This window comes from Azospirillum halopraeferens DSM 3675, from assembly GCF_000429625.1.
Lineage (GTDB): Bacteria > Pseudomonadota > Alphaproteobacteria > Azospirillales > Azospirillaceae > Azospirillum > Azospirillum halopraeferens.
The window spans coordinates 1-55,435 of sequence record NZ_KE386929.1 but is presented as its reverse complement, the minus strand read 5'-3'; the positions used below and the strand labels follow the sequence as shown (position 1 = coordinate 55,435).

Sequence of the window (55,435 nt, the reverse complement as noted above, 5' to 3'; positions counted from 1 at the left end):
CAGCACCACCTCCAGAGCCCGATCGTCGGCGGCGGCCAGGGCGGCGCCGTACGCCTGGATGCGCCCGGCAACGCCGCGCACCATGGCGGTGACGCGCCGGCCGAGGCCGCTGTCGCCCACCCCCATCTCGCGCAGGGTCCGGTCGAAGTCCATGGTCATGATGTCGTACAGGCGGCGCGCCGTCGCCTCGGCGGCACCGCCTTCGCCCTTCAGGCGGTGCATGATCAGGAACACGTGGAGGGCGACCATGTCGAAGCGTCCGTCGATGCTGTCGGGTACGCCGAGGTCGCGGTAGAACGCCTCGTCGCGGGACCGGGCGACGATGGCGGTGTAGAAGGCGGTGTCGGCGTGGACGTCACGGCGGTTGAACAGGCGGGCGAACACGGATCGGGTCCTCCCCCGCGCGCAACGGCGGGATGGGTGTCGGATGGAACGGAACGGCGCCGCGACTCGGGATGCCGTCGCCATTGACAGCGCCGAGGGGCCGGTGCGAATGTCACCCCATTTGGGCCAAAGGGGGTGCGCCGTCAAGCGCCGCTCCCGCCTCCTGCCAGGAAAACGAGCCGACCGCCATGACGAAACCGATCCACGCGCTGTGCGCGGCCGCCCTGCTGGGCCTGACCGCGACCGCCTGTGCGCCGACCGTGGCCACCCGCGGCAACATGACGGACCCCGAACTGGTGTCCGCGATCCGGGCGGGCGAGAGCCGCCGGGAGGACGTGGCTTCCCTGCTGGGCACGCCCACCTCGGTCGGCACCTTCGATCCCGACGTCTGGTATTACATCGGCCAGCGGACGGAGAAGACGGCCTTCTTCCAGCCCGACGTGGTGGAACGCCGGGTGGTCGTCGTGCAGTTCGACCCGTCCGGCGTGGTCAGCGGCGTGCAGCAGATGGACGCCGAGGCGGGACAGGACGTCTCTATCGTTTCCCGCGCCACGCCGACCCATGGCCGCGAGATGACCTTCCTGGAGCAGATGATCGGCAACGTCGGCCGCTTCAGCGCCAAGGACAAGGGCCGCGGGCCGGGCGGCCTCTGAGGCATTCTGCGGAGCCTGCACGAACGGGGAGGGCCGGGCGCGATCGCCCGGCCCTTTCTGATTCGGGGGGAAGCGGAGGGAGTGAAAAAACGACCCCCCGGAGCCGCCGGCTCCGGGGGGTGAAGAACCGGGGGCCGCGGGTCAGGAGAGCTGGGCAATGATCGCCAGCAGCAGCAGCGCCACGATGTTCGTGATCTTGATCATCGGGTTGACCGCCGGGCCGGCGGTGTCCTTGTAGGGGTCGCCGACGGTGTCGCCGGTGACCGCCGCCTTGTGGGCGTCGGACCCCTTGCCGCCGTGGTTCCCCTCTTCGATGTACTTCTTGGCGTTGTCCCAGGCGCCGCCGCCGGACGTCATGGAGATGGCGACGAAGATGCCGGTCACGATGGTGCCCAGCAGCATGGCGCCCAGCGCCGAGAAGGCGTCGGCCTGGCTGGCGACGGCGGTGATCACCAGGTAGAGCACCACCGGTGCCAGCACCGGCAGCAGCGACGGAGCGATCATCTCCTTGATGGCCGACTTGGTCAGCATGTCCACGGCGCGGCCGTAGTCGGGCTTGGCCGTGCCTTCCATGATGCCGGGGATTTCGCGGAACTGGCGGCGCACCTCGATCACCACCGATCCCGCGGCGCGTCCCACCGCCGTCATGCCCAGCGCACCGAACAGGTACGGCAGCAGGCCGCCCAGCAGCAGACCGATGACGACGAACGGGCTGTCGAGCTGGAAGGCGACGTCGATGTCCGGGAAGTAGTGCTTCAGGTCCTGGACGTAGGCCGCGAACAGCACCAGCGCCGCCAGGCCGGCGGAGCCGATGGCGTAGCCCTTGGTCACCGCCTTGGTGGTGTTGCCCACGGCGTCCAGGGCGTCGGTGGTGACGCGGATGTCCTTGGGCATCTCCGACATCTCGGCGATGCCACCGGCGTTGTCGGTGACCGGGCCGTAGGCGTCGAGCGCCACGACCATGCCGGCCAGCGCCAGCATCGTCGTCGCGGCGATGCCGATGCCGAAGACGTGGGCCTGGCTGTAGGCGATGACGATGCCGGCGCAGATCACGATCACCGGCAGGGCCGTCGCCTCCATGGACACGGCAAGACCCTGGATGACGTTGGTGCCGTGGCCCGTCTCCGAGGCGCGGGCGACGCTGCGCACCGGCCGGAAGGACGTGGAGGTGTAGTATTCGGTGATCCACACCAGCAGGCCCGTCACCGCCAGCCCGACCAGCGAGCAGACGAACAGGTTGGTGCCGGTGATGTTCACCGTCGTGGTGCCGCTGGCCATGGGGATCGGCGAGCGGAAGCCGAACATCACGAGCGTCACCAGGAAGATCAGCACCGCCGAAATCACGGCCGACCCGATGAAGCCCTTGTAGAGGGCCGCCATGATGTTGTTGCTGGCGCCCAGCTTGACGAAGAAGGTTCCGGCCACCGAGCCGATGATGCACACCGCGCCGATGACCAGCGGATAGAGCAGCAGCGGGCGCACGGCGTCGCCGGTGAAGAAGATCGCCGCCAGCAGCATGGTGGCGACGATGGTGACGGCATAGGTTTCGAACAGGTCGGCGGCCATGCCGGCGCAGTCGCCGACGTTGTCGCCGACGTTGTCGGCGATGACCGCCGGGTTGCGGGGATCGTCTTCGGGAATGCCGGCCTCGACCTTGCCGACCAGGTCGGCGCCGACGTCGGCCCCCTTGGTGAAGATGCCGCCGCCCAGGCGGGCGAAGATGGAGATCAGCGACGCACCGAAGCTGAGCGCCACCAGGGCTTCCAGCACGTGGCGCAGTTCGGCGGCGTTGCTCAGGTCATAGATCAGGGACAGGGTGCCGAAATAGCCGCCGACGCCCAGCAGGCCCAGGCCGACCACCAGCATGCCGGTGATGGCGCCCGACTTGAAGGCGATGTCCAGCGCCCGCGCCAGCCCTTCGGTGGCGGCCTGCGCGGTGCGGACGTTGGCGCGCACCGACACGTTCATGCCGATGTAGCCGGCAACGCCGGACAGGACGGCGCCGATCAGGAAGCCGATGGCGACCGCCAGGCCCAGGATGGCCCCGAGAATGATGAGGATGACCACGCCGGCGATGGCGATGGTGGTGTACTGCCGGTTCAGATAGGCGCTCGCGCCTTCCTGGATCGCCCCTGCGATGGCCTGCATGCGCTCCGACCCGGCCGGAGCGGCCATGACCTCCCTGCCGGCATAGGCGCCGTAACCGAGGGCCAGGAAGCCGCAGGCGATGACAAATATGAACGCTACTGTCATCCGTTCCCCCAAAAACATTGTATCGGCCATAAATCCCCCGCCCACCTCGCCAAGACGAGGCGGTGTTGAGGCCGATTTTTTCGCCGTTGAGCATGCCTTTCCGGCCGTCGCTTTGCAACAGCGGCAATGCCGGGCAAAGCGCGGCGAAATGGCCGTTCAATGGCGGGGTGAGACGAATGAAATGATTCCAATCTACCCCCTTTGGCCTAAGCGGTCGTCGGGGGGTGTGGATTCATGGCGGCAATTTTACGCAACGGTGACCGGCCGGCCCGCGGATGTTGCGGCGCAACACGTGCACGCCGGAGAGGGCGGCGGATATTACAGATTGCGCTGGGTGACCACCTGGATGAGGACGTCGTGGACCACGTCGGACCCCACCGTCTTGGTGGCGGCCTCGATCAGCTTGGCCTTCAGCGTGGGGATGACGATCAGTTCGCCCTTCAGGATCGACCGGTCGTCGACCGCCCCGTAGAGGGTGGTGATGAAGGCGTCTTCCAGGCGCGGCACGTTGGATTGGGCGATCGGCGCCTTGGCGGCAACGACCTCGATGGTGACCACGACGGTGATGAACTGGGACACCCGGTTCTGCCCGATCACCGGGACCACCACCGGCTTCATGCGCACGTAGGAGGTCACCGGCGGCGGTGGCGGGGGCGGCGGGACGTCGCTCTCCGCCTCGCCGACGATGTACTTCTGATAGAGCATCCAGCCGCCATAGCCGGCCCCGCCCAGCAGAGCCAGACCGATCACCAGCAGCACGATCGCCTTCATGGCCCGCCCCGACACCCGTTTGCGACGGGGCCACCATGACGGCGGATGACTACGATTGGGTTAAGCGTGCGCCCCCGACGGGCGACTCGGGATCACGCCTTGTCCTTGCGCCGCCGGATCTCGGCGAACACCTCCGCGGCCGGGGCGTCGGGCAGGCCGACGGCCGCCCGGACGCCGGGATCGTCGGCGCGCAGGAAGGGGTTGGTGCGGATTTCCGCCGCGATGGTCGAGGGGATGGTCGGCTCGCCCCGGCTGCGCAGGGCGCGGATCTCCTCGGCGCGGCTGCGCAGGTCCGGGTTGTCGGGATCGACCGTCAGGGCGAAGCGGGCGTTGGAGGCGGTGTATTCGTGCCCGCAATAGACCCGGGTGTCGCCCGGCAGGGCGCGCAGCCTGCACAGCGACGCCCACATCTGTGCCGGCGTGCCTTCGAACAGGCGGCCGCAGCCCAGCGCGAACAGGGTGTCGCCGCAGAACAGGACCTTGGCGCGCGGGAAGTGGAAGGCGATGTGGCCGGAGGTGTGGCCGGGCACGTCGAAAACGGTCGCGGTCTCGCTTCCGAACGCGATGGTCTCGCCATCGGACAGGCTCGTATCCATATCGGGGATGCGGTGCGCGTCGGCGCGTCCGCCGATGACCGGACAGCCGTAGCGGGTCTTCAGCGCGTGGTTGCCGCCGGTGTGGTCGGCGTGGTGGTGGGTGTTGAAGATGTGGGTGAGGCGCCAGCCCCGCCGCTCCAGCTCCTCCACCACCGGGTCGGCGTCGCCGGGGTCGACGACGCCGACGGCACCGCCGGGCTCGTCGCGCAGCAGGTGGATGTAGTTGTCGTCGAACGCCGGAATCAGGTGGATTTCCATGGGGTTTTGCCCCTCCCTCGGGCGGATTGTGTTAACCTTCGGCCATCATGTATACCGATATTGTCGACATCCGGGACTTCTATGACACCAGCCTCGGCCAGGTGGCCCGGCGGATGATCCGCCGCCGCCTGCGGGAGCTGTGGCCGGACGTGCGGGGCCAGATCGTCCTGGGCATCGGCTACACCACGCCCTATCTGCGTCCCTTTCGGGACGAGGCGGAGCGGGTGATCGCCCTGATGCCGGCCACCCAGGGCGTCGCGTTCTGGCCGCGCGAGGGCCCCGGATTGGTGGCCCTGGCGGACGAGGCGGAACTGCCCCTGCCGGACATGTCGGTCGACCGGGTGCTGCTGGTGCACGGGCTGGAGGGGACCGAGCAGCTCCGCCCCATGATGCGGGAGATCTGGCGGGTGCTGGCCGGCGGCGGGCGGCTGCTCAGCGTCGTGCCCAACCGCCGCGGCCTGTGGGCCCGGGCCGACTGGACGCCGTTCGGCCATGGCTTTCCCTATTCGCCCTCCCAGCTCAAGCAGGTCATGCGCGACACCATGTTCGTGCCCGAGCGCACGGCGCACGCCCTGTTCATCCCGCCGGTGCGCTCGCGCGTCCTGCTGCGCTCCGCCCCGGCGTGGGAGGAAGTGGGGGCGCGCTGGTTCAAGGCATTCGCCGGCGTGACCATGGTGGAGTCGTCCAAGCAGATCTTCGCCGGCATCTCCCGCAAGGCCCAGCCGGAACGCCGCCGCCTCATCGTGCCCATGCCCGGCGGCACCGCGGCCGCCCGGCGCGCCGGCGATCCCACCGGCGCGTGAGGGCGGGGGAGGCGATCAGGTGCCCGCCACCGTCAGGCCGTCGACGCGGATGGTCGGCGCGTCCATGCCGTAGCGGTGCTCCAGGTCGTCGGCCGGCTCCAGGTTGAGGAACATGTCCTTCAGGTTGCCGGCCACCGTCAGCTCGCTGACCGGGTAGGCGATGCGGCCGTCCTCGATCCAGAATCCGGTGGCGCCGCGGCTGTAGTCGCCGGTAACGCCGTTGACCCCGCTGCCCATCATCTCGGTGACGTAGAGGCCGGAGCCGATCTCGCCGATGATGGCGTCGCGGCTGCGCTTGCCCGGCTCCATGTAGAAGTTGGACGGGGCGGGACCCGGCGGACCGGACGTCCCGCGCGTGGCGTTGCCGGTGGTCTCCAGGCCGAGCTGGCGGGCCGAGCGCAGATCGAGCAGCCAGGTGGCGAGGCGTCCGCCGTCGATCACCGTGCGCCGGGACACCGCGATTCCCTCCGCATCGAAGGGGCGGGAGCGCAGGCCGCGCCGCACATAGGGATCGTCGACGATGGTCACGCCCTCGGCGAAAATGACCTGCCCCATGCGGTCCTTCAGGAAGGACGTGCCGCGCGCCACCGCCGGCCCGCTGATGGCACCGGTCAGGTGGCCCAGCAGGCTGCGCGACACCCGCGGGTCGAAGACCACGGGGACCTTCTGACTTTTCACCTTGCGCGGGTTCAGGCGGCGCACCGCGCGCTCTCCGGCGTCGCGGCCGATGTCGGCGGGGGCGCGCAGGTCGGCGCCGTAGACCTTGGAGTCGTATTCGTAGTCACGCTCCATCCCGGTGCCCGTCCCGGCCAGCACCGACACGGCGAGGGAGCGGCGCGACACCGCGTAGCCGCCGGCGAAGCCGTTGGAGGCGGCGATGGCGATGGTCGACCGGCTCCAGCCGCTGTCCGCCCCTTCGGAGTTGGTGACACCGGGCACGGCGCGCGCCGCGTCCTCGGCGATGCGGGCGTGCTCGATCATCTCGTCGGCCGAGGGCTCGTCGGGATCGCAGACGTCCAGGTCGGGCCAGGTGCGGGCAAGCTGGTCGGGATCGGCCAGACCGCAGAACGGGTCCTCCGGCACCACCCGGGCCATGGCGACGGCGCGCTCCACCAGTTCTTCCAGCGCGCGGGCGCTGCGGTCGGTGGACGACACGATGGCCTGGCGTTTGCCCATGAAGACGCGCAGGCCGAGATCGCCGGACTCCGACCGCTCCAGCCGCTCGGGCCGGCCCAGCCGCTGGGAGAGCGACACCGAGGCGGAATCGAACAGCACCGCGTCGGCCGCATCGGCCCCCGCGGCCTTCGCCTTGCGGATCAGGTCCTCCAGCAGGTTCAGGACGTCGGACTGGCTGGTGCTCGGGGAAGGCATGGGCGTCTCCGTCAGGTCTCGCGGTCTGTCTAGCAAATAGGGCCGCGGTCCAGAAGAGGACAGGGGTTTTGTGACCGCCGCATCAGTCCGCCTGCGCTTCGGCGGCGCGCTGCTCCGCCACGTCGGAGCCCCGCCGTGCCAGCGCGAAGGCGGCGACGGCCAGCCCGGCGCAGGCCACCATGCCCAGGGTCATCACCAGCGGCTCACCGGGGCCGATGGCGCCGATCAGGGTGGATGCCACCGCCCCGGCGCCCATCTGAAGGAATCCCAGAAGACCCGATGCCGTCCCGGCCAGGCGGGGCTCCACGCCGATCGCCGCGGTCATCGCCGGCGGCAGCGTCAGGCCGTTGCCGAAGCACAGCAAGACCGACGGCAGGAACAGCACCGCCGGCGACAGCACCCCCGCCAGCAGGAAGGCCAGCAGCATCAGCGGCCCGAGAAGGGTGCAGGCCATGCCGGTCCGCACCAGCGTGTCGCCGTCCAGCCGGCCCGACAGGCGCGACACCGCGAGGTTGCCGGCCATGTAGCCGGCCGACAGCAGGATGAAGAACAGCCCGTACTCGCTGGGCGGCCGGCCCAGCCGCTCGACCATCACGAAGGGGGCGCCGGCCAGGAAACAGAAGAACACCGCGGTCACCGCCGCGGTGGTCAGGGCGTAGCCGAGAAAGGCCGGGCGCACCAGCAGGGACCGGTACGCCGCCCACAGGGCCGACGGTCCCGGCATGGGTGTGGGCGTGCGGTGGGTTTCCGGCAGCAGGCGCACGGCGGCCAGCCACACCGCCCCGCCGAAGGCCACCAGCAGCAGGAATCCCGACCGCCAGCCCAGCCAGACGTCCAGGAAGCCGCCGATGGCCGGCGCCACCATGGGGGCCACCGCCATTCCCGCGATCACCAGCGCCAGCACCCCCGTCGCCTCCTCCCGGCCCCAGGCGTCGCGCACGATGGCGCGGGCGATCACCATGCCGGCACAGCCACCCAGCGCCTGCGCCACCCGGCCCACCACAAGCAGCCCGATGGAGGGGGCGAGCGCACAGGCCAGGCTGGCGACGGTGTAGAGACCGAATCCGAACAGCAGGGTCGGGCGTCGCCCGAAGCGGTCCGACAGCGGACCATAGACGAGCTGCCCGAACGCCACCCCGATCAGGAACAGCGACAGGGTGAGCTGCACCGTCGCCGGCACGGTGTCGAAGGCGGCCGGCAGGCCGGGCATGGACGGCACGAAGATGTTGAGAGCCAGCGGACCGGTCGCTGTGGCGGCGATCAGCAGCCAGACCGGGGGTTTGGACGGGGATGCCGTCATCGCAAGTCGTCTCCGCGTTGCCGGATCGGCGGACCACCCGCGGCGTGCGGGACGACGCAAGCCTACTCGCACGCGGCCGTTTCCAACACGTACGATTTCCGTAACCCGGGGTTTCGTCCGGCGCGTGGAACCGACCCGCCAACAGGACCCCAGCCGGAGACGTGAATCGAAAAGGGGCCCCCGGCGGGGGCCCCTCTCCGCAACGGCGGATGCGATGCGTGCGCGTCAGGCCGGGGCCTTGGACAGGCGCTCGGCCACGAATTCCCAGTTCAACAGGCTGTCGATGAACGCCTTGACGAAATCGGCGCGGCGGTTCTGGTAGTCGACGTAGTAGGCATGCTCCCACACGTCGGCGGTCAGAAGCGGGTAGTGGCCGTGCGCCAGCGGCGTGTCGGCGTTGCCCGTCTTGGTGACCTTCAGCTTGCCGTTCTCGATGTACAACCAGGCCCAGCCCGAACCGAACTGGGTGATGGCGGCCTGCGAGAACTCCTCCTTGAACTTGTCGACGCTGCCGAAGTCGGCGACGATGCGCTTCTCCAGCTCGCCGGGGATGGCGCCGCCGCCGTTCTTCTTCATACACTGCCAGTAGAAGGTGTGGTTCCACACCTGGCCGGAGTTGTTGAAGATGCCGACCTTGGAGGCATCGCCGACGCTCTGCCTGATGATGTCCTCCAGGCTGGCGTCCGCCAGCGGGGTGTCCTTCACCAGGTTGTTCAGGTTGGTGACGTAGGTCTGGTGGTGCTTGTCGTGGTGCAGGTGCAGGGTCTGCGACGACATGAACGGCTCCAGGGCGTCGTACGCGTACGGGAGCGGCGGCAGTTCGAATGCCATTGGTCGGTACCCTCTTCTTCGGTGTTGCCTTGGACGGTAAGGCGTGTGGCCGACGCCGCGAACGCCTCCGCCCGGTCACATATGACGGCGGCCGGGGAATGTGAAGCCCTGAAAAAGGCCGGGCCGCGCAGAAGAGGTAGTTCGACGGCCGAGCAGGACAAGGGCCGCTGCCTCTCCCGAACGGAGCGCACCCTCCACGGTGGCGGGGAGTCCGGTGGCCGTCCAGTCCCCGGCCAGGACCAGGTTCTCCAGCCGGGTCGCCGCCGGCGGCCGCGCGGCGTCGCCGGTAGGCGACTGGTCGAAGGTGGCCCGCCGTTCCTTGACCACCCGCACCGGCGGCACCGGCGCGTCCGCCGGCCGGCCGAGCACGGCGGCGCAGTCGGTCCACAGGGCGGCGGCCACCGTCTCCGCCGGTCGCTCGGCCAGGGCGTCGGCGGCGCTGACCGTCACCGACAGCACGTCGCCACGGGCGAACAGCCACTCCGCCGTGCCGCCGATCAGGCCGAGGAAGGGCAGACCGCCGGGCAGGGCCGCGGGCCGGTCGAGCCGGAAATGGGCGTTGACGATGGCCGGGCCCGGCGGTGGCACGGTCAGGCCGGGCAGCAGCCGGGCCGCGGCGCGCGGCGGCACGGCCAGCACCAGGGCATCGTCCGCCCCCGCGGCGACCGCAGCGCCGCCGGACCGGAAGCCGGTCACCCGCCCGTCCGCCGTCTCCGGCCCTTCGACGCGGGCGTTGAAGCGCACCTCGGCCCCCAGCGCCTCCAGACGCGCCAGTGCCGGCGTGACCAGCGCGGCCGACAGGCCGTCGGGGGCGAACAGCGGCCGGCAGGCGGCCTCGCCGCGCAGCAGCGTCTCGCGCAGGATGGCACCCAGCAGGCGCGCCGACACGCGCTCCGGCCGTCCGTTCAGGCCGGCGACGGCGAGCGGCGCCCACAGCCGGGCGTAGAGCGGGCTACCGGGGCGCAGCACGTCGGCGACCGTCGCGCCGGCGGGGGCGGTGAGGAGGCGCAGCGCCGCGAAGTGGTCGAGCGCGCCGCCGCCGGGCACCCGGCGGGAGGGGTCGAGAAACCACATCCCGCCGGGGCGCAGCGTCCAGCACTGCCCCGTGGCCCGGTCCAGGAAGGGGAAGGCCGCGGGGTGCAGCGCCGTCATCCGGTCACGCGCGCCGGTGCGCTCCAGGTGGCGGATCACCGCGCGGTTTCCCGACAGCATCAGATGGCTGCCATTGTCCACCATGCGCCCCAGGGCGGCGTCGGCGAAGGACCGGCAGCGGCCGCCGGCCGCGGGAGCCGCCTCGTGCACCACGACGCGCACCCCCGACTCCGCCAGGGTCAGGGCGCAGGACAACCCGGCCAGCCCGGCACCGACGACGTGGACCGTGGCCAAGGACGCCCGCCCCGTCAGCGGGCCGGCGGCCAGCCGGCCATGCAGCGCAGCGCGACCCAGGCGCAGGCGCGCTTGCGCAGACGCACCCGCTGCCCCGGATCGTGCCAGCCCCGCGCCACCAGGGCGGCCAGCAGGCGGCGATAGAGCACCATCATCGCCTCCGCCGCCCACAGATTGGCGCGGCGGCACCGGGCCATGCGGTGCTCCGCCTCGACGAAGCGGGCCTCGGCGCGGGCCGCCAGCGCGGCGCAGACGCCGGGCAGGGCGGGGTGGGCCAGCACCGCCGCCGGATCCCGCGCGGTGATGCCGGCGGCGTCGAGCAGCTCCGCCGGCAGGTAGAGCCGGCCGAGCCCGGCATCCTCCGCCAGGTCGCGCAGGATGTTGGTGAGTTGCAGCGCCTCCCCCAGGGCCAGGGCGAAGGCTTCGCTTTCCGGGTCGGCCCGGTCGAACACGCGCACCGCCAGCAGCCCGACGGCCCCCGCCACGCGGCGGCAGTAGAGGGCCAGGGTCGCCTCGTCGGGGCCGCGCATCAGGCCGGCCAGATCCATGGCCATGCCGTCGACCACGGCCTCCAGTTCGGCCCGCGGCAGGCCGTAGCGCTCGATGGCGCCCTTCAGGGCGGCGGTCAGGCCGTCGGTCGGGGCGGCGCCGGCGTAGAGGCTGCGGATGGTCCCGCGCCAGGCGGCGAGTGCGCGGCGCTTGGCCTCGGGATCGCCGGGCTCGTCGGCCACGTCGTCGACCTGGCGGCAGAAGGCGTAGATGGCGAACATCGCCGCGCGCTTGGAGCGCGGCAGCAGCAGCATCGGCCAGTAGAAGGTGCTGCCCGAGCGGCCGGCCACGCGCGCCGGCGACTCGGCGAGGCGGCGGGCGGCGGCGGCGGGCAGGGGGGCGGTCATGCGGGGCTCGGGCTTCCGGAACGGCGTCGGGACGGGTGGTCCCCGTCCCGACTCGTCAAGCCATAGCACAGCTCCCGCGCCGGGTCAGCCGGCCAACCCGCGGGCAATACCCCGCGCCATGGCATACATCTTCTGATGGGCGCCCAGAGATACCCGCTTCTTCATAGGGTCGCGGGTCCGCAGACGGGCCGCCAGGGATTCCGCCAGGCAGAGGATGACCGCCGCTTCCATGCGCAGGCCGCGGTGCCGGATCAGGCCGGGCAGGGCGGCGGCCCGTTCCAGAAGCTGGTCGGTGTGGTCGACCACGCGGGTGAAGACGGCGCGCAGCTTGGGGTCCGTCTGCGTCTCCACCAGCCGCTCCACGCTGATGCCGGCGTCGTCGAACCAGGCCAGCGGGATGTAGCAGCGGCCAAGCGCCACCCAGTCGTCGCGGGCGTCCTGCAGATGGTTGAGGATTTGCAGGGCCGAGCACAGGGCGTCGGCCGCAGGACCCGCCTCCGGCCCCTCGCCGTGCAGTTCCAGCAGGTAGCGACCCACCGGGTTGGCGGAGAAGCGGCAATAGAGCAGCAGGTCGCTCCAGGTGTGGCAGCGCGCACCCACCGAATCGCGGCGGAAGGCGCGGAGCACCTGCCGGGCGTGGCGGTCGGAGACGCCGGTTTCCTGGAAGCTGGCCCGCAGATCGAGCGCCGGCTTCAGGTATGCATGCTTGGCTTGGCCGGAGGTCAGCGCCCGTTCCAGGGCGTCGAGGTAGGCCAGCTTGCTCTCGGCTTCCAGCTCGGGATCGTCGGCGATGTCGTCGGCCAGCCGCAGGAACCGGTAGAACGACAGGACGTGCGGCCGCAGATGGCGCGGCAGCAGGCGCGATGCGACGGGGAAATTCTCCCCCGCGGCATCCTTGCGGGCGAACGGGCCGGTGCGGGCCCGGGTGGTCGGCGCGATGTTGAAGTCCGTCATGGCGGTTCTGGCCTGCTCTGCTGCGCGACGGGGCTGGCGCGGTGACTTCTCCGACTTAATATAAGCCGCGATCCGGCCCTGGCGTCTCTCCAACAGCATCCACCCCCAATTTTCCCGGTAGACACCCTATGGCAAATGCGACGACCGGCCTGTCCTATTGCGGACAGGAGGTCAGGAAATACGACAACGACCGTTTCCTAACCGGTCTGTTCGCCCCCGTCGACCGGCGGGAAGCGCTGTTTGCCCTCTACGCCTTCAACCTGGAGGTGGCCAAGACCCGCGAGGTGGTCAGCGAGCCGATGCTGGGGCAGATGCGTCTGCAATGGTGGCGCGACGCGGTGGCCGCGGCCTACGGCGAGGGCCGGTTGCCGGAGCACGCGGTGGCCGGCCCGCTGGCCGCGGCGGTGTCCGCCCACGGGCTGACGCGGGACCATTTCGATCGGCTGATCGACGGCCGCGAGGCGGACCTGGACGACGACTCGCCGGCCACCCTGACCTGTCTGATCAACTATGCCGAGGTGACGGCGGTCCCTCTCGTCCGCCTGGCGCTGGAGGTGCTGGGCGCGCGGGAGGCGGCGGCCGGACCGGTGGCCCGCCATGTGGGCGTCGGCTTCGCCCTGGCCGGCATCCTGCGCGCCGTGCCCTTCCACGCCCGCCAGCAGCGCGTCCTGCTGCCGGCCGACCGGATGGCGGCCCACGGTGCCCGCGCCCGCGACGTGCTGGAGCTGCGCGCCACCCCCGCCCTCCGGCCGGTGGCGCAGGAGGTGGCCGCCGCCGCCCGCGACCATCTGCGGCAGGCGCGCGCCCTGCGCCGCGACGTGCCGAAGGCGGCGGTGCCGGCCCTGCTGCCGGCGGTGGTCGCCGACATCCACCTGGACCGGCTGGCCCGGGCGGGCCACGACGTGCTGGCACCGCACCTGCTGCGCGCCACGCCGCTGCGCCACGCCCGCCTCGCCTGGGCGGCACTCCGGGGACGGTACTGACGGGAGCCGCTTGCCGTCATCGTGGCGCCCTCCCGTGCGGGGCCTGCGTTGCCGGACGGCACGGGGTGCGTTATACTTAAATATAACTTCCGGGAAGGCGTCGCCATGCACACCACGAATCTGCGCCGGGTCGGCGGGTCGATCATGCTGGCCGTACCGCCGGCCCTCCTTGATCTTCTGCACCTCGAAGCCGGTGCCAGGGTCGGCCTGAACGTCGACAACGGCCGTCTGATCGTGGAGCCGCGGCCGCGGCCGCGCTACACGCTCGATGAGTTGCTGGCCCGCTGCGACGCCGGCGCCGCGCTGTCGCCCGAGGACCGGGAATGGATCGACGCGCCGCCGTCCGGCAATGAGCTGCCGTGATGGAACGGGGCGACATCTACCGGGTCTCGCTCGATCCGACATCCGGGCATGAGCAACAGGGCACCCGCCCGGTTCTGATCGTTTCGCCCGGCGCCTTCAACCGCCTGACCGGGACGCCCGTGGTGCTGCCGATCACCACGGGCGGCGCGTTCGCCCGCACGGCGGGCTTTGCCGTCTCTCTCGACGGCGCCGGTACGAAGACCACCGGCGTCATCCGCTGCGATCAGCCGCGAGCCCTCGACATCGGCTCGCGCAACGGGCGGCGGCTGGAAAGCGTGCCGGACGCCGTCATGGACGAGGTGCTTGCCCGTCTGGCGACGATCCTCGGGTAGAGGCCCCCGCTGTTGTACGCGGTCAGGACCATCCTGACCGCTGCGTTCAAACGCCACGCAGGCTTCGGCCCTATCGGGCCGCAGCCGCCGTCGCAGCCGATACCGGGTTCGGACGTCAGGACGTACCGAACCCGGTATCACCGCCACCCTTCCAGATCGGCCAGTGCCCGCACGGAATAGGCGCGCTTGCGCTCCTTGCCCTTGATGCGGCCCTCGATGGGCGGGAACAGGCCGAAATTGACGTTCATGGGCTGGAAGGTCTCGGCCTCGGCGCCGCCGGTGATGTGGTTGAGCAGGGCGCCCATGGCGGTGGTCGGCGGCGGGGGTGCGGGGGTGCGGCCGTGCCGCTCGGCAACAGCGAAGCGGCCGGCCATCAGGCCCACCGCAGCGCTCTCCACATAGCCCTCGCAGCCCGTGACCTGTCCGGCGAAGCGCAGGCGCGGCATCGCCTTCAGCCGCAGTGCGGGGTCGAGCAGGCGCGGGCTGTTGAGGAAGGTGTTGCGGTGCAGCCCGCCGAGCCGCGCGAACTCGGCGTTCTCCAGGCCGGGGATCATGCGGAAAACCCGGCTCTGCTCGCCGTACTTCAGCTTGGTCTGGAAGCCCACGAGGTTGTAGAGCGTGCCCAGCGCGTTGTCCTGGCGAAGCTGCACGACCGCCCAGGGGCGCCGGCCGGTGTGCGGGTCGGTCAGCCCGACCGGCTTCATGGGGCCGAAGCGCAGGGTGTCGCGGCCGCGCTCGGCCATCACCTCGACGGGCAGGCAGCCCTCGAAGTAGGGGGTGTCCTTCTCCCAGTCCTTGAACTCCACCGTTTCGCCCGCCAGCAGGGCGTCGATGAAGGCTTCGTACTGCTCCTTCGAGAAGGCGCAGTTGATGTAGTCCTTGCCGCTGCCGCCGGGGCCGGGCTTGTCGTAGCGCGACTGGAACCACGCCTTGGACAGGTCGATGCTCTCCAGGTGGACGATGGGGGCGATGGCGTCGAAGAAGGCCAGCGAGTCCTCGCCGGTCAGGCCGCGCACCGCCTCGGCCAGGGCGGGGGAGGTGAGGGGACCGGTGGCGACGATGACGCTGTCCCACTCCGCCGGCGGCAGCCCGGCCACCTCCTCGCGCACCACGGTGACCAGCGGATGTCCGGCCAGCTCGGCGCTGACCGCCCCGGCGAAGCCGTCGCGGTCCACCGCCAGGGCGCCGCCGGCCGGCACCTTGTGGGCGTCGGCGCAGCGCAGGATCAGCGAGCCGCAGCGCCGCATCTCCTCGTGCAGCAGCCCGACCGCGTTGTACTCCGCGTCGTCGGAGCGGAAGGAGTTGGAGCACACCAGCTCGGCCAGCCGGTCCGTCTGATGGGCGTCGGTGCGGCGCACCGGTCGCATCTCGTGCAGGACCACGGGCACGCCGGCGGTCGCGAGCTGCCAGGCCGCCTCGCTGCCGGCGAGACCGCCGCCGATGACGTGGACGGGGCGAAGACTGTCGGTCATGGGTGCTGATTTCCGGTGTGGGGTAATATTGCGGTGTTGGTGGGGGCTTTATCGCCCGATGGCGGGGTCGAGTCGGGCCCTCTACCCAATCTTTCCCAATTCCGCGGGGGGAGGAGCAGTTCCCTCCCCCGCGTCAGTGGGGGAGGGTTAGGGTGGGGGCCCGGTGATGGCACGATCAAGGCAACCGGCCGTGTCCAGGCGCCGGGTCACGGCGTCCATTCGATCCCCTCCTCGGTCACGGCGCGGCGGATGCCGGGGCTGGCGGTGCTGAGGTCGACCACGTCGACGAAATAGGGCACGGTGCTGTCCTCGAGATCCTCGGCCAGTGTGGCCAGAAGGGCCGGCGGCAGCGGGTGCAGCGGTTCGATGGCGACGTCGATGTCGCTGTAGGGCCGGGGCGCGCCGCGGGCGCAGGAGCCGAAGAGATAGACGCGCGCGGGGTAGCCGGCAAGCCGGTCGAAGACGAGCCGCCGCACCGTGTCCAGCGCGCGCCGCCGGACGTCGTTGATCATCCGCCGATCCTAGCACGGCCGCCCGGCATCTTGCAGCCGCCCGCCGGAACGCATTACATAAGACAGTTCTAAAATATAGGAGCGCGGCGGGACGATGGACGATACGGTTCTGACGGTGGCCCTGGTGGGGGCGGCGGCGCTGGTGATGCTGTGGCCGATGATCCGCATGCGCCTGGCCGGGGTCGGCCGCGTCGGGGCGTCGGAGGTCAAGGGGCGGCTGGACCGCGGCGACGACCTGCTGCTGCTCGACGTGCGCAGCGCCGGAGAGTTTGCCGGCGGCCACATCGCCGGCGCCGTCAACGTGCCGCTGGACACCCTGGACCGGCGGCTGGCCGAACTGCGCGAGGGCATCGCCGCCCACCGCAGCGCCGCCGTCGTGGTGGTCTGCCAGACGGGGCCGCGGGCGGCGCGCGCCTCGGCCATGCTGAAGCGCGCCGGGCTGGCCGACGTGTCGGTCCTGCAAGGGGGGATGAGCGGCTGGTCGGCCTCTGGCCTGCCGGTCAGCGGCCCTCGCGCCGGGCGATGAAGGCCAGCCGCTCCAGCAGGTGCACGTCCTGCTCGTTCTTGAGCAGGGCGCCGCACAGGGGCGGGATGACCGTGCGGGCGTCCCTGGCGCGCAGCGTTTCGGGATCGATGTCCTCGACCATCAGCAGCTTGATCCAGTCCAGCAGCTCCGAGGTGGAGGGCTTCTTCTTCAGCCCCGGCACCTCGCGCAGTTCGTAGAACAGGCCCATCGCCTCGCGCAGCAGGGCCGGTTTGATGCCGGGGTAGTGCACGTCGACGATGCGCTGCATGGTCGCGGCGTCGGGGAAGCGGATGTAGTGGAAGAAGCAGCGGCGCAGGAAGGCGTCCGGCAGCTCCTTCTCGTTGTTCGACGTGATGACGACCACCGGGCGCCGCTGCGCCCTGATCACCTGGCGCGTCTCGTAGACGTGGAACTCCATGCGGTCGAGTTCCAGCAGCAGGTCGTTGGGGAACTCGATGTCGGCCTTGTCGATCTCGTCGATCAGCAGCACCGGGGCCTCGGGCGCCTCGAACGCCTCCCACAGCTTGCCGCGCACGATGTAGTTGGCGATGTCGTGCACCCGGGCGTCGCCCAACTGGCTGTCGCGCAGGCGGCTGACCGCATCGTACTCGTACAGCCCCTGCTGCGCCTTGGTGGTCGACTTGATGTGCCAGGCGATCAGCGGCCGGTTCAGGGCGCGGGCGATCTCCACCGCCAGCACCGTCTTGCCGGTGCCGGGCTCCCCCTTGACCAGCAGGGGGCGTTCCAGGGCGATGGCCGCGTTGACGGCGACCATCAGGTCCTCGGTGGCGACGTAGCTGTCGGTGCCGGTGAAGCGCATGGGCGAAGCAACTCACGGGTTATCGTCGGTTGGTGGCGCTGCGGTCATCCTCCCCCGCCGGCGGCGGGGGAGGGCAGACTGCCTTGTTAGCCCGCCAGAACCGCTTCCAGCGCCGCGACGGCGTCATTCGCCCGGGCGCCGTCGGGACCGCCGGCCTGGGCCATGTCGGGGCGGCCGCCGCCGCCCTTGCCGCCCAGCGCCTCGGCGGCGGTGCGCACAAGGTCGACGGCGGAGAAACGGCCGGTCAGGTCGTCGGTGACGCCGACCACCACCGATGCCTTGCCGTCGTTGACCGCGATCACCGCGACGACGCCGGACTCCACCTGCTTCTTCAGGTCGTCGGCCATGGGCTTCAGGTCTTTGGCGGGCAGGCCCTCGGCGACGCGGGCGAGGAACTTCACCCCGTTCACCTCCCGGGCTCCGCCGCCGGACTGCGGACCGCCGCCGCCCATGGCGACCTGGCGGCGCAGCTCGGCCAACTCGCGCTCCAGCTTACGGCGCTCCTCCACGAGGGCGGCGACGCGGGCGGGCACCTCGGCCGGGGCCACCTTGAGGGCCGAAGCCGCCTCGGTCAGCAGATGGTCGCGCTGCTCCAGCCACGCGAAGGCGCCCTTGCCGGTCAGCGCCTCGATGCGGCGCACGCCGGCGGCGACGGCGCCCTCCGACACCACCTTGAACAGGCCGATGTCACCGGTGCGCCGCACATGGGTGCCGCCGCACAGCTCGATGGAGTAATCGCGCTGCAGATCGCCGTGCGGGCCGCCCATGGAGACGACGCGCACCTCGTCGCCGTACTTCTCGCCGAACAGGGCCATGGCGCCCATGGCCCTGGCTTCGTCCGGGCTCATCAGGCGGGTGACCACCTCGCTGTTGGCGAGGATGCGGGCGTTCACCACCTTTTCGATCTCTTCCACGTCGGCCGGCGCCAGGGGCGTCGGCTGCGAGATGTCGAAGCGCAGGCGGTCGGGCGCGACCAGAGAGCCCTTCTGGGTCACATGCTCGCCCAGCCTGTCCTGCAACGCCTTGTGCAGCAGGTGGGTGGCGGAGTGGTTGGCGCGGATGGCGCCCCGCCGCTCACCGTCGACGCGCAGCTCCACCACGTCGCCGACCTTCAGCGTGCCCTTGGTCACCGTGCCCGCGTGCGCCCACACCGCGCCCAGCTTCTTGAGCGTGTCGGTCACCACCACCTCGGCCCCGCCGGGGGAGAAGATGACGCCGGTGTCGCCGACCTGGCCGCCGGATTCGGCGTAGAAGGGGGTCTGGTTCACGATCACGAACACCTGATCGCCGATGCCCGCCTGCTCGACCCGGGCGTCGCCCCTGACCAGGGCGGTGACCTTGCCCTCGGCCACCTCGGTGTCGTAACCGAAGAACTCGGTGGCGCCCAGCTCGTCCCGCAGTTCGAACCACAGCCGCTCGGTCGCCGCCTCGCCGGAGCCGGCCCAGGCTTCGCGCGCCTTGCGGCGCTGCTCGTCCATGGCCGCCTTGAAGCCGGCCTCGTCGACGCCGCGGCCGCGACCGCGCAGCACGTCCTGGGTCAGGTCCAGCGGGAAGCCGTAGGTGTCGTACAGCTTGAACGCCACGTCGCCGGGCAGCGCCCGGCCGGCGTCGAGGCGCGCCTCCTCCTCCTCCAGCAGGCGCAGGCCGCGCTCCAGGGTCTGCTTGAAGCGGGTCTCCTCCAGCTTCAGCGTCTCCACGATCAGGGCGCGGGCGCGCGTCAGCTCCGGATAGGCGTCGCCCATCTGGGTGATCAGGGCGGGGACCAGCCGGTGCATCAGCGGGTCGCGGGCGCCGATCATGTGGGCGTGGCGCATGGCGCGGCGCATGATGCGGCGCAGCACGTAGCCGCGCCCCTCGTTGGACGGCAGCACACCGTCGGCGATGAGGAACGAGCAGGAGCGCAGGTGATCGGCGATCACCCGGTGCGACACCGCGTGCGGCCCGTCCGGCGCGCTCGACGTGGCGTCGGCCGAGGCCAGGATCAGCGAGCGCATCAGGTCGATGTCGTAGTTGTCGTGGCGGCCCTGCAGCACGGCCGCCAGCCGCTCCAGCCCCATGCCGGTGTCGATGGAGGGCTTGGGCAGCGGCACCAGGTCGTCGGGCCCGCGCTGCTCGAACTGCATGAACACGAGGTTCCAGATCTCGATGAAGCGGTCGCCGTCGGCGTCGGCGCTGCCCGGCGGGCCGCCGGCCACGGCGGGGCCGTGGTCGTAGAAGATCTCCGAACAGGGGCCGCAGGGGCCGGTGTCGCCCATGCGCCAGAAATTGTCGTCGGTGGGGATGCGGATGATCCGCTCATCGGGCAGCCCGGCGATCCTGCGCCACAGCCCGGCCGCCTCCTCGTCGGAGGTATGGACGGTGACCGTCAGCTTGTCGGCGGGCAGCCCGAATTCCTTCGTGATCAGGTTCCAGGCCAGCTCGATCGCCTGGTCCTTGAAGTAGTCGCCGAACGAGAAGTTGCCCAGCATCTCGAAGAAGGTGTGGTGGCGCGCCGTGTAGCCGACGTTGTCCAGGTCGTTGTGTTTGCCGCCGGCGCGCACGCACTTCTGCGAGGTGGCGGCGCGCGAATAGGGACGGGTCTCCGCGCCGGTGAAGACGTTCTTGAACTGCACCATGCCGGCGTTGGTGAACATCAGCGTCGGATCGTTTCGCGGCACCAGCGGCGACGAGTCGACGACCTGATGGCCGTTCTTGGCGAAGTAGTCCAGGAAGGTGGCGCGGATGTCGTTGGCGGTCTTCATAGGATCGTCGGGCTCCGGAACGCGTCTGCCTCAAGCGGCCGAACGGGTGCTTTTAACTTGAGTTGGGGTGTCTGTCCACCGGAGGCCAGTCGCCGTCATGCGCGTGCCGTCGCAACCGCCCCTTTCCCGGCGTCGCGCGACGAACGGCACCCCCGCGTGTTGAGGGACCGAACGGTGCAAGGGCGCATAGGGGGGAGATGGCGCAGATCCTCGTCCTGACGGACACTCTCGCCGGTGCGGTCGACGCCGCGCTGGCGTTCGTTGAGGCGGGTACGCCCGCGGGCCTGATGCTGTCGGCCCGCGCCGATGTGCCGGAGGTGCCGGTGGCCGTGGTCGATCTCGACACCGCGCGCCTCGCCCCGGCCGCCGCGGCCGTCCTGGCCGTGGACGCGGTGCGGCGCCTGTACGGGCCGGAGCGGACGCTGGTCCGCTACATGACCGGCCCGCCGGACCCCGGGCGCACGGAGGAACTGACGGCGCTGTGCGAGGCGGCGGCCCGCAACGGGGACGGCCCCGCGCGCCTCGTGGTGGAACCCGATCCGACGCCCGATCCGACGGAGATCGCCGCGGCGCGGCGGCCGGACCCGGATGGTGCGGGCGCCGTGGTGTGGGTCGGCGGCCGCGCGCTGGCCGGCCGGCTCGCCGCGGCGACCGGGGTGCGGGTGGCCCCGCCGCGCCCGGCCATGCCGACCTCCGCCGGCCCCGTGCTCACGGTTGCCGGCGCTCGCGGTCCGGCGGTGCGGGACCTCGCCGCCGCCGACGGCGTGCGCTCCGTCGCTGTCGCGTCGCAGGTGCTGCGCCAGGGGCCGGGCAGCGCGGAATGGGGGCACGCCGAACAGGCGCTGCGCGAGGCTCTGACCGGCGGCGGCGACGCGCTGCTGTGTGTCGACGGAGAGCCGGAGCCGGGGGACGGCCATGCGGTGGCGGTCGCCATGGGCCGGCTGGTGTCCGACCATCTTCAGCGTGTCGGCGGGCTGGTGCTGTCGGGAGGTGAAACGGTGCGCGCGGTGCTGCTCGCCGCCTCTCTCGGCAGCCTGCGGGTGCAGGACGCGGCCGAACCGGGAGTGGCGGTCTGCCTCACCGAAGGCCGACGGGTCCTGCCGGTGATCCTCCGGGCCGACCATGCCGAAGAGCCGGGTGTGCTCGTGCGGTGCCTGGAGCGCCTGCGCACGGCTGTCTAACCCTCGTCGGCGATGGCCTGCAGGGCGGCGCGGTCGCAGCGGAAGTGATTCGGCCGCAGTTCGGTCACCACCCCCTGACGCTTCAACTCGGCAACCATGCGGCTGGCGGTCTCGGTGGTGATGCCCAGCATGGCGCCGACGTCCTCGCGGCCGAACAGGTCGCAGGCGTCGCCGTCCTCCCCGACCAGCGTCAGGAACAGGCGGGCGACGCGGGCGCGCGCGTTGCCCGTTCCCAGCTCCACCAGGAAGGCGTCGGCGCGTTCCACCGCCTTCTGCCAGCGGTGCATCAACTGGCGGTGCAGGCGCGGTGTCTGGTCGGACAGGCGTTGGATGACGGCGCGCGGGATGCGGCAGGTCAGCACCGGGTGCACGGCGATGGCGGTGTGCTGGTAGGGCTGGCCCAGCACCGCCTCCAACCCCGCGGTGTCGCCGCGGCGCAGCAGGCGCACGATGCGCTGGCCGCCGCTGGGCAGGTACTGCACCAGCTTCACCAGGCCGGAGCGCACGGTGAACACGGCGTTGGGATCGTCCCCGATGTGGTAGAGGGCGCTGCCGGGCGCCACCATCAGCTCGTCGATGGGCAGGTGAACCAGACCGAAATCGGCCTCGGTCAGGTCGGCGAACAGCGCCAGGTCGCGGACACCGCACCCCTTGCAATTGGCGAGTCCCTGCCACGCCGCGGCGATATCGGTCTTCTTCACGTCGTCGATCCGGTTCCTGGAGGCGGCGACCGCATCTGCCCGGTGCGTCACGGTATCGCACACCGCACGCTGCGGGCCGGAGGCGATCGGTCGGCGTTGACGGGCTTCGCGGCGCGGGTTCACCATGGAACGGTAATATAGTCATTTTCTCGGGATTGACCATTTCCCAACGCGGAGGGATCGCATGAGGATCGCCGTCGCAACCCGGGACGGAGCGACCGTCACCAGCCATGGCGGGCGCGCCCGGCGCTTTCTCGTCTATGAGGCCGAGGCCGGTAGCGAGCCGGTGCTGGTGGAGACTCTGGAGCTGGGCGAAGCGCAGGCCCTGCACCACCACGGTGACGGCGCGCCGCATCCCATCGACAGCGTGAAGGCCCTGGTCGCCGGCACCTCCGGGCAGGGGTTCGTCAATCACCTGCGCCGCCGGGGGATCGAGCCGGTGCTGACCGCGCAGACCGACCCCGTGCAAGCGATCCGCGACTGGTTCGCCGGCACCCTGAAGCCGGCCGCGCTACCCGAGCATCCGCACGAGCATCATGACGTGCCCGATGATCACCACCACCACGATCATCGCCACGGCCACCATGGCGGTCGTCATGCCTGACGCCGCCGGTTGGGAGGGGACGCGGGCCCCCGTCCGGTGACGGCCGGAACCCCGGTCGTGCCGCTCCTGTTGATCACGGATCACCTGGACGGACCGGAGCGTGCCATCATGGCCGATACCCACCGCACCGGCGGGGCACCGCAGCATGCGCGCGACGCCACGCTGAAGACGGACGGCGCCCGCCCGCGCCCTTACGCCGTGTATGAACGTGCCGGCGAACCGGGCGGCGGACGCTCGGCTGAAGACACCACGGCGGTCAAGGCGCCGCACATTCCGCCGCGCGGCTGGAGCTTCGGCGGTGGCGCCATTCCCGTGCTGCTGGTGGTGGCGTTGCTGATCGCACTGGCCGCGTGGGCGCTCTGACGTCGTTCATCCCGTCGACAGACAAGAGTCGACAGACAAGAATAGAGAGCATCGGACGTCTCCCGTGACGCGCCGGATGCTCGAGAGGAGATTTGCCGGATGGCGAGCATCATCATCGCCCTTTTCGATTGTCCGGACGAGGCGAGCCGGGTGGCCGGCGGGCTGGTCGACGCGGGCGTTCCGCGCGACGAGGTCTTCGTGGCCGGCGGCGATCCACCCCCGGAACGCGCCGAGCTGGAGGACCTTGCGCAGACGCTGGGCAAGCTGGGCGTGCCGGAGGCCGATGCGGCCAACTACGCCGACGGCATCGCCGCCGGTGGCGCGCTGCTGGTGGTTCGTGCCGCCGAGGGAGAGGACGCACGGGTGCGCGGCCTGATCGCGCGGATCGCCCACGGCGGCGTCCCGTCGGCGGCGGAACCGGACGGCGGCGGCACCGCCTGCGACACCACCGACGTGGGGCAGGCGGCCGGTGCCTACGGCACCCGCGGGGCCGCCACCGCTTTCGGCGGGATCGAGCGCGTACCGGCCCGCAGCCCCTCGCCGGAGGACGTGAAGCACTGACGCGTGTGGCAAAGGGGGCCGCCCGGTCCCCTTTGCCGCGGGGGCCGTTCGGCCCCCTTTGCCGTGATCAGGGCAGGGGCTTGCCGTCCATCAGGTCGACGAAACGGTGGAACAGGTAATGGCTGTCCTGCGGGCCGGGTGACGCCTCGGGATGGTACTGCACCGAGAAGACCGGCTTGCCCCGGACCCGGATGCCCTCGTTGGTGCCGTCGAACAGGCTGACGTGGGTGGTCTCCACCTCGGCCGGCAGGCTGTCGGGCACCACGACGAAGCCGTGATTCTGGCTGGTGATCTCCACCCGCCCGGTGGCCAGGTCCTTGACCGGATGGTTGGCGCCGCGGTGGCCGCGCTCCATCTTCTCGGTCCGCCCGCCCAGGGCCAGCGAGAGCATCTGGTGGCCCAGGCAGATGCCGAACAGCGGCACGCCCGTGTCGATCAGCGCCCGGATGGTCGGCACGGCGTACGCGCCGGTCGCCGCCGGGTCGCCGGGGCCGTTGGACAGGAACACCCCGTCAGGCTTGTGGCGCAGCACGTCCTCGGCTGTGGCGGTGGCGGGAACCACGGTCACCTTGCAGCCCGCGTCGGCGAGGCAGCGCAGGATGTTGCGCTTGGCCCCGAAGTCGATGGCGACAACGTGGAAGCGCGGCATCTCCTGCCGGCCGTAGCCGCGCCCGATCTGCCACAGGGTCTCGTCCCAGCCATAGGTCTGGCGGCACGACACGTCGCGGGCCAGATCCATACCCTCCAGCCCCGGCCACGCCTTCGCCTTGGCGACCAGGGCGTCGATGTCGAAGGCACCCGCGGGGTCGTGGGCGATGACGCCGTTGGGCGCACCCAGGTCGCGGATGCGCCGCGTCACCCGGCGGGTGTCGATGCCGGCGATGCCGACGAGGTCGAAGCTCTTCAGCCACTCGTCCAGGTGGCGCGTGGCGCGCCAGTTGGACGGGGACGTGATGTCGGCGCGCAGGACCAGGCCGCGGGCGGCCGGGGTCGTGGTCTCCACGTCCTCCGGGTTGGCGCCGACGTTGCCCACGTGGGGGAAGGTGAAGGTGATGATCTGCCCGGCGTAGCTGGGATCGGTGAGGATCTCCTGATAGCCGGTCATCGAGGTGTTGAAGCAGACCTCGCCCACCGCGTCGCCCGCGGCGCCGATGCCGCGTCCGCGGAAGACGGTGCCGTCGGCCAGCACCAGCACTCCGGTGTGGGTACCGGCATCACCGGCCGGCCGCGCGTCGGGGGAATTGGGGTCGGACATCCTGGTGGGACCTTAAACCTCGTGGGACCTTAACAAAGCCCGCCACCGACGACATATTCACAGGTCACGGAGCCGCCCGTGTCCCCGTTGCCACCGTGTCCCCGTCGCCGCCGTGCGCGCCGGCACGGACGCGGAAGCGTCCGGGGCGGTCGGTCGGGCAGGCGGCCGGGCAAGGCGGGCTGAGCCTGGATCGAATAGACACGTGCGCGGATCGGGTCAAGTCGTATATGACGGTGACAGGCGCGACCGGCGTCTATATGACGACGCCCGGCGGAATTGCCAGGGGAGCTGCGGTGGAATCCGGCGCTGGCGACGGACGGCGGAATTGGGTAACAATCCGAGTCCAAATTGTGGAAAAATTCTTCAATCGCGACACGACGAGGATGCCATCATGCTGCGCACGCGGCTGAACGAGACCTTGAAGGAGGCCATGCGGTCCAAGGACCAGCGCACGGTCTCCACCGTCCGCCTGATCCTCGCCGCGCTGAAGGACCGGGACATCGCGGCGCGGACACGCGGCGTGTCCGACGGGATCGACGAGACCGAGATCCTGTCGATGCTGCAGACCATGATCAAGCAGCGCCAGGAGTCCATCACGCTGTACGAGCAGGGCGGGCGCTGCGAACTGGCCGAGCAGGAGCGCGAGGAGATCGCGGTCATCGAGAGCTTCCTGCCCAAACAGCTTTCCGAGGCGGAGATGACGGCGGCCGTCAGCGCCGTGATCGACGAGATCGGCGCCACCTGCGTCAAAGACATGGGGCGCACCATGGCGGAGCTGCGCAGCCGCTACGCCGGGCGGATGGACTTTGCCAGGGCCAGCGGCATGGTCAAGCAGCGCCTGGCGCCGGTGTGCTGAGCCGCCGTCCGGCGGCGGCCGGAGGATCGGGCCGGTAAGCACTTGTTTACCCGTTTGCGCTAACCACGCCGTCGCGTTCGCCCGCAGCCCCGGTGGTCCATGGCCTTTCCGCCCCAATTCCTGGAGGAGCTGCGCCAGCGGTTGCCGCTGTCCGACGTCATCGGGCGCCGCATCCGCCTGATTCGCGCCGGGCGCGAGTTCAAGGCCCCGTGCCCGTTCCACAACGAGAAGACGCCGTCCTTCTACGTCAATGACCAGAAGGGCTTCTTCCATTGTTTCGGCTGCGGGGCGCATGGCGACGTCATCGGCTTCACCATGCGTTACGACAACCTGGCCTTTCCGGAGGCAGTCGAGAGCCTGGCGTCCCTGGCCGGGCTGGTGGTGCCGCAGCCGACCGAGGAGGAGCGCCGGCGCTACGAGCGGCGCAAGACGCTGCACGACGTCATGGAGCAGGCGTGCCGCTGGTTCGAGCGTCAGCTCCGCGAGCCGGCGGGGCGGGCCGGCCTCTCCTATCTGCAGGGGCGCGGCCTCGACGCGGACACCATCGCCCGTTTCCGCCTGGGCTTCGCCCCGGCCGATGGCAGCGCGCTGCGCACCCACCTGCTGCGCGAGCGCTGCGACGAGGAGGACCTGGTCACCGTCGGCCTGCTGCGCCGCCCGGACGACGGGCGCGCACCCTACTCCTTCTTCCGCAACCGGGTGATGTTCCCGGTCACCGACCGCCGCGGCCAGGTCATCGCCTTCGGCGGCCGCATCCTGGAGGGTGACGGGCCGAAGTACGTCAACACCGCCGACACCCCCCTGTTTCACAAGGGCACGCTGCTCTACGGCCTGTCGCGGGCCCGCCAGGCGGCGGCCGACGGCAAGCCGGTGGTGGTGGCCGAAGGCTATATGGATGTCATCGCGCTGGTGTGCGCCGGCTTCGAAGGGGCGGTGGCGCCGCTGGGCACCGCGCTGACCGAAACCCAGGTGCAGGAGCTGTGGCGCCTGATTCCCGACGGTGAGAAGGAGCCGTACCTGTGCTTCGACGGCGACAACGCCGGGCGGCGGGCGGCCTGGAAGGCGGTGGAGCGCATCCTGCCCCACCTGGCGCCCGGCCATTCCGCCCGCGTCGCCTTCCTGCCCGAAGGGGAGGACCCCGACAGCCTGATTCGTTCCCACGGCGCGCGTGCCATGCAGGGCGTGCTGGACGCCGCCATCCCCCTGGCCGAGGCGGTGTGGCGCATGGAGAGTGAGGGGCGGCGCAGCGACACGCCGGAGGCCAAGGCGGCCGTCAAGGCGGCGCTGGAGGCGCGCTGCGATTCCATCGCCGACCGCACCGTGCAGTCCTTCTATCGGACCGAGATGCGCCGGCGCGTCGACGCCGCCTTCGGCTGGGCCGCCCGCGGGCCGGCCGGCCCGCCGTTCCGCCCCCGGTGGCCCGGCGCGACTCGGGCGCCGCGGCGCCACGTGCCGGGGGAGCCGGGGCTGCGCACCAGCCCGCCGCCGGACTTCCGCCGGTCATCGCCGCGCCGTCTGTCGCAGGACATGGCCCGCGAAAAGATCCTGCTGGCCACGGTGATCAACCATCCCGAGTTGTTCGACGAGGTCGGGGAAGCCCTGGCGTTGCTGCCGTTTCCCCCCGGACCCCTGGAAGACCTGCGTCAGGCCCTGATCGACACCCTGGGCAGCGAATCGCGGTACGACTCGGGGCTTGACGCCGCCGCCGTCCACAGCCATTTGTCATCGGCCGGCTTTGATACCATTTTGGCATCTTTGCTCAGCGGGTCGACGTATGTCCATGGTCGCTTCGCCCGTCCGGACACCTCCGCGGAGGATGCACGGAAGGGCTGGTGGCCGACATGGCGGCACCTGCACCACCGGCGGGTCTTGGCCGAATTGAGGGAGGCGGAGGAATCTCTGGCTCGCGCGTTCAGCGAGGAACGGCACGCCCGGGTCGTCGCCCTGCGTGAGGAAATCCTCAGGACGGCGGCGGGCATCGGCGACGATGGCGACGATGCCGGCCCGGACGACGGTGGAATGGAAGAGGCCGTTCGATGAGCGGGGGCTCACGGAACGGAAGGGTTGGGCGGGCACCCGGGGGAGGGGGACCGCCGAAGTACGGCACGGTTGGAACCGGAGGACGGTTGAAGCCACGCGGGAAGCATCGCGGGCACGCCGTCTTTCACCTATTTCAGTTCTTGGGGTAATGCGGGGGCAGCATACGCATGGCCACGAAAGCAGCAAACAGCGTGGAAGTGTCCGAAACCCGTGAGGAAACGGGCGACGGTCCGCTCATGGACGGAATGGGTCTGGCGGTCAAGAAGATGATCGCACGCGGCAAGGAGCGCGGCTACGTCACGTACGACGAGCTGAACTCCGCCCTGCCGCCGGACTCCTCGTCGTCCGAGCAGATCGAGGACACCATGGCGATGCTGTCCGAGATGGGCATCAACATCGTCGAGTCCGAGGAGCAGGACGACAACGCCAACGCCGAGGACCGCGGCGACGGTGAAGGCCGCTCCGCGGGCAACCTCGACGACGACGACGTGGGGCGCACCGACGACCCCGTGCGCATGTACCTGCGCGAGATGGGCTCGGTGGAGTTGCTGTCGCGCGAGGGCGAGATCGCCATCGCCAAGCGCATCGAGGCCGGGCGCGAGATGATGATCGGCGCGATCTGCGAATCGCCGCTGACCATCCGCGCCATCATCGAGTGGCACGACGCCCTGATGGAAGGCAAGATGCTGCTGCGCGACATCATCGACCTGGACGCCACCTACGGCGGCGGTCCGGACGGCGAGGGTCTGCCCGAGGGTCTGCCGGCCGAAGCCATGGCCGAGCCCGCCGGCGAACGCGAGGAGACGGCGGAAGCCGCCCCCCGCCCCGAAGGGGAGGGTGAAGGCGAGCGCGAGCCCGGCATCGAGGGCGAAGGCGAGGGCGACGAGGAGAACAACCTGTCGCTGTCGGCCATGGAAGCCGCGCTGAAGCCGCAGGTGCTGGAGACCTTCGAGAAGATCAAGGCGACGTACGAGAAGCTGCACAAGCTGCATGAGGCGCGCATCGGCGCCATGCAGCGCGGCGAGGACGTCAACAAGCAGTCCGACAAGAAGTACGACCGGCTCAAGACCGAGATGGTCGAGCTGATGAACACGGTGCGCCTGAACAACCAGCGCATCGAGCAGCTCGTCGAGCAGCTCTACGCCCTCAACCGCAAGCTGACGGGCTTCGAGGGCCGGCTGCTGCGCATGGCCACCGACACCAAGGTCAAGCGCGAGGACTTCCTGAACCACTATTTCGGCCACGAGCTGGACCCGAACTGGCTGGAGCGCATCAAGGCGCTGAACAACAAGGCGTGGAACCGCTGCGTCGAGAAGTACGAGTCGGACATCGTCCGGACGCGCGAGCACATCGCCGGCATCGCGGACGAGGCGAAGCTGCCGATCGCCGAGTTCCGCCGCATCGTCTCCACCGTGCAGAAGGGTGAGAAGGAGGCGAGCCGCGCCAAGAAGGAGATGGTGGAGGCCAACCTGCGCCTCGTCATCTCCATCGCCAAGAAGTACACGAACCGCGGCCTGCAGTTCCTGGACCTGATCCAGGAGGGCAACATCGGCCTGATGAAGGCGGTGGACAAGTTCGAGTACCGGCGCGGCTACAAGTTCTCGACCTACGCCACGTGGTGGATCCGGCAGGCCATCACCCGTTCGATCGCCGATCAGGCGCGCACCATCCGCATCCCGGTGCACATGATCGAGACGATCAACAAGCTGGTGCGCACCAGCCGCCAGATGCTGCACGAGATCGGCCGCGAGCCGACCCCGGAGGAACTGGCGGAGCGGCTGATGATGCCGCTGGAGAAGGTCCGCAAGGTCCTGAAGATCGCCAAGGAGCCAATCAGCCTGGAGACGCCGATCGGCGACGAGGAGGACAGCCACCTCGGCGACTTCATCGAGGACAAGAACGCGGTGCTGCCGCTCGACGCCGCCATCCAGGCGAACCTGCGCGAGACGACGACCCGCGTCCTGGCCTCCCTCACCCCGCGCGAGGAGCGGGTGCTGCGCATGCGCTTCGGCATCGGCATGAACACCGACCACACGCTGGAAGAGGTCGGCCAGCAGTTCAACGTGACGCGCGAGCGCATCCGCCAGATCGAGGCCAAGGCCCTGCGCAAGCTGAAGCACCCCTCGCGCAGCCGCAAGCTGCGCAGCTTCCTCGACACCTGAGCGGGACGGCCGGCGGTTGCATCGGTGTGGAGCGGGGGCCAAAACGGCCCCCGTTTCCCTGTGCGCCCGTTGCACACCCCCTTGCGCCGCACACGCGTTCAAGGCACATTCATCGCCCCCGGGGGCCTGTAGTTCAGCGGTTAGAACGCGCCGCTCATAACGGTGTTGTCGTCGGTTCGAATCCGGCCGGGCCCACCAGTTTTCCCGTTCGTGCCCGCTGTTCCCGTCATCGCGGCGGAACCCGGCCCAGCAGGGCTGCCACCTCGGCATCCGGTCGGCTGTTGCCCTCGCGCACCAGCACGAACAGCTTGTCGGCCGTAACCACCGTGTCCGGCGGGGGATTGCAGCGGGTGGTGCCGTCGGCGGCGGCGCGGTAGGCGATGGGAACCCCGATGTCGTGGCGCACCAGATGGGCGACCAGATCGGCCCAGCGCAGGCCGGACACCGACACGTCGTAGCGCCAGCACTCGTCACCGCGGCTCGTGAACAGGTCCTCGATGATGTGTTCGGCGCCGGGGGCCACCAGGGCGCGCACGATCATCTCCGGATAGCCGCGCAAGGGGCGCACCACGATGTCCGCCCCGGCGGTGCGCAGGCGGGCGCGGTCGCTGTCGGTTACGCATTCCGCCAGGATGCGGCCTTGCGCTCCCATCTCGGTCAGCCGGTGCAGGATGTCGAAGGTGTGGGCATCGGACGCCCGGTCCATTTCCCATTTTGCCAGAACCACCACCACCCGCGCGTCCCGCGCCCCGGCCGCCTCCAGCGCCCCGGGATCGCCGGCGGAGCCGTGATGGTGAACAACGCCGAGTTCGAGCAGGGACTGCGGCAGTCCCCCGGCGAAGGCGCGTGAGACGATCATCACCGGCAGGGGGCGGAAGCGGCGGCTGTGGCGGAACTCCATTACCAGACGGCACAGATACGCTTCCGTGTGCACCTCCGGCACGTTCAGGAGCAGGATGTGATCCTTCATCGTCCACCTCCATCGTCCCCGGCGCATCAGGAAGCGCCGCTCGGCGCGATACTCGAAATAGGTGGTCGCCGCCTGGAACAGGACGAAGATGCCGCCCAGATAGACCAGCACGGCCGTCGCCACCCGCCCGGCCACCGTTTGTGCCGCGTGGTCGCCGTAGCCGACCGTGGTGATGGTCGTCAGCGTCAGCCACAGCGCGTCGCCGGCCGCCATCCCCTCGATGCCCGCCATGGCGGCCGTGTGCAGCGCGATCACCAGCACCAGATAGGCGAAGAAGCGCATCACGGTGCGCAGCCGATCCTGCGGCCGCACCAACGTGGGAAAGGGTCTGGCCTGCACCGAGGGCAGTGCCCGCCGCATCGTGCGTAGGATCGTCATCATGGTCCGCAGACCCTAACGCCCTTCCGGACCCGACGGTTGCAGGCGCCACAGGACCGTTTGTCAACAGGCACCCCATTGTCGCAGGATTGCAACGCAGAGCCGCCGATTGTGTTACCCCATTGACATGAGATCACCGGGACGACTCGGGATTGATTCGATTTTCCTTTGCAATCATAGCCTTACGCATATGCCCAGAATATAGGCAAACGTGGCGGGAGCGTTGCGGCGCCTGGGGCGAATCGGGGTTACCGCATTCTTGTCAACAGACTTACCCACAGGTGTTGTGGAGTGTCCGTTCGGCGTGTATCCGGCCGAACGGAGGGTGACTTTTGTTCTCCCGCCCTCTTCTTTCGAGATAGATTGATTGACGCCGCTGCAATTTTAAGCCGTGCATCTATATTGGATGAAGGAGCGGACCGCCCCGGCTTCTCCACAGGCGGTCCCGGAGCGGTGGAGGATATGCCCATGCAGGATGTCATGCGGACGTCTTGCGAGCCGCGGCGGACCGAAGCGGACCGAAGCGTGTCGCGCCGGGGGCCGGCCCGATTTCGCCCGGGCGTCCCGGCCTATCTCCTCCACAGCGGGGCCGCGGCGTTCGCCATGGCCCTCATGCTTCATCTTCTCGTGGAACTGGCGGTGCTCGTCGATCCGACGGATCCGGCGGGGATACTGACGGCGCTGGGCGGCATGGGGGTGGTGGTGGTCACGTTGGCGCCCTTTGCCGTGGCCTTCGCGATGCGCGCCCACCGGTCCTGGTCCGGCAGCCCGCGGCCCGAGGGCGCCCGCGGTCCCTGAACGCGCGGCCGATGCGCAAACCGTTCCGTTCGCCGGTGCGTCTGGTTACACTGCGCCGGCACGGTGCCGGCGGGGGGACGCATGGGTTTGTTCGATTTCCTGAAGATCATCGTCAGCGATCCGTCGAAGAAGCGGACCGCGGCGGCCAGGGCAAAGCCCCGGTCGGCAAGCTGCGTCGAGGTCGACCACAAGAGCTTCCCCCTGGCGGCCCTGACGGCCAGGGGCTTCGTGGCCACCGGCTTCGACGGGTCGCTGATCAAGGGGCAGAATGCCCGTCTGGTGGTCAAGGTCGACGATGAGGTGGGCCGGTTCAGCTTCCCCGCAACGGTGACCATCGCTGAGGTCCAGGGCGACAAGCTGGTCGGAGAATTCCAACTCCTGACGCCGGAGTTGGAGCAGACCTTGCGCACCTACGCCCAGCGCCAGAAGCGCAAGCCGGCCGCAAAATAGGCGTCCGCGCCCGCGGCCGGCCGGTCAGCGGCCGGCCGGCAGGGGAACATTGGCGCTCATCACCGGATCGGCCGTGTTCACCAGCATCGGCGTAGCGACGGTGCGCATCTTCTCGATCCAATCCGACAGGGTGACGAATTCGCAACCCTTCGCCCGCAGCCCTTCGATCACCCCCGGGAGAGCGCTGACCGAACTGGGATAGGTGGAGTGCATCAGCAGGACGCTGGCCGCGCCCTCGGTCGTGCGCACATGCTCCACGATCTTGTCGGGATCGCGAACCTGCCAGTCACGGGTATCGACGTTCCAGAGGACGGGTACCATCCCCTCGTCGCGGATAATCGACAGCAGTTGCGTCGAATATCGGCCATAGGGCGGACGGAACAGCACCGGGTTCGCCCCCATGGCGCGCAGAATGCGGTTGGCCTCGGTAACCTCGAAACGCTGCGCCGCCGCCGGCATGGGCCGCAGATTGGCGTGGGTCAGGCTGTGGCTGCCGATTTCATGGCCGGACGCGATGAACGCCTTGATAATGTCCGGCTGATTCTGCGCCACCCGGGCAATCGGAAAATAGGTGGCGCGCACCTTCTCGCGGTTCAGGATCTCCAGGATCTTCGGCGTGTGCACACGGTGCGGCCCGTCGTCGAAGGTCAGCGCGCACATGTTCCACTCCGATCGCCGCAGCACCGCGGGGGCGACTTCGAAGCGGGTGTCGGGCAGCACGGCGCCGAGACGTCCACCCAGGCGCCGCGAGCGCTTTTCGATCTCGACCAGTTCCAACGCCTCGTCGGGCGTGTAAAAGAAGGTGCCATCCCCCATGGCGGGAGGAACGCCGTCCTTCGCCCCGTCCGCCACCGGCGGCGGTGGCGGCTTGACGGCCAGTGCCAGCGCCGGCGCGGCGATCGTCGCGACCTGCTGGGGCGCAAGGGCGACCGGTGCACTGACCGGCGCGCTGACCGACGGTGCGGCCGGCGGCGGCGTGGCGGCGGCAAGGGGCGTGGCCGCGGGCGCGGCTGCCGAGGAATCGGGCGGCGGTGTCGGCTTCACCCGCGGCAGCGGTGCGAAGGCCACCTCACGCGATCCCGCCGCCGGAGCGGCGGCCGGCGGTGCCGCCGGGGGCGGGGTGGCAGGGACGGCGGGCTTGGCTACCGGCGGCGCCGGAGAAACCGGAACGGCGTCCGTCAGGAGCAGGCAACCGAATCCGGCCCCCACGATCCGCCGGCACAGCGTCGGTGCGTCGATTCCCGACGGCAGGCCGGCCCGCAAGGCGACGCCGGCCCCGGGTGCCGGGTCCAGAGGAACCACGCCGGGAATCAACCCGTCCGCCAGCTCCGGCTTGGTGCGCTGGAGCTTCCGCCAGGCCAGCCAGGCGCTGCCCTCATCGGCGAACAGGCCCAGTTGCAGCACCACGGCACCGGATGCCGCCGGCGCCGTCCGTGCCGCCGGCGTCCCGGACGGACGAACGGTCTCCGCGGCGGACAGCGGTGAAACGGCCCCGGCCAGCGTCAGGGCGGTCAACCCCGCCAGCAAGCACAACCGCACCGAGCGAGCGGCGGGGCGCGGCGATGACCGCAGGCGTGCGGGAGCGTCGGGTGTCTGGGAAAGGGCGTGGAACAAGGGCGGTTACTCGATCACTTCCGTCCGCGTTCCTGACGGTTCCCGCGGGACCAGTTCTATGACCCCGTGACTAGCACTCCGTTCGGAGTAATTCAAACAACAAGTCACACTTTTTTGCTATTCCCGGGGTCTTTCCGGGCCGGCGTTGCCCACAAGATACGGTCGCAACGCCATGACAAAATTCGATATCTGTCGTTGCAGGTCCGGGCACGTACGGCGTCCGGGGTCGGCGGGAACGCCGGGACGCGGTGGCGGTTGGAAGCATGGACCGGGCATGCCGGGGCGCGGGCACCGCCGCCGCGTCCCGCCGTGCCCGGAACGGTACGCCCAACAGGAGGAGACACCCCGGATGGCCGAGGATCTGGAACACCGCATCCGGCAGCGCGCGCACGAGATCTGGGAGCGGGACGGACGTCCGGAGGGTCGCGCGTCGGACCACTGGGCCCTTGCCCGCGAGGAGATCGCCATCGAAGACAACCAGGCCGCGACGCTCAAGCCGAACCCGGCGGGCGGGCCGGAGGATACGGCTGAACACACCGAGCCGGTGGAACCGGTGATCAGTGTCATCAACCAGGGTGAAATGCCCGGCCTGGATGATCAGGGCAGCGGCACGCCGCAGTTCCCCGCCGCGGCCGAACCGTTGCCGTCGCCGCGGCGTCGGCGAAAGCCGGCCGGCTGACGGGCCGCGGCCCGACGGACGCCGCTTACCTCCATACCCCATGCCCACTACGAAGGCTGTCGCGATGGATACCAATCTCGAAATCGCCTATCACGGCATCGAGCCGACCCCGGACGTGGACGCCTACATCCGCGAGCGCTGCGAAAAGCTCAGCCGGTTCTACGACCGGCTGGTCGGCGTGCGGGTCGCGGTCGAGGCGCAGCACCGCCAGCACCAGAACGGCAACGTGATCGACGTGCGCATCGAGTTGATGGTGCCGGGAAAGGACCTGGTGGTCAGCCGGCAGCCGAAAAAGGCCAAGGAGCGCTACGCCAATCCCGACATCCGCACTTCGGTGCGCGATGCCTTCGAAGCGGCGGAACGCCAACTGGTGGACTTCAAGCAGAAGCAGCGCGGCGACGTGAAGCCCCACGACGCCGAGGAGCCCGGTCGTGTCTCGCAAATCTTCCCGGCGGAGGATCATGGCTTCATCGTCACCGGCACGGGTACCCAGCTCTACTTTCACCGCAACAGTTGCATCGACGTGGATTTCGACGATCTGAAGACCGGGGAGCCGGTGACGTACGTGGAAACCATGGGGGACACCGGCCCCACCGCGTCGAAGGTGTGGCGCGCGGCCGGTCCGGGCAACGATCCGGCGCGGCTGTGAGGGGGATTCACGCGGTGGTGCGCTGGTGCTCCAGGAAGGCGCCTTTCAGCAATCCCTTCAGCCCGTCGGTGTAGCTATCGAACCGCACCGAAACATGACCGCGGCCGCCGTTGAGGTGGAGCACGACGAAGCGGACGGGGGCGGTCACGGTTTCCCCCGCGGGCAGGGTCAGGCGGCCCTCCACCACATCGCCGGGCCGGAACACCGTCCCCTTCGCCTCGATGCACAGGCCGCCGATCGACCAGTTGCGGGTATCGAAGCGACCGTGCGGACAGTCGATCACCAGGCGCGGCCGGGCGAAGCGCTTGTGCCGCCGCCGTTCGTGGGGCGCGGGCGGCGGCGGCGCGGCGGTTGCGCGCGCTGTCAGGCCGCTGCCGTCCAGGTCTGCACCATCGAGCCGCGCCGAATGCAGCACCGCACCGTCCAGGCGGGCGTTGCGCAAGGACGCCCGCGTCAGGTCGGCGCCGTCGAAGTTCGTCGGCCAGGTCCTCCCGCCCGCCAGCGTCAGCGAACGCGCATCAGCGTCCGTCAGCGCCGAGTCGGCCAGGCCGGTGCGGCGCAGCGTCGCTCCGCGCAGGTTGGCTCGCGCCAGGTCCGCGCCTTCCAGGTCGCAGTAGGACAGATCGGCCATCTGAAGATCGGCGCCGCTCAGCCGCACCTTCGGGAACCGGCAGCGGCGCAGGCGCGCTGCCGACAGCGTGCGCCCGCTCAGGTCCGCTCCGACGACGGCCACCAGGTCCAGGTCCAGCCGTTTGCCCTGCGTTCCCTCGCTGTCCACCCAGGCTTCGTGGGCGGCGACCGCGTCCAGCAGGGCGGCGGCCGGCAGGGTGGTGTAGGTGGGTTCCGCCACCGCGTCCGGAGTCAGGACGAAGGGGATGAACGTCCGTTGCAGCGTCGCCCGGTCGATGACCGTCTGTCCGAACACCGCGCCGTCGAGCGTGGCACCGCTGAGATCCGTACCGAGCAAAACCGCCGAACCCAATTCCACACCGCTCAGGTCGGCATCGTTGAGATCGGCGCCGGAGAGATCGCAGCCCGTCAGGTTCGCACCGGCCAGAATGGAGCGTTCCAGCTTCGCCTCGGTCAGGCGGGTGCGGCCGGCTGTCCCGCCGCTTCCCGCGCCGGTTCCGCCGCCCACCAGTTCGCCCGCGCGCAGATCGGCACCGCGCAGGATGGCATCGGTCAGGCAGGCGCGGTGCAGGTTGGCGCCGCGCAGGTCGGCGCCGGCCAGGGTCGCACCGGACAGATCCGCCCCTTCCAGGTCGGCACCGAACAGGTCGGTCTGGCTGAGGTCGGCGGCCATCAGCTTCGCACCCGACAGGTTGGCCCCCGACAGCTTGGCTCCGGTCAGGCTGACCTTCGCCAGGGCCAGGCACGACAGGTCGCGGAAGCTGAGATCGGCGCGCTTGCCGCCCCGGCGCTTCAGCCAGGTCTGATGGGCAATGATGATCGCCTTGATCTCTTCGATCTCGGCGCCGGTCCGCTGGGTCATGGAACGGCAATCGTGGCAAAGGTGTACCGGAGCGCAAGTATGCCGCGTCCACGCCCGGCCGTCATCGTTTGCGGTGCCCGCATGTGATGATTTTCGACCGGAAGGGGCAGACTTCTGCCCGGCGCGATGCCGAAAGACACACTTGACCGCTGCTGATCCCCATCGCCATCTTCGAAGACGCCGCGGTCGGAGGGCACCGTCCTGCGGTGCGGCGCACCGGGGACACCTCATGATCGATCTGGACGAGCTGGAGCACGACGCGTTGGCGGAGCTGGTGAACATGGGAGTGGGGCGCGCGGCGACGCACCTCAGCCGCATGATCCGCGAACAGGTATCCCTGTCGGTTCCCTCGGTGCGCGTGGTCGCTCGCGACGCGGCGGTGCAGGCCCTGACCCGCAGCGGTCCGTCGCCCTTCGTGGCGGTGAGCCAGAGTTTCGAGGGCCGCTTCTCCGGCCGGGCGCTGCTGATCTTTCCCGAAGTCAACAGCCTGGAACTGGTGCGCGCGGCGGTCGGCGACGATCACGATCTGGAGGAGATCGTCGACCTGGAGCAGGAGGCGCTGACCGAGATGGGCAACGTCATCCTGAACGGCTGCCTGTCGGTGATCGCCAACGCCCTGCACGAGAGCCTCGACATATCGCTGCCCAGTGTGGTGCGCGGTGATGGACCGACGGTTCTGCTCGGTCCGGTCCGGCCGGAACCGGCGGCGGAACTGGTGCTCCTGCTCTACATCGACTTCTCCGTCCGCAGCCGCAACATCCGCGGTTACCTGGCGTTGCTGATGGACCTGCCGTCCCTCAATGCCCTGCGCGAACTGATCCACCGCTTCATCTCTGACATCTCCATCGAGGCGCGGCGTGGACCGACTGCGTGACCCGTCGGCGATGCTGTACGCCGTTCTGCATGGCCTGGATGGCGGAGTCATCGTGCTGGATCCGGCTCTGCGCGTCCTGGCGTGGAACGCCTGGATGGAGCGCGCCACCGGTCGCTGCGCCGGCGATGTGCTGGAGGGAGAGCTGAAGGCCGTGTTCCCCGCCCTGCCGGAATCGCGGGTGCAGGTCGCCATAGACGACGCGCTGACCACGGGAGCGCCGGCGGTCCTGTCGCACACGCTGAACCGCTTTCTGTTCGATCTGCGGCGATCCGACGGCACGCCGATGGTCCACAACACCACCGTGCGCCGCATCGATGCCGGCGGCGGCCCGCTGTGCCTCATCCAGATCACCGACGTAACCGTCCAGGCCGAACGTGACCGCTTTCTGCGGGAACGCCGCGAGGCACGCTACCGTGCGGTGGTGGACACCGCACCCGACGCCATCGTCACCTCTGACGTCACCGGCAGGATCCAGTGGATCAACCGGTCGGCGGAGCGCCAGTTCGGCTATACCGCGGCGGAGGCGGCGGGAATGCCCATCGCGACTCTGCTGGGCGATGCCGCCGACGGTTGGCTGTCGGCCGCCGGCCGACCCGGTGAAGCACCCTTTGAAGGCACGGGACGGCGCAAGGACGGCAGCGTGGTGGCCCTGGAGCTATCGGTCGCCCCGTGGACCGCCGAGGGCACCGGCTTCGTCACGGGCATCCTGCGGGACATCACCGAGCGCAAGCGGGTGCAGGCGGACCTACAGCGAGCTCTGGAGCACAAGAGCCTGTTGCTGCGCGAGGTGAACCATCGCATCAAGAACAGCCTCCACCTGGTGTCCAGTCTTCTGTCCCTGCAACTGCGCGGCATCACCGACGAGCGCCTGCGCCATCACTTCCGCGACGCCATCGGACGCATCCATGCGGTGGCCAGGGTGCATGGCCGGCTCTATCAGACCGAGCGGTTCCAGAGCGTGGAACTGTCCGCCTATCTGAGCGGCCTGTGCGACGATCTCATCAGCGCATCCGGTGGTGCGAGCGCGTGCACCCTGCGGCTCGATGCCGAGACGGTGGAACTGCCCATCGACATCGCGATTCCCCTGAGCCTCGTGGCCAACGAACTGATCACCAACGCCGTCAAGCACGCGGCCGGACGGCCCGTGACGGTGACCGTCACCTTGCGGTCCGCGGGATCGGACCTGGAATTCGCGGTGGCGGATGACGGCCCCGGTCTGCCGCCGGAGTTCGATCTTCAGCGCAGCGCCAACCTGGGCATGCGCATCATCACCACGCTAACCCGGCAGATCGGCGGCACCGTCCGGGCGGAGCGGAGGGTGCCGGAGGGTGCCGTCTTCCGCATCTCCCTGCCGCTGTCGCAGGTGGCCGTGGGCGGCGCATGAAAAAGCCCCTCCCGGACGGGGGAGGGGCTTCAGCCGGTGAAAGCGCAAGCGGGGTCAGCCCTGGGAGACGCGGCTGCGCAAGGCGTCGATCAGGCCGGTGATGCCGCCGCGCGACTGCACGACCGAGGCGAACTCGGAGCGCTGGGTGACGCCCATGCTCACCCCCTCGACCACCACATCGATGATCTTGAAGGTGCCCGGCGCCTGCTGGCGCACCCGCCATTCCACCTGCACCGGCGGACCGGCCGGGCGGACGATCTGGGTCTGCACCATGGTGTCCCGTTCACCCTCGGGACGGGAGCCGGCAATGCGGAAGGTCTCGCCGGAATATTCCAGGAAACGGTTGGCGTAGGTGTCGACGATCAGCCGCTCGAACAGGTTCAGATACTCCTGCTGCTGCTGCGGCGTCGCGGCGTTCCAGTGACGGCCGAGCACCCAGCGGCCGATGTAGGGCACATCGAAGCCTTCGTGCAGCAGGCGGGTGAAGCTGCTCAGCGCCTGCTGGCGCGACAGATCCGTCCGGGCGAACGTGGAGATCGCCTCGTTCCCCAGCCTTTCGATGAAGTCGCGGGCACCCGCGTCGGCGGGCTGGGCGAAGGACGGGGCTGCGACCCAGCCGCTAAGCGCGAGCAGGGCCGCAGTGGCGGCGAAGGTGCGGCGTGTCAGCATGGCGACATGAAGGTGGCGGCGGAGCGTCCCTTGTCAACGGTCATACGACGCGTGGCCAATGCGGCCACGGTCATTGCGATTTGAAATCCGGAAACTCCGGGGTGGACTGCGGTGCCGCGCTGTCGTTGATCAGGGCCTGGCGCTGCTGGCGATAGAGGCTGCGCACGGCGGCGTAATAGTCAACGGAGTTGCGGCGCAGATCGTTCACTTCCGTGATCACCCGCGACCGGGTGTCCACGGCGCCGGTGACGGCACGGCCGACGAGGAAGCCCTTGTTGTCGGTGTTGTAGGCCCAGATGCGGACCGGATCGGCGACGGTGTCGACCGCGCGGCCGGTGGCGTCGCGCAGGTTCGACGGGCCGAGGATGGGCAGGACGATGTAGGGACCGCTGCCGATTCCCCAGACGCCAAGGGTCTGGCCGAAGTCCTCGGGCTCGTACGGCATGCCGGCCACCGTGGCCACGTCGGCGATGCCGCCCGCACCGAGCACGGTGTTGGTGATGAAGCGGCCCGTTGCGACCTGCGCGTCCTCGAAATTGCCCTGCAGCAGCTCGTTGGCGATCACCAGCGGGCTCAACAGGTTGAGGATGAACGCCTGGACGGCATCGCGCAGCGGATCCGGCACCAGCAGGCGATAGCTGTTGGCCGCCGGTTCCAGGATCAGGATGTCCGCGGCCTCGTTGAAGCCGAAGATGGCCCGGTTGATCGGCTCCAGCGGGTCGTTCGCCTCGTAATAGGCGTCGCGAGCGGCCGGATCGTCCGGTGGCAGCGACGCGCACCCGACGAAGGCGAGGGAGAGGGTCGCCGCCGTTGCGGCGCGCAGGAGGGATCGCAGGCTGGCCAGCTTCATGGAGGTCAACAGCTCTCATCTCTGGTCGGACCGCGTCCGGTCCTGCGAGGGGCAGGGAGACAGGGTCGTCGCATCGGTCTTCACGGCGGACGCACGCCGTCTCGGTAGCCCGGCCGACGTTCGCCCTTTTCGTGCGTAGCACAGGCTCAACCGTTTGGCCAGTGCGCGGAAGCCGGGGTTTCACCGGCGCCGGTCGGGTGTTGCACGGCCGTTATAGGTGTCGTGTCGGGCGCCTCGTCCCGGAGCCGCAAGCGAATTCTGTTTACGCTGTATAAAGATATCTTTATATCTGTATCCGGATCTCACCGGAGCGAGGCGGACCGCAGGCCATGGACGACCTGCTTCAGACCCTGAAGGCGGCGGCGGAGCCGACGCGGCTGCGCCTGCTGGCCCTGTGCGCCCACGGGGAGCTGACCGTCAGCGAACTGACCCATATCCTGGGCCAGAGTCAGCCGCGCGTCTCGCGCCATCTGAAGCTGCTGTGCGATGCCGGCCTGTTGGACCGCTTCCGTGAAGGCACCTTCGCCTTCTACCGGCTGGCCGAGCGGGGGGCGTCGGCGGAACTGGCGCGCGTGCTGGTGGATGCCATCCCGGCGGACGACCAGACGCTGGCCCTGGACCTGGAGCGCCTGGAGTCGATCAAGCGCGGCCGTTCGGAGTCGGCTGCGGCCTACTTCCGGGAGAACGCGGCGCGCTGGCACGAGATCCGCGCCCTGCACGTGCCGGAGCGGGAGGTGGAGGCGGCGCTGGCCACCCTGCTGCCCGACGGCCCCATCGGCGACCTGCTCGATATCGGCACCGGCACCGGCCGCATCCTGGAGGTGCTGGGGCCGCGCGCCGGCCGTGCGGTTGGAGTCGACCAATCCCGCGAGATGCTCGCGGTCGCCCGCATCAACCTGGAGGCCGCCGGCCTGCGCCATTGCCATGTCCGCCAGGCGGACATGTACCAGTTGCCGTTCCCGTCCGGCTCCTTCGACGTGGCGGTGATCCACCAGGTGCTGCATTTCGCCGAGTCGCCCGGCGACGTGCTGGCCGAGGCGGCGCGGGTGCTGCGCCCCGGCGGCCGGCTGCTGGTGGTCGATTTCGCCCCGCACGACCTGGAATCCCTGCGCAGCGAGCACGCCCACCGCCGACTCGGATTCGCCGACGGGGAGATCGCCCAGTGGTGCCGTCAGGCGGGGCTGGAGAGCGCCCCCGTCGTGCACCTGGCCGGCGATCCCCTGACCGTTTCCATCTGGCCCGCCACCCGCGCCGCCCCGCCGGGCGGTGACCGGCCCGTCCCCTCCGTCCCGTCCAGCATCGGAGCCGTTCCATGACGTCCGCCCCTCCGTCCGTCAGCTTCGAGTTCTTCCCGCCCAAGACGGAGAAGATGGAGCAGAGCCTGTGGCAGGCCATCGAGCGGCTGGCCCCGCTGGCGCCGGCCTTCGTGTCGGTCACCTACGGCGCCGGCGGCTCGACGCGCGAGCGCACCCACAACACGGTGTGCCGCATCCAGCGCGACACCGGCATTCCCGCCGCCGCGCATCTGACCTGCGTCGGCGCCACCCGCGCCGAGATCGACGCCATCGCCCGCACCTATTGGGACGCCGGCATCCGCCACATCGTGGCGCTGCGCGGCGACCCGCCGGAAGGGCAGGGCGGCGCCGCCGGTGCCTACACACCCCATCCCGGCGGCTACGACTATGCCGCCGATCTGGTGGCCGGGCTGCGGGCGGTCGCCGACTTCGAGATCTCCGTGGCTGCCTATCCCGAGACGCACCCCGCCGCGCCCTCGGCCGTCTTCGACCTGGACAACCTGAAGCGCAAGGTGGATGCCGGGGCCACCCGCGCCATCACCCAGTTCTTCTTCGACAACGACGCCTATTTCCGCTTTCGCGACCGCGCGGCGGCGGCGGGCATCGCGGTGCCCATCGTGCCCGGCATCCTGCCCATCACCAACTTCGCCCGCGCCTGCGAGTTCGCCGCCATGTGCGGCGCCGCCGTGCCGGCCGGGATGGCGGAGACGTTCGAGGGGCTGGACGCCGACCCGGACACCCGCCAGCTCGTCGCGGCGACGGTGGCGGCGGAGCAGTGCCAGGCGCTCAGCGCCGGCGGTGTCGACGCTTTCCACTTCTACACCCTGAACCGCGCCGAACTGACCATCGCCATCTGCCGCCGGCTGGGGGTGAAGGCGCGCCAGGGCGCCCCGGCGGCGGAGTGATCCGTCGGAGCGGCACACCCATGTTAGAGTCGCCCATCCATGCGGCGCGGGGAGGACGACCATGAGCGGCCGGCACGCCTACGACGAGGACCACTACGCCTGGACGCAGGAACAGGCCCGCCTGCTGCGCGAGGCGGCGCAGCAGCGGAGCAATACCTCCATCGACTGGGAACACATTGCGGAGGAAATCGAGGATATGGGCAAGAGCGACCTGCGGACGGTCGGAAGCCATCTCGCCCGCATTGTCGAACACCTCCTGAAGCTGGAGTTTTCGCCCGCCGCCGAACCGCGCGGCGGCTGGCGTAAAACGGTGCGCGAGCAGCGGGCGTCGGCCGTCGATGCGCTGGAAGACAGCCCGAGCCTGCGGCGGCGGATCGCACTGGACGGTGTGTTCCGGCGCGGTCGCAGCTTCGCCATCGATGGGCTGGGCCAGGACCGCGTCGATGAACGGCTTCTTCCCGATGACTGCCCTTATTCCCTCGATCAGCTTCTTGACGAGTCATGGTGGCCGCTGAACCGCCACGGCCTTGATTGAACCGAACCAGGAAAACCGAAAGCGAATCCCCGTCCCATGCCCCACATTCTCGACACCCTGCGTGACCGCGTTCTCCTGTGCGACGGCGGCTTCGGCAGCCGCATCCAGGTGCTCGACCTCGACGTCGAGAAGGATTTCTGGGGGCACGAGAACTGCACCGACATCCTGCCCCTGTCCCGCCCCGACATCGTGCGCGACATCCACCGGGGCTATTACGAGGCCGGCGCCGACATGGTGGAGACCGACACCTTCGGCGCCTCGCCGGTGACGCTGGGCGAGTTCGGGCTGGAGGACAAGGCGTTCGAGATCAACAAGCGCGCGGTGGAGCTGGCCCGCGAGGCGGCGGAGGGCTTCGGCGACGGGCGCGACCGCTTCGTGCTGGGCTCCATCGGGCCGGGCACCAAGCTGCCCAGCCTGGGGCACATCGCCTATCCCGCGCTGGAGGAGTCCTTCTACGTCCAGGCCACCGGCCAGATCGCCGGCGGCTGCGACGCCATCCTCATCGAGACCTGCCAGGACCCGTTGCAGATCAAGGCGGCGGTCAACGGCGTCAAGCGCGCGCGGCGGGAGGCGGGGACCGACACGCCGGTCTTCGTGCAGGTGACGGTGGAGACCACCGGCACCCTGCTGGTCGGCACCGACATCGCCGCCGCCGCCACCGCCATCAAGGCGCTGGACGTGCCGCTGCTGGGCCTCAACTGCGCCACCGGGCCGCTGGAGATGAGCGAGCACGTGCGCTGGCTGGCCCGGAACTGGCCCGGCCTGATCTCCGTCCAGCCCAACGCCGGCCTGCCGGAGCTGGTGGACGGCAAGACCCACTACCCCCTGCGGCCCGAGGACTTCGGCACCTGGCTGGAGCGCTTCGTCGCCGAGGACGGCGTCAATCTGGTGGGCGGTTGCTGCGGCACCAACGTGCCGCACATCGCCGCCGCCGACGCGGTGCTGCGCAAGCTGGCGCCGGCCGGCGCCCACCGGCCGGCGCCGCGCGGGCGCACGGTCCATTGGGTGCCGGCGGTGTCGTCGCTCTACTCGCAGGTGATGCTGCGCCAGGAGAACGCTTTCTTCGCCATCGGCGAGCGCTGCAACGCCAACGGATCGAAGAAGTGGCGGGAGCTGCAGGAGCGGCACGACTGGGACGGCTGCGTCGACATGGCGCGTGAGCAGGTGAAGGAGGGCAGCCACTCCCTGGACGTCTGCACCGCCTTCGTTGGCCGCGACGAGGTGGCGGAGATGAACGCGGTGATCCGGCGCTTCGTCGGCTCGGTCACCGCGCCGCTGGTCATCGATTCCACCGAGTTCCCGGTGCTGGAACAGGCGCTCCAGCTCTACGGCGGCAAGGCCATCCTCAACTCCATCAACTTCGAGGACGGCGAGGAGCCGGCCCGCAAGCGCCTGGAACTGGCCAAGAAATTCGGCGCCGCCGTGATCGCCCTGACCATCGACGAGGATGGCATGGCCAAGACGCCGGACCGCAAGCTGGCCATTGCCCGGCGCCTTTACGATCTGGCGGTCAACGAATACGGGCTGGACCCCGCCGATCTGCTGTTCGACCCGTTGACCTTCACCATCGCGACCGGCAATGAGGACGACCGCAAGCTGGCGATCTGGACCCTGGAGGGGATCGAGGCCATCGCGCGGGAGATGCCGGACTGCCAGATCATCCTCGGCCTGTCCAACGTCTCCTTCGGCCTGAACGCGGCGGCGCGGCACGTGCTGAACTCGGTCTTCCTGGACCATGCGGTGCGGCGGGGCATGACCGGGGCCATCGTCCACGTCTCCAAGATCCTGCCGCTGCACCGGATTCCGGAGACCGAGGTCAAGGTGGCGGAAGACCTGATCTTCGACCGCCGGGCTGAGGGATACGACCCGCTGCAAGCCTTCATCGCTCTGTTCGAGGGCCGCAAGGCCGCCGACGCCCGCAAGAAGACCCGCCCCGACACGATCGAGGAGTGCCTGAAGCAGCGCATCATCGACGGCGACCGCACCGGGCTGGAGGACGACCTGAAGACGGCGATGGCGACGCACTCGCCCATCGCCATCATCAACGACCTGCTGCTCGACGGTATGAAGGTGGTGGGCGACCTGTTCGGCGCCGGCAAGATGCAGTTGCCCTTCGTGCTCCAGTCGGCGGAGACCATGAAGGCGGCCGTCGCCTTCCTGGAGCCGTTCATGGAGAAGGCGGAGGGCCAGCAGAAGGGCACCATGGTGCTGGCCACCGTGAAGGGCGACGTCCACGACATCGGCAAGAACCTGGTCGACATCATCCTCACCAACAACGGCTACAAGGTCGTCAACCTGGGCATCAAGCAGCCGGTGACCGCCATCATCCAGGCCGCCAAGGAACACAGGGCCGACGCCGTCGGCATGTCCGGCCTGCTGGTCAAGTCCACGGTGATCATGCGCGAGAACCTGGAGGAGATGACGCGCGAGGGGCTGGACGTGCCGGTGCTGCTGGGCGGCGCGGCGCTGACCCGCGGCTATGTGGAGGAGGACTGCGTGCGCGCCTATGGCAGCGGCCGGGTCGCCTACGCCGGTGATGCCTTCGATGGGCTGACGCTGATGGACCGGGTGGTCACCGGCGCCTTCGACAACCACCTCGCCATCCAGCAGGTGAAGCGGCAGGGCAAACCGGTGAACCGCCGCCGCACCCTGGGCCAGCCGACCGAGGCGGCCACCGGCCCCGCCGACCTGCCCGCGGCCCGGGCCCGGCGCACGCGCCTGGCCGACGGCGTGCCGGTGCCGCCGCCGCCCTTCTGGGGGCCGCGCGTGCTGGAGCACGTGCCGCTGAAGACACTGGTCACCTACCTGAACGAGCGCATGCTTTTCCAGCTCCAGTGGGGCTACCGCAAGGACGGCCGCACGCTGGACCAGTTCATGGAATGGTCGCGCAAGGAGTTGCGGCCGATCCTGGACCGGCTGCTGCGCCAATGTGCGCAGGAGGAGATCCTGCGCCCGCAGGCCGTCTACGGCTACTGGAAGGCGGCGGGCGAGGGCAACGACCTGATCCTCTTCGCCGAGGACGGGGAGCGCGAGGTCGCCCGCTTCACCCTGCCGCGCCAGGCGAAGGAGGACGGGGAGTGCATCGCCGACTTCGTACGCGACGTCGACGCGGGCGAGCGCGACGTCATCGGGCTGCAGGTGGTCACCATGGGCCAGCACGCGTCGGAGGTGGCGCGGGACTGGTTCGCCGCCAACCGCTATCAGGACTATCTCTACCTGCACGGCCTGTCGGTGGAGATGACCGAGGCCATGGCGGAGTACGTCCACGCCCGCATCCGCGCCGAACTGGGCTTCGCCGCCGAGGACGCGCGCGATAAGGACAAGCTGCTCCAGCAGGGCTACCGCGGTTCCCGCTACTCCTTCGGCTATCCCGCCTGCCCGCGGGTCGAGGACCAGGACCAGCTTCTGCGCCTGCTCGACGCCGGCCGCATCGGCGTCGAGATGTCGGACGAGTCCCAGCTCCATCCGGAACAGAGCACCTCCGCCATCGTCATCCTGCACCCGCGGGCCAAGTACTTCAGCGTCTGAACGGATTTCCCCTCTCCCGTGCGGGAGAGGGGGACCATCACTCCGCCGGCGCGGCGTCGGGTTCGGCGTCGTCGTCCGGGATGCGGTAGTATTTGGACAGGGGCTTGCCCGACTTGCGGCGGCGGTCGACGTCGGCGCGGGTGAAGAGGACGTTCTTGTTGGCGTGGATCTCCGCCAGATGGCGGCGGTCGTCGTCCAGGTTGGCGAAGCGCTCCACGATGGCGCCGCAGTGCAGGTCGGAGCCGATCCAGCGCCGGCCCGTCAGTTCGGCGGCCACATAGGTGGTGCCGGAGCCGCCGAAGGGGTCGAGGACCAGGGAACCGGGGTCGCTGGCCATGGTCAGCACCCGGTCCAGCAGCTTCAGCGCCAGCCCGTTGGCCTCCCACTTCTTGTACTTGCTGTGGCGCACCGGCGGGATGTCGGTCCACACGTCGGTCAGGCTCACCCCCGCGGGATTCATCTTGTCCTTGTAGCCGCCGTAGTCGCGCAGTTCCCCGCCGCAATGGCGGCAGCAGGTCACCGGCAGGCGGTCGGGATGGAAGATCGCCGGCCGGTCCCCCTTGATGAAATACAGAAGCGAATAGTGCGACGGGTAGAGCCGCTTGGGGATCGGCAGGGAATACTTGATGTCGACGGTGATCCAGTGGCGGAAGGTCAGGCTCCGCCCGAGATGGGCGCCCAGCGGCAGGTTCCATTTCGGCAGGTTCCACAGGAACAGGGAGCCGCCGGGCTTGAGCACGCGCACCATCTCGTCCAGCCAGGTGCGGCACCAGTCCAGGTACTCGTCCTCCGCCCGCTGGTCGTTGATCCGGGAATTGTACTGTTTTCCCAGGTTGAAGGGCGGGTCGGCGAAGGCAAGGTCCACCGTTTCGGCGTCCAGCGACCGCATGGTCGTGATGCAGTCGTCCTGGTGAAGGCGCCCCAGGGGCGTGGTCAAGACAGGTGTCATGGTCCGCATGATGCCACGGTGGGCCCGGCGGCGCCGGGGGCCCGACGGCACCCCCGCACCGTCCCGGCCGGAGTGCTTCAGCTACACCGGACACCGGTCCGTTCGCAACACCCGCGGCATCGGGCCCGGACCCCACCCGCTCCGCCCGGTTCTCAGCCGGCGCGCACGCGGGCGAGGAAGTGATCCACCTCCCGGCTCAGGATGTCGGCCTGGCGGCTGAGTTCGCCCGTGGCGCCGAGAACGTTGCGCGCCTCGTTGCCGGTGTCGGCGGCCGAGGCGTTGACCCCGATGATGGTGGCGCTGACCTCCCGGGTGCCGATGGACGCCTGCTGGACATTGCGGGCGATCTCGCCGGTGGCCATGCCCTGCTCCTCCACCGCGGTGGCGATGGTGCCGGAGATGGAGTTGATCCGCTCGATGGTTTCCGAAATGGACCGGATGGCTCCGACGGCGTCGCGGGTGGCGGTCTGGACGGCGCTGATCTGGGTGTTGATCTCCTCCGTCGCCTTGGCGGTCTGGTTGGCCAGGCTCTTGACCTCGCTGGCAACGACCGCGAAGCCCTTGCCGGCCTCACCGGCGCGCGCCGCCTCGATGGTGGCGTTCAGCGCCAGAAGGTTGGTCTGGCTGGCGATGTCGTGAATGAGCTTGACCACCTGGCCGATGCGCGAGGCGGCGTCGGCCAGCCCCTGGACCGTTACGTTGGTGCGCTCCGCCTGGGCCATGGCGTCGTTGGCGATGCGCGCGGACTGGCTCACCTGGCCGCTGATCTCGCCGATGGAGGCGGTCAGCTTGTCCGCGGCGACGGCGACGGTCTGGATGTTGACCGAGGCTTCCTCCGCGGCCGCGGCCACCTGGGTGGACTGCACGCTCGTCTGCTCGGCGGTGCGGCTCATCACCTGCGCGGTGCCCTCGAGCTGGACAGCGGCGGCGGCAACGCCCTGGACGACGCTCTTGACCTCCCGTTCGAAGGCGTCGGCGGTGCTGCCCAGTTCGCGGGTGATGATGGCGGCGGTGTTGAGATCGACGTAGACCGAGGTGGCCAGGTCCATGTCGAGGAAGACGGCCTTGTTGATCGCCTGCAGCACCTGCGCCAGCCGTTCCGGCTTGCGGCGGTAGACCCGTGCGGCGATGTCGATCAGGCGGTTCAGCATGAAACAATAGGCGCCGGTGTACCAGCGCGGCTCCAAACCGATGCGCTGGTGGCTCTGGCCGATCCGCAGCACCTGGGCCATGTAGGCATCGTCGAAGGTGCCGGTGAAGACGTTGCGCAGCCAATGCTGTTTCTGGGCGCTGCGGGCCTGCGCGATGATGGCCGGGTTGCTCATAAGTGCCGCGGTTTCCGGCACCGAACGCAGATAGCCGTAAAAATCCTCCAGCAGCGGGTCAATGGCGGCAGCCAGGTGGGGCTGGAACTCGCGGAGCAGGCTTCTGGTTTCGTCGTCGATGCGAAGGAACCGGATGCGATCGGAGATGGAACGGGTGTGGTCCGTGGATGGCATGGCGTGGGGCACTCCGGCGATGGCCTGCGTTGGCTGAGCGGTTTTTGGTAACTTTCTACTTAAATTCATGACGGCGGGCCATACTCTCCGACGCGTCCGCGCTTTGAAAGGTTGCGCATTGTCGCAGGCTCCCCCGATTTCGCCGGTCAATCATGGGCGTGGCAAGCAAAACGGCCGGTGCCCCCGTTGGGGGACACCGGCCGCGAGCATACGCCGGGGGAAGAGGGAGAAGCCGATCAGGCGGCGGCGTGCGCCGGGCGCCGCAGCGCCTGGGCCGCGCTGAGCACGGCCTTCTGCAACTTCTCGAAGGCACGCACCTCAATCTGGCGCACGCGCTCGCGCGAGACCGAGAACTGCTGGCTGAGCGCTTCCAGGGTCGACGGGTTGTCCTTCAGCCGGCGCTCGAACAGGATGCGGCGCTCGCGATCGTCCAGGCGTTCCAGGGCCTGGCCGACGAGGCGGCGGCGCAGGGCCATCTCGTCCGCTTCGGCGATCAGCACCTCCTGGCTCGGCCGCTCATCAGCCAGCAGTTCCAGCCAGTTGGTCTCGCCGTCCGACGACAGGGTGGCATCCAGCGAGCTGTCGGACGAGGCAAGGCGCCGGTTCATCTCCACCACCTCGTTCTCGGGCACGCCCAGTTCGGTGGCGATCGCCACAACGGTGGCCGGCGACAGGTCGCCCTGCTCCAGCTCCTCAAGCTGGCTCTTCAGCCGGCGCAGGTTGAAGAACAGCTTCTTCTGGGCGGCGGTGGTGCCCATCTTGACCAGGGACCAGGAGTGCAGGATGTACTCCTGGATGGCGGCGCGGATCCACCAGGTCGCGTAGGTGGCGAAGCGGAATCCCCGTTCGGGGTCGAACTTCTGCGCCGCCTGCATCAGGCCGACGTTCCCTTCCGCCACCAGATCGACCAGGGGCAGGCCGTAGCCGGCGAAGCCGCGGGCGATCTTGATCACCAGACGGAGGTGGCTGCCGACCAACTTCTCCAGGGCGGTGAGGTCGCCGCGCACCCGCCAGGCCACCGCCAGATCGTGTTCCACGTCCGGGGCCAGGATGGGATAGCGCTTGGACTCTTCGACGTACCGGGACAGGCTGGCGTTCTCGCCGATCAGCAGTTTCTTGAGCACTCCACAGCCTCCTCTCTCTACCCCCCGGTCCATACGGACCGCCGGCGCACATGGATGACAAGGGAACGGCGTGGGCAACTTCGGTTTTCTTCTCGCTGTGCACCGCTTGTGCCGGGAATTGCCGAAACTGTCCGCTATGCGCCTCTAGACAAGATCAATGTGACGTGACCAGGAGGGGAAGGCAACCCCATAAACCGGCATGTAGAAGCGTTTTTCGGCGTATGGCCGTAACTAACCATCCATAACGAAGACATCCGGGAGAGGTGAGCCATTGTATCACCTCAACAAAACATCAGGCATGACGTTCGGCCGAATTTTAATAGAACCTTGTAACTTTCGGACGGTGGGAGATGAGAGGGCATCGGCCGTTTGCGGCGGTGCGCATCAACCGGGGGGCCGCATTCGCGGCACCGACCATGACCGGAAGGCCGGGAGAGGCGGGGCGGCATATGGGGCGTGTCGCAGGATGCGCAATCGGGAATCCGTGTTCCCGTCCTTTCGGGTTATGATGGGCGATGCCGCCCTTTTCCCCGGCCCGGACGACACGAAGGCCCTCCATGCTGATCCGCGACTCGCGGTCCGACGACATCCCCGCCCTTCAGGCGATCTATGCCCATCATGTGCTGACCGGCCTATCCTCGTTCGAGGAGGTCCCGCCCGACGTGGCGGAGATGGAGCGGCGGCGCGGCGACGTGCTGGTCCGCGGCCTGCCGTACCTCGTGGCCGAGCATGCGGGGGCGGTGGTCGGCTATGCCTACGCCGGGCCGTACCGGCTGCGCCCGGCCTACCGCTACACGGTGGAGGATTCCATCTACATCGCCCATGACCGGACGGGTCTGGGCGCCGGGCGGGCCTTGCTGGGCGTACTGCTGGACCGCTGCACGGCTGCGGGATGCCGGCAGATGGTGGCGGTCATCGGCAACAGCGCCAACGCCGCGTCCATCGGGCTGCACGCCGGCATGGGCTTCGTGCACGCCGGCCTGCTGACGGCGGTGGGATGGAAGTTCGGCCGCTGGGTGGACAGCGTGCTGATGCAGCGCCCTCTGGGCCCCGGCAGCGACTGCCCGCCGGACTGAGCGGCGGCCAAACAAAACGGGCGCCCCATGGGGCGCCCGCGTATGCGACGGCCGTGGAGCCGTTATCAGTCCTGGACGACCTTCTTGCGGCCGAGCCCCAGACGGGTCGCCATTTCCGAACGCGCCTTGGCATAGTTGGGAGCGACCATCGGATATTCCGGCGGCAGCGACCACTTGACCCGGTACTCGTCCGGGGTCATGTCGTAGACGGTCTTGAGGTGACGCTTCAGCATTTTCAGCTTCTTGCCGTCTTCCAGGCAGACGATGTAGTCCGGCGTCACCGACTTCTTGATGGGCACGGCCGGCGTCTGCTCGGTCTTGGCCGGGGTGGCGCGGTCGTCGCCGAGGCTGCGGAAGGCCGTCTGGACGCTGCTGATCAGCATCGGCAATTCCGTCACGGCAACCGAGTTGTTGCCGACGTACGCGGCCACGACCTTGGCGGTCAACGCCTGCAGGTCGGAAAGATCGATCGTGGACATGAGGCAGGTCTCCGCTGGATACGGTGGCGTCAGCCGTTGATGGCGTCGCGGAGCTGCTTGGCCGGCTTGAACTTGGGCGCCTTCGAAGCGGCGATCTGGACGACCTCACCGGTCCGGGGGTTGCGGCCTTCGCGCGCGGCGCGCTCGGCCACCTCAAAGATGCCGAACCCGGCGAGGCGGACTTCCTCGCCGCGCTGCAAGGCGCCCGAAATGCCCTCGAACACCGACTGGACGACCTTGGCGGCCTCCGTCTTCTTGATGCCGGCCATGGTCGCCACGGATTCGATCAGTTCGGCCTGGTTCATGAAAGCACCCCTTCAAATGCATTCGCGATGCGGATTTCGGCTGTTATTGGCAGAACCATTCCATTTGCACAAGAGCGAACGGATCATCGGCAACTGCGAATTTACTGTCGAAATCGCCTTCGTGGGCGACGTGTGGCGCGAATGCATCAAGGAATGCGGCGTTGCGTCACGGTTTGCGTGCAATGCAACGCAATAAGACCAGTAAGCACCGGCGGGCGTGCCGCCGGTGCCACAGGTCCGGCCCGAATCGATGGGGGGTCGTCATTCCCGCGCCGGCGGGAGGGGGCTGAGCGCCCGAACCGTTATTGGTAACCGCCGCTGCGTGCACGCTCGCGGGCGGCATCCTCCTGGGCCTTGCCCGACGCATCGTCCACGGACCCGCCGGAGGGCTTGTCCGCGTCAGCATCGTCCGGGCTGCGGTCACCGCCGGCCGGACGCTCGTTGCGGCGGGATTCGCTGGTGCGGTTGCCGGCGTCGACGTCGTCGGGGCTCTCCGCTCCCGCCTGAGCCCACGCCTCCTTGTCGCGATCGTTCATCGGGGATCCTCCGTTCGGATGATCTCCGTTCAATGGCGGTGGCGGCCGGAAGGTTCCCGCGTCATACGGTTTCCGCCTGAAGGCTTCAACCGTATGCCCCTATCAATGAAGGCCTGCGGGCTTTTCTGTCGGGTTCGACGGCTTCCAAAAGATCCTACGGAACTGCCGGAAGCCGCATCAGAACCCCAGCCGCCGCAGGGCGGCGATGGAGGATGCGGCGGTGGTGTGCAGGATGAAGGTGCCGCCGGCCGCCTCCCACCCCGCGCGGGTCTTTTCGCGATCGTCCACCAGCACCTTTCCGGGGCCGGAATGGCGCGGTTTGTCCCGGGTCATGCAGGTGATGACGCGAACGTGGGGGCCCAGCATGTGGGCCACCCAGCGCCGCTTCTGCTCCGGCGCCCAGGAGCCGAGGGGCAATCCGGTCAGGATCGTCGGGTCGTGCGGCGCGCAGAACGCCCACAGGTCGCGGGCGTCGTGCATGAAGGCCAGCGTGCCGAAGAAGTCCCTGTGGCGGGACAGCTCCCGCCACATCACCTTCATCGGCAATTCCTCGGGGGCCTTGCCGGTAACCTCCCGCACGCCCCGGTCGAAATCGGCCAGGACGCCGTCAAGGTCGAGGAACAGGTCCCGCCCCGCCATGCCGCACCGGCCTTGTCAATCGGTTGTCAGCTCGCCGAGGTCCCTGAACTGGTCGAGGGCCTGCGGGTTGGCCAGGGCCTCGGTGTTCCGGATGGCGCGGCCGTGCACCATGTCACGCACCGCCAGTTCGGTGATCTTGCCCGAGCGGGTGCGCGGGATGTCGGTCACCTGCACGATCTTCGCCGGTACGTGGCGGGGCGAGCAGTTGGCCCTGATCCGCTTGCGGATGCGGTCCTGCAGGTCGGCGTCCAGGCGCATCCCCTCGCGCAGCACGACGAACAGCACGACGCGCACGTCGCCGTCCCAGTCCTGGCCGATGCAGACGGACTCCATGACCTCGTCGAACTGCTCCACCTGGCGGTAGATCTCGGCGGTACCGATGCGCACGCCGCCGGGGTTGAGCACCGCGTCGGAGCGGCCGTAGATCACCCACCCCCCGTGCGCCGTGCGCTCGATGAAGTCACCATGCGTCCACACGTTGGGAAAACGCCGGAAATAGGCGTCGCGGTACCGCTCCCCGTCGGGATCGGCCCAGAATCCAACCGGCATGGAGGGGAAGGGGCGGGTGCACACCAACTCGCCCTTCTCGCCGCGCACGGGGTGGCCGTCGTCGGAGAAGGCTTCCACCGCCATGCCGAGGCCGCGCGCCTGGATCTCCCCCTTCCACACCGGTGCGGTGGGCTGACCCAGCACGAAGCAGCTCACGATGTCCGTGCCGCCGGAGATGGATGCCAGGTGCAGGTCCGGCTTGATCGACCGGTAGACGTAATCGAAGCTCTCCGGCATCAGCGGCGATCCGGTGGAGGCCAGCGCGCGCAGGGACTCCAGGCGATGGGTGCGGGCCGGCTCGATCCCGAACTTCTCCAGGGATTGGATGTACTTGGCCGAGGTGCCGAAAAACGTCATGCCCTCGGCGTCGGCATAGTCAAACAGGACGTTGCCATCGGGTGCGAAGGGGGAGCCGTCGTACAGCAGCAGCGTGGCGCCGCTCGCCAGCCCCGTCATCAGCCAGTTCCACATCATCCAGCCGCAGGTGGTGAAGTAGAACAGGCGGTCGCCCGGCTTCAGGTCGCTGTGCAGCCGGTGTTCCTTGATGTGCTGGAGCAGGGTGCCGCCGGCGCCGTGCACGATGCACTTGGGCTTGCCCGTGGTGCCCGAGGAATAGAGGATGAACAGCGGGTGGTCGAAGGGCAGCCGCTCGAACTCCGGCTCGCCCGCCACGAAGGGGGCGACGAAGTCGCCGTAGGCCACGGCGCCGGGGATGCCGTCCAGTGCCGGCGTCTCCTCCACATAGGGGACGATGACGGCGCGGGTGACGGTCGGCAGATCCTTCAGCACCTCGGCGACCTTGGCCCGCACGTCGTGGGCCTTGCCGTTGTACCAGTAGGCGTCGGGGGCGAAGAGGACCTTGGGCTCGATCTGGCCGAAGCGGTCCACCACCCCCTGCGCGCCAAAGTCGGGGGAGCAGGAGGACCAGGTGGCGCCCAGACCGGCGGTGGCCAGCATGGCGGCCAGCGTCTCGGGCATGTTGGGCATATAGGCGGCGACCCGGTCGCCGACGCCGACCCCGGCGGCCTTCAGCGCCTGCTGCAGGCGCGACACCTCGGCCTTCAGCTCGGCCCCGCTCCAGCGGCGGCGCACCTTGTCCTCGCCCCGGAAGACCACGGCGTCACCCGCCGGCGCACCGGCCAGAACGGTTTCGGCGTAGTTCAGGCGGGCGTCGGGGAACCAGCGCGCACCGGGCATGCGGTCGCCGTCCACCAGCACGCGCTCGCCGGGCTCGCCGGCCACGCCGGCCCACTCCCACAGGAAGCGCCAGAAATCCTCCTT

General features: G+C 69.6%; 53 protein-coding genes and 1 tRNA gene (1 of these 54 cut by a window edge). 25 read left to right on the top strand and 29 right to left on the bottom strand.

The annotated features are described in order from the left end of the window. Window positions 1-384, bottom strand: partial view of a ubiquinol-cytochrome C chaperone family protein gene (locus tag G472_RS0128980; RefSeq protein ID WP_035694151.1) — the 5' portion only. 186 nt of this gene lie to the left of the window's left edge; the window shows 384 of its 570 coding nt (coding positions 1-384); it begins with the start codon at window positions 382-384; its stop codon lies off the left edge, out of view. 188 nt (window positions 385-572) lie between these two features. Here G472_RS0128980 and G472_RS0128975 point away from each other — a divergent pair, with 188 nt between their 5' ends. Next, entirely contained in the window at window positions 573-1,037 is a 465-nt protein-coding gene (locus G472_RS0128975) for an outer membrane protein assembly factor BamE (protein ID WP_029011190.1), read from the top strand. A 141-nt stretch (window positions 1,038-1,178) separates the two neighbouring features. On the opposite strand, the gene G472_RS0128970 is transcribed toward G472_RS0128975, so the two are convergent. The 3 genes from G472_RS0128970 to gloB form a co-directional block, all read right to left on the bottom strand. Beyond that, window positions 1,179-3,290 (bottom strand): sodium-translocating pyrophosphatase, encoded by a 2,112-nt coding sequence (locus G472_RS0128970; protein WP_029011189.1) that lies wholly within the window; start codon window positions 3,288-3,290, stop codon window positions 1,179-1,181. 318 nt (window positions 3,291-3,608) lie between these two features. After that, entirely contained in the window at window positions 3,609-4,061 is a 453-nt protein-coding gene (locus tag G472_RS0128965) for a hypothetical protein (protein WP_035694149.1), read from the bottom strand. A gap of 92 nt (window positions 4,062-4,153) precedes the next feature. After that, window positions 4,154-4,915 carry a hydroxyacylglutathione hydrolase gene (gloB, locus tag G472_RS0128960; RefSeq protein ID WP_029011187.1) on the bottom strand — a complete coding sequence of 254 codons (762 nt, stop codon included), beginning with the start codon at window positions 4,913-4,915 and terminating at the stop codon, window positions 4,154-4,156. A gap of 47 nt (window positions 4,916-4,962) precedes the next feature. Here gloB and G472_RS36315 point away from each other — a divergent pair, with 47 nt between their 5' ends. Next, window positions 4,963-5,718 (top strand): class I SAM-dependent methyltransferase, encoded by a 756-nt coding sequence (locus G472_RS36315; protein WP_035694146.1) that lies wholly within the window; start codon window positions 4,963-4,965, stop codon window positions 5,716-5,718. 15 nt (window positions 5,719-5,733) lie between these two features. Here G472_RS36315 and G472_RS0128950 read toward each other — a convergent pair whose 3' ends face one another. The 6 genes from G472_RS0128950 to G472_RS0128925 form a co-directional block, all read right to left on the bottom strand. After that, window positions 5,734-7,089, bottom strand: a complete 1,356-nt coding sequence (locus G472_RS0128950) for a TldD/PmbA family protein (RefSeq protein WP_029011186.1) — start codon at window positions 7,087-7,089, stop codon at window positions 5,734-5,736. An 82-nt stretch (window positions 7,090-7,171) separates the two neighbouring features. Continuing rightward, window positions 7,172-8,389 carry a multidrug effflux MFS transporter gene (locus G472_RS36310; RefSeq protein ID WP_051341543.1) on the bottom strand — a complete coding sequence of 406 codons (1,218 nt, stop codon included), beginning with the start codon at window positions 8,387-8,389 and terminating at the stop codon, window positions 7,172-7,174. 225 nt (window positions 8,390-8,614) lie between these two features. Then, window positions 8,615-9,220: a superoxide dismutase gene (locus tag G472_RS0128940; RefSeq protein ID WP_029011185.1), complete on the bottom strand. Its 606-nt coding sequence runs from the start codon at window positions 9,218-9,220 to the stop codon at window positions 8,615-8,617. 75 nt (window positions 9,221-9,295) lie between these two features. Next, a complete protein-coding gene (gene hpnE, locus G472_RS36305) occupies window positions 9,296-10,606 on the bottom strand; it encodes a hydroxysqualene dehydroxylase HpnE (protein WP_084536977.1) in 1,311 nt (436 codons plus the stop codon). Window positions 10,607-10,620: 14 nt separating this feature from the next. After that, window positions 10,621-11,502, bottom strand: a complete 882-nt coding sequence (gene hpnD / locus G472_RS0128930) for a presqualene diphosphate synthase HpnD (RefSeq protein ID WP_051341542.1) — start codon at window positions 11,500-11,502, stop codon at window positions 10,621-10,623. An 84-nt stretch (window positions 11,503-11,586) separates the two neighbouring features. Beyond that, window positions 11,587-12,456, bottom strand: a complete 870-nt coding sequence (locus G472_RS0128925; protein WP_029011183.1) for a squalene/phytoene synthase family protein — start codon at window positions 12,454-12,456, stop codon at window positions 11,587-11,589. Between the two features lie 128 nt (window positions 12,457-12,584). Here G472_RS0128925 and G472_RS0128920 point away from each other — a divergent pair, with 128 nt between their 5' ends. From G472_RS0128920 to G472_RS0128910, 3 genes are all read left to right on the top strand, one after another. Continuing rightward, window positions 12,585-13,439 (top strand): phytoene/squalene synthase family protein, encoded by an 855-nt coding sequence (locus G472_RS0128920; protein WP_029011182.1) that lies wholly within the window; start codon window positions 12,585-12,587, stop codon window positions 13,437-13,439. 105 nt (window positions 13,440-13,544) lie between these two features. Continuing rightward, on the top strand, window positions 13,545-13,802 hold the full coding sequence (locus tag G472_RS0128915; RefSeq protein WP_029011181.1) for an AbrB/MazE/SpoVT family DNA-binding domain-containing protein: 258 nt from the start codon (window positions 13,545-13,547) through the stop codon (window positions 13,800-13,802). After that, complete coding sequence (locus G472_RS0128910; RefSeq protein ID WP_029011180.1) at window positions 13,802-14,134, top strand: type II toxin-antitoxin system PemK/MazF family toxin; 333 nt, start codon at window positions 13,802-13,804, stop codon at window positions 14,132-14,134. Before G472_RS0128915 ends, G472_RS0128910 begins: the two co-directional genes overlap by 1 nt. A 137-nt stretch (window positions 14,135-14,271) precedes the next feature. Here G472_RS0128910 and trmFO read toward each other — a convergent pair whose 3' ends face one another. Together trmFO and G472_RS0128900 are read right to left on the bottom strand one after the other, a co-directional pair. Continuing rightward, window positions 14,272-15,606, bottom strand: a complete 1,335-nt coding sequence (gene trmFO / locus G472_RS0128905; protein ID WP_029011179.1) for a methylenetetrahydrofolate--tRNA-(uracil(54)-C(5))-methyltransferase (FADH(2)-oxidizing) TrmFO — start codon at window positions 15,604-15,606, stop codon at window positions 14,272-14,274. Window positions 15,607-15,812: 206 nt separating this feature from the next. Further along, complete coding sequence (locus G472_RS0128900) at window positions 15,813-16,118, bottom strand: nucleotidyltransferase family protein (protein WP_051341540.1); 306 nt, start codon at window positions 16,116-16,118, stop codon at window positions 15,813-15,815. Between the two features lie 94 nt (window positions 16,119-16,212). Between G472_RS0128900 and G472_RS0128895 the strand changes: the two genes are divergently transcribed. After that, window positions 16,213-16,644, top strand: coding sequence for a rhodanese-like domain-containing protein (locus G472_RS0128895; protein WP_029011177.1), 432 nt, complete (start codon window positions 16,213-16,215; stop codon window positions 16,642-16,644). Here G472_RS0128895 and G472_RS0128890 read toward each other — a convergent pair. Beyond that, window positions 16,619-17,464: an AAA family ATPase gene (locus G472_RS0128890; protein ID WP_029011176.1), complete on the bottom strand. Its 846-nt coding sequence runs from the start codon at window positions 17,462-17,464 to the stop codon at window positions 16,619-16,621. The genes G472_RS0128895 and G472_RS0128890 overlap by 26 nt on opposite strands. An 86-nt stretch (window positions 17,465-17,550) precedes the next feature. Then, a complete protein-coding gene (gene alaS / locus G472_RS0128885) occupies window positions 17,551-20,205 on the bottom strand; it encodes an alanine--tRNA ligase (protein WP_029011175.1) in 2,655 nt (884 codons plus the stop codon). A 197-nt stretch (window positions 20,206-20,402) separates the two neighbouring features. Here alaS and G472_RS0128880 point away from each other — a divergent pair, with 197 nt between their 5' ends. After that, window positions 20,403-21,386: a nucleotide-binding domain containing protein gene (locus G472_RS0128880; protein WP_029011174.1), complete on the top strand. Its 984-nt coding sequence runs from the start codon at window positions 20,403-20,405 to the stop codon at window positions 21,384-21,386. Here the strand turns inward: G472_RS0128880 and G472_RS0128875 are convergent. Then, window positions 21,383-22,087 carry a Crp/Fnr family transcriptional regulator gene (locus G472_RS0128875; RefSeq protein WP_035694197.1) on the bottom strand — a complete coding sequence of 235 codons (705 nt, stop codon included), beginning with the start codon at window positions 22,085-22,087 and terminating at the stop codon, window positions 21,383-21,385. The two genes, G472_RS0128880 and G472_RS0128875, sit on opposite strands and share 4 nt — an antisense overlap. 184 nt (window positions 22,088-22,271) lie before the next feature. Between G472_RS0128875 and G472_RS0128870 the strand changes: the two genes are divergently transcribed. From G472_RS0128870 to G472_RS0128860, 3 genes are all read left to right on the top strand, one after another. Continuing rightward, complete coding sequence (locus tag G472_RS0128870) at window positions 22,272-22,691, top strand: NifB/NifX family molybdenum-iron cluster-binding protein (protein ID WP_029011172.1); 420 nt, start codon at window positions 22,272-22,274, stop codon at window positions 22,689-22,691. 108 nt (window positions 22,692-22,799) lie between these two features. Next, window positions 22,800-23,054, top strand: coding sequence for a hypothetical protein (locus G472_RS0128865; RefSeq protein ID WP_156927298.1), 255 nt, complete (start codon window positions 22,800-22,802; stop codon window positions 23,052-23,054). A 99-nt stretch (window positions 23,055-23,153) separates the two neighbouring features. Beyond that, window positions 23,154-23,615 carry a hypothetical protein gene (locus G472_RS0128860; protein WP_029011170.1) on the top strand — a complete coding sequence of 154 codons (462 nt, stop codon included), beginning with the start codon at window positions 23,154-23,156 and terminating at the stop codon, window positions 23,613-23,615. A gap of 67 nt (window positions 23,616-23,682) precedes the next feature. Here G472_RS0128860 and carA read toward each other — a convergent pair whose 3' ends face one another. Beyond that, window positions 23,683-24,870: a glutamine-hydrolyzing carbamoyl-phosphate synthase small subunit gene (gene carA, locus G472_RS0128855; protein ID WP_029011169.1), complete on the bottom strand. Its 1,188-nt coding sequence runs from the start codon at window positions 24,868-24,870 to the stop codon at window positions 23,683-23,685. 391 nt (window positions 24,871-25,261) lie between these two features. Here carA and G472_RS0128850 point away from each other — a divergent pair, with 391 nt between their 5' ends. The 4 genes from G472_RS0128850 (at window position 25,262) to G472_RS0128835 (ending at window position 30,126) form a co-directional block, all read left to right on the top strand. Continuing rightward, on the top strand, window positions 25,262-25,726 hold the full coding sequence (locus G472_RS0128850; RefSeq protein ID WP_029011168.1) for a GatB/YqeY domain-containing protein: 465 nt from the start codon (window positions 25,262-25,264) through the stop codon (window positions 25,724-25,726). A 99-nt stretch (window positions 25,727-25,825) separates the two neighbouring features. Further along, window positions 25,826-27,766, top strand: a complete 1,941-nt coding sequence (gene dnaG / locus G472_RS0128845) for a DNA primase (RefSeq protein WP_029011167.1) — start codon at window positions 25,826-25,828, stop codon at window positions 27,764-27,766. Window positions 27,767-27,933: 167 nt separating this feature from the next. Next, entirely contained in the window at window positions 27,934-29,928 is a 1,995-nt protein-coding gene (gene rpoD / locus G472_RS0128840; protein ID WP_029011166.1) for an RNA polymerase sigma factor RpoD, read from the top strand. 122 nt (window positions 29,929-30,050) lie between these two features. Further along, window positions 30,051-30,126 (top strand) — tRNA-Ile (locus G472_RS0128835). Window positions 30,127-30,154: 28 nt separating this feature from the next. Here the strand turns inward: G472_RS0128835 and G472_RS36300 are convergent. After that, on the bottom strand, window positions 30,155-31,279 hold the full coding sequence (locus G472_RS36300) for an ion channel (protein ID WP_084536975.1): 1,125 nt from the start codon (window positions 31,277-31,279) through the stop codon (window positions 30,155-30,157). A 600-nt stretch (window positions 31,280-31,879) separates the two neighbouring features. Here G472_RS36300 and G472_RS39270 point away from each other — a divergent pair. Both G472_RS39270 and G472_RS0128820 read left to right on the top strand, forming a co-directional pair. Then, entirely contained in the window at window positions 31,880-32,074 is a 195-nt protein-coding gene (locus G472_RS39270) for a hypothetical protein (RefSeq protein ID WP_156927297.1), read from the top strand. Between the two features lie 81 nt (window positions 32,075-32,155). Next, window positions 32,156-32,524 (top strand): hypothetical protein, encoded by a 369-nt coding sequence (locus G472_RS0128820; protein ID WP_029011164.1) that lies wholly within the window; start codon window positions 32,156-32,158, stop codon window positions 32,522-32,524. 24 nt (window positions 32,525-32,548) lie between these two features. Here the strand turns inward: G472_RS0128820 and G472_RS37735 are convergent, their stop codons facing one another. Further along, entirely contained in the window at window positions 32,549-34,051 is a 1,503-nt protein-coding gene (locus G472_RS37735; protein ID WP_156927296.1) for a polysaccharide deacetylase family protein, read from the bottom strand. Between the two features lie 436 nt (window positions 34,052-34,487). Here G472_RS37735 and G472_RS36290 point away from each other — a divergent pair, with 436 nt between their 5' ends. Together G472_RS36290 and G472_RS36285 are read left to right on the top strand one after the other, a co-directional pair. Next, window positions 34,488-34,817: a DUF2934 domain-containing protein gene (locus G472_RS36290; protein WP_035694136.1), complete on the top strand. Its 330-nt coding sequence runs from the start codon at window positions 34,488-34,490 to the stop codon at window positions 34,815-34,817. Between the two features lie 64 nt (window positions 34,818-34,881). Further along, a complete protein-coding gene (locus tag G472_RS36285; protein ID WP_051341534.1) occupies window positions 34,882-35,466 on the top strand; it encodes an HPF/RaiA family ribosome-associated protein in 585 nt (194 codons plus the stop codon). Between the two features lie 7 nt (window positions 35,467-35,473). Here G472_RS36285 and G472_RS0128800 read toward each other — a convergent pair whose 3' ends face one another. After that, the gene (locus G472_RS0128800) at window positions 35,474-36,958 is read right to left on the bottom strand and encodes a pentapeptide repeat-containing protein (RefSeq protein ID WP_029011163.1); all 1,485 of its coding nucleotides are present in this window, start codon (window positions 36,956-36,958) and stop codon (window positions 35,474-35,476) included. A 229-nt stretch (window positions 36,959-37,187) separates the two neighbouring features. Between G472_RS0128800 and G472_RS0128795 the strand changes: the two genes are divergently transcribed. Together G472_RS0128795 and G472_RS0128790 are read left to right on the top strand one after the other, a co-directional pair. Further along, a complete protein-coding gene (locus G472_RS0128795) occupies window positions 37,188-37,832 on the top strand; it encodes a chemotaxis protein CheX (protein ID WP_029011162.1) in 645 nt (214 codons plus the stop codon). Beyond that, the gene (locus tag G472_RS0128790) at window positions 37,816-39,216 is read left to right on the top strand and encodes a sensor histidine kinase (RefSeq protein WP_245593622.1); all 1,401 of its coding nucleotides are present in this window, start codon (window positions 37,816-37,818) and stop codon (window positions 39,214-39,216) included. Before G472_RS0128795 ends, G472_RS0128790 begins: the two co-directional genes overlap by 17 nt. Before the next feature lie 54 nt (window positions 39,217-39,270). Here G472_RS0128790 and G472_RS0128785 read toward each other — a convergent pair whose 3' ends face one another. Both G472_RS0128785 and G472_RS0128780 read right to left on the bottom strand, forming a co-directional pair. Further along, window positions 39,271-39,885, bottom strand: coding sequence for an MlaC/ttg2D family ABC transporter substrate-binding protein (locus G472_RS0128785; protein WP_029011160.1), 615 nt, complete (start codon window positions 39,883-39,885; stop codon window positions 39,271-39,273). A gap of 70 nt (window positions 39,886-39,955) precedes the next feature. Beyond that, window positions 39,956-40,735, bottom strand: coding sequence for an MlaA family lipoprotein (locus G472_RS0128780; protein ID WP_029011159.1), 780 nt, complete (start codon window positions 40,733-40,735; stop codon window positions 39,956-39,958). 329 nt (window positions 40,736-41,064) lie between these two features. On the opposite strand from G472_RS0128780, the gene G472_RS0128775 reads away from it, so the two are divergent. From G472_RS0128775 to metH, 4 genes are all read left to right on the top strand, one after another. Beyond that, window positions 41,065-42,051 carry an ArsR/SmtB family transcription factor gene (locus tag G472_RS0128775; protein ID WP_029011158.1) on the top strand — a complete coding sequence of 329 codons (987 nt, stop codon included), beginning with the start codon at window positions 41,065-41,067 and terminating at the stop codon, window positions 42,049-42,051. Beyond that, on the top strand, window positions 42,048-42,935 hold the full coding sequence (metF, locus tag G472_RS0128770; protein ID WP_029011157.1) for a methylenetetrahydrofolate reductase [NAD(P)H]: 888 nt from the start codon (window positions 42,048-42,050) through the stop codon (window positions 42,933-42,935). Before G472_RS0128775 ends, metF begins: the two co-directional genes overlap by 4 nt. A 61-nt stretch (window positions 42,936-42,996) precedes the next feature. After that, window positions 42,997-43,470, top strand: coding sequence for a DUF29 domain-containing protein (locus G472_RS0128765; protein WP_029011156.1), 474 nt, complete (start codon window positions 42,997-42,999; stop codon window positions 43,468-43,470). A 36-nt stretch (window positions 43,471-43,506) separates the two neighbouring features. Beyond that, a complete protein-coding gene (gene metH / locus G472_RS0128760; RefSeq protein ID WP_029011155.1) occupies window positions 43,507-46,998 on the top strand; it encodes a methionine synthase in 3,492 nt (1,163 codons plus the stop codon). 37 nt (window positions 46,999-47,035) lie between these two features. Here the strand turns inward: metH and G472_RS36280 are convergent, their stop codons facing one another. The 3 genes from G472_RS36280 to rpoH form a co-directional block, all read right to left on the bottom strand. After that, entirely contained in the window at window positions 47,036-47,935 is a 900-nt protein-coding gene (locus G472_RS36280; protein WP_051341531.1) for a DNA-methyltransferase, read from the bottom strand. A gap of 164 nt (window positions 47,936-48,099) precedes the next feature. After that, complete coding sequence (locus tag G472_RS0128750; protein ID WP_029011154.1) at window positions 48,100-49,446, bottom strand: globin-coupled sensor protein; 1,347 nt, start codon at window positions 49,444-49,446, stop codon at window positions 48,100-48,102. Between the two features lie 236 nt (window positions 49,447-49,682). Further along, window positions 49,683-50,570, bottom strand: coding sequence for an RNA polymerase sigma factor RpoH (gene rpoH / locus G472_RS0128745; RefSeq protein WP_029011153.1), 888 nt, complete (start codon window positions 50,568-50,570; stop codon window positions 49,683-49,685). 557 nt (window positions 50,571-51,127) lie between these two features. Between rpoH and G472_RS0128740 the strand changes: the two genes are divergently transcribed. Then, window positions 51,128-51,646, top strand: coding sequence for a GNAT family N-acetyltransferase (locus G472_RS0128740; RefSeq protein WP_035694134.1), 519 nt, complete (start codon window positions 51,128-51,130; stop codon window positions 51,644-51,646). A gap of 65 nt (window positions 51,647-51,711) precedes the next feature. Here G472_RS0128740 and G472_RS0128735 read toward each other — a convergent pair whose 3' ends face one another. From G472_RS0128735 to G472_RS0128715, 5 genes are all read right to left on the bottom strand, one after another. Continuing rightward, window positions 51,712-52,125, bottom strand: a complete 414-nt coding sequence (locus G472_RS0128735) for a Ros/MucR family transcriptional regulator (RefSeq protein WP_029011151.1) — start codon at window positions 52,123-52,125, stop codon at window positions 51,712-51,714. Between the two features lie 29 nt (window positions 52,126-52,154). Next, window positions 52,155-52,430: an HU family DNA-binding protein gene (locus G472_RS0128730; RefSeq protein ID WP_029011150.1), complete on the bottom strand. Its 276-nt coding sequence runs from the start codon at window positions 52,428-52,430 to the stop codon at window positions 52,155-52,157. A gap of 302 nt (window positions 52,431-52,732) precedes the next feature. After that, window positions 52,733-52,966, bottom strand: a complete 234-nt coding sequence (locus tag G472_RS0128725) for a hypothetical protein (protein ID WP_029011149.1) — start codon at window positions 52,964-52,966, stop codon at window positions 52,733-52,735. 177 nt (window positions 52,967-53,143) lie between these two features. Then, window positions 53,144-53,605 carry a hypothetical protein gene (locus tag G472_RS0128720; RefSeq protein WP_029011148.1) on the bottom strand — a complete coding sequence of 154 codons (462 nt, stop codon included), beginning with the start codon at window positions 53,603-53,605 and terminating at the stop codon, window positions 53,144-53,146. Window positions 53,606-53,620: 15 nt separating this feature from the next. Then, on the bottom strand, window positions 53,621-55,435 hold a 1,815-nt coding region (locus G472_RS0128715), incomplete at its 5' end, for an acetoacetate--CoA ligase (protein WP_029011147.1).

Coding starts and splice junctions, on each gene's coding strand:
- G472_RS0128925 (WP_029011183.1), bottom strand. CDS start 12,456: ATGACGGACTTCAACATCGCGCCGACCACCCGGGCCCGCACCGGCCCG.
- rpoD (WP_029011166.1), top strand. CDS start 27,934: ATGGCCACGAAAGCAGCAAACAGCGTGGAAGTGTCCGAAACCCGTGAG.
- G472_RS0128765 (WP_029011156.1), top strand. CDS start 42,997: ATGAGCGGCCGGCACGCCTACGACGAGGACCACTACGCCTGGACGCAG.
- hpnD (WP_051341542.1), bottom strand. CDS start 11,502: ATGACCGCCCCCCTGCCCGCCGCCGCCGCCCGCCGCCTCGCCGAGTCG.
- G472_RS0128720 (WP_029011148.1), bottom strand. CDS start 53,605: ATGGCGGGGCGGGACCTGTTCCTCGACCTTGACGGCGTCCTGGCCGAT.
- G472_RS0128740 (WP_035694134.1), top strand. CDS start 51,128: ATGCTGATCCGCGACTCGCGGTCCGACGACATCCCCGCCCTTCAGGCG.
- G472_RS0128775 (WP_029011158.1), top strand. CDS start 41,065: ATGGACGACCTGCTTCAGACCCTGAAGGCGGCGGCGGAGCCGACGCGG.
- G472_RS0128965 (WP_035694149.1), bottom strand. CDS start 4,061: ATGAAGGCGATCGTGCTGCTGGTGATCGGTCTGGCTCTGCTGGGCGGG.
- G472_RS36310 (WP_051341543.1), bottom strand. CDS start 8,389: ATGACGGCATCCCCGTCCAAACCCCCGGTCTGGCTGCTGATCGCCGCC.
- G472_RS36285 (WP_051341534.1), top strand. CDS start 34,882: ATGGATACCAATCTCGAAATCGCCTATCACGGCATCGAGCCGACCCCG.
- G472_RS0128865 (WP_156927298.1), top strand. CDS start 22,800: ATGGCCGATACCCACCGCACCGGCGGGGCACCGCAGCATGCGCGCGAC.
- G472_RS0128780 (WP_029011159.1), bottom strand. CDS start 40,735: ATGAAGCTGGCCAGCCTGCGATCCCTCCTGCGCGCCGCAACGGCGGCG.
- G472_RS39270 (WP_156927297.1), top strand. CDS start 31,880: ATGGCCCTCATGCTTCATCTTCTCGTGGAACTGGCGGTGCTCGTCGAT.
- G472_RS0128850 (WP_029011168.1), top strand. CDS start 25,262: ATGCTGCGCACGCGGCTGAACGAGACCTTGAAGGAGGCCATGCGGTCC.
- G472_RS0128730 (WP_029011150.1), bottom strand. CDS start 52,430: ATGAACCAGGCCGAACTGATCGAATCCGTGGCGACCATGGCCGGCATC.
- G472_RS0128735 (WP_029011151.1), bottom strand. CDS start 52,125: ATGTCCACGATCGATCTTTCCGACCTGCAGGCGTTGACCGCCAAGGTC.
- G472_RS0128910 (WP_029011180.1), top strand. CDS start 13,802: ATGGAACGGGGCGACATCTACCGGGTCTCGCTCGATCCGACATCCGGG.
- metH (WP_029011155.1), top strand. CDS start 43,507: ATGCCCCACATTCTCGACACCCTGCGTGACCGCGTTCTCCTGTGCGAC.
- G472_RS0128970 (WP_029011189.1), bottom strand. CDS start 3,290: ATGACAGTAGCGTTCATATTTGTCATCGCCTGCGGCTTCCTGGCCCTC.
- G472_RS0128880 (WP_029011174.1), top strand. CDS start 20,403: ATGGCGCAGATCCTCGTCCTGACGGACACTCTCGCCGGTGCGGTCGAC.
- G472_RS0128920 (WP_029011182.1), top strand. CDS start 12,585: ATGGCAAATGCGACGACCGGCCTGTCCTATTGCGGACAGGAGGTCAGG.
- G472_RS0128915 (WP_029011181.1), top strand. CDS start 13,545: ATGCACACCACGAATCTGCGCCGGGTCGGCGGGTCGATCATGCTGGCC.
- G472_RS0128800 (WP_029011163.1), bottom strand. CDS start 36,958: ATGACCCAGCGGACCGGCGCCGAGATCGAAGAGATCAAGGCGATCATC.
- carA (WP_029011169.1), bottom strand. CDS start 24,870: ATGTCCGACCCCAATTCCCCCGACGCGCGGCCGGCCGGTGATGCCGGT.
- G472_RS0128900 (WP_051341540.1), bottom strand. CDS start 16,118: ATGATCAACGACGTCCGGCGGCGCGCGCTGGACACGGTGCGGCGGCTC.
- G472_RS0128940 (WP_029011185.1), bottom strand. CDS start 9,220: ATGGCATTCGAACTGCCGCCGCTCCCGTACGCGTACGACGCCCTGGAG.
- G472_RS0128975 (WP_029011190.1), top strand. CDS start 573: ATGACGAAACCGATCCACGCGCTGTGCGCGGCCGCCCTGCTGGGCCTG.
- G472_RS0128795 (WP_029011162.1), top strand. CDS start 37,188: ATGATCGATCTGGACGAGCTGGAGCACGACGCGTTGGCGGAGCTGGTG.
- dnaG (WP_029011167.1), top strand. CDS start 25,826: ATGGCCTTTCCGCCCCAATTCCTGGAGGAGCTGCGCCAGCGGTTGCCG.
- G472_RS0128820 (WP_029011164.1), top strand. CDS start 32,156: ATGGGTTTGTTCGATTTCCTGAAGATCATCGTCAGCGATCCGTCGAAG.
- G472_RS36290 (WP_035694136.1), top strand. CDS start 34,488: ATGGCCGAGGATCTGGAACACCGCATCCGGCAGCGCGCGCACGAGATC.
- trmFO (WP_029011179.1), bottom strand. CDS start 15,606: ATGACCGACAGTCTTCGCCCCGTCCACGTCATCGGCGGCGGTCTCGCC.
- G472_RS0128870 (WP_029011172.1), top strand. CDS start 22,272: ATGAGGATCGCCGTCGCAACCCGGGACGGAGCGACCGTCACCAGCCAT.
- G472_RS36300 (WP_084536975.1), bottom strand. CDS start 31,279: ATGATGACGATCCTACGCACGATGCGGCGGGCACTGCCCTCGGTGCAG.
- alaS (WP_029011175.1), bottom strand. CDS start 20,205: ATGAAGACCGCCAACGACATCCGCGCCACCTTCCTGGACTACTTCGCC.
- metF (WP_029011157.1), top strand. CDS start 42,048: ATGACGTCCGCCCCTCCGTCCGTCAGCTTCGAGTTCTTCCCGCCCAAG.
- G472_RS0128785 (WP_029011160.1), bottom strand. CDS start 39,885: ATGCTGACACGCCGCACCTTCGCCGCCACTGCGGCCCTGCTCGCGCTT.
- G472_RS0128750 (WP_029011154.1), bottom strand. CDS start 49,446: ATGCCATCCACGGACCACACCCGTTCCATCTCCGATCGCATCCGGTTC.
- gloB (WP_029011187.1), bottom strand. CDS start 4,915: ATGGAAATCCACCTGATTCCGGCGTTCGACGACAACTACATCCACCTG.
- G472_RS0128725 (WP_029011149.1), bottom strand. CDS start 52,966: ATGAACGATCGCGACAAGGAGGCGTGGGCTCAGGCGGGAGCGGAGAGC.
- G472_RS0128890 (WP_029011176.1), bottom strand. CDS start 17,464: ATGCGCTTCACCGGCACCGACAGCTACGTCGCCACCGAGGACCTGATG.
- G472_RS36315 (WP_035694146.1), top strand. CDS start 4,963: ATGTATACCGATATTGTCGACATCCGGGACTTCTATGACACCAGCCTC.
- G472_RS0128895 (WP_029011177.1), top strand. CDS start 16,213: ATGGACGATACGGTTCTGACGGTGGCCCTGGTGGGGGCGGCGGCGCTG.
- G472_RS0128950 (WP_029011186.1), bottom strand. CDS start 7,089: ATGCCTTCCCCGAGCACCAGCCAGTCCGACGTCCTGAACCTGCTGGAG.
- G472_RS0128860 (WP_029011170.1), top strand. CDS start 23,154: ATGGCGAGCATCATCATCGCCCTTTTCGATTGTCCGGACGAGGCGAGC.